The organism is Luteimonas mephitis DSM 12574, assembly GCF_000422305.1.
GTDB classification, from domain to species: Bacteria; Pseudomonadota; Gammaproteobacteria; order Xanthomonadales; family Xanthomonadaceae; genus Luteimonas; species Luteimonas mephitis.
In genome coordinates this window covers 109,928-167,361 of sequence record NZ_KE383816.1, presented here as the reverse complement: position 1 = coordinate 167,361, position 57,434 = coordinate 109,928, and the positions used below count along the sequence as shown (strand labels likewise).

The following is a 57,434-nucleotide window of genomic DNA, read 5'->3' as shown; positions in this document are numbered from 1 at the left end:
TTCGGCGCGAACACCGGCTACGCCACGTGGAAGGCCGCCCGGCTCGGTGGCGCCAGTACCTCGGCGTCGAACCTGCAGCTCAACTCGCAGCGACTGGCCAACCAGGGCCGCGAAGCGGTTGAAGGCAACCGCGAGGCGTTCACCGCGTTCAAGGCCACCAAGGCCGAGGTCGATTCCGACATCAGTGGCCTCACCAGCAACTTCGGCGAGACCACCGGCGTGTCCGGCCCGATCGCCAAGGTCGCCCAGACCTGGGCGCCGCTGGCGAAGAACGCCGACGACGTGATCGCCAGCGAAGCCGCGGTGCTCGCGCTGGCCGGCAACGCCGACCGCTTCGGCCAGGGCATCCCGCAGCTGCAGGCGCAGCTCGACGAGGTGGTGCGCGCGATGTCCTCCAGCGGCTCGCCGTCGTCGCAGATCTACATCGCGCTGCGCCAGAACGTGCTGGCCGGCAACCTGGCCCGTCGCGTGACCGAAGTCCGCGCCGGCGGCCCCGGCGCCGCGGTCGCGGGGCAGGCGCTGGCGCGCGACGCCAACGTGTTCGAGCAGGTGCTGGCGGGCCTGAAGTCCGGCGACCAGGCGATGAACGTGCAGGCGCTGTCGAACTCCAGCGCCGTGGCCGCGCTCAACCAGGCCACCGCGCAGTGGGCGACGATGAAGAAGGACCTCGACGCGATCCTGGGCAGCTCGCAGAAGCTGTTCAGCGCGCAGAACGCGGCTGCTTCGCTCACCAGCGGCTCGGACAAGCTGCTGGCTGACAGCCGCGACCTGTTCCAGGCCTTCACCGCATTCGGCTCGCTGCGCGACAAGAGCCTGCTGGGCAACATCTGGATCAGCATCGTGTTCGGCCTGCTGGCGCTGCTGTCGATCGTCGGCTTGATCTTCAGCATCAACCGCGCGCAGCGGCAGCGCTACGAAACCACGATGGAACTCAACAACCGCAACCAGGAGGCGATCATGCGCCTGCTGGACGAAATGGGTTCGCTCGCCGAGGGCGACCTCACGGTGAAGGCGACCGTGACCGAGGACATGACCGGCGCGATCGCCGACTCGATCAACTTCGCCGTCGAGCAGCTGCGCAGCCTGGTGCAGACGATCAACGACACCTCGGTGCAGGTGGCGTCGAGCGCACAGGAAACGCAGGCCACCGCCATGCACCTGGCCGAGGCCGCCGAACACCAGGCGCAGGAGATCAACTCCGCGTCGGACCGCATCAACGAAATCGCCGCCAGCATCAACCAGGTGTCGAGGAACTCCGCCGAGTCGGCCGACGTGGCCCAGCGCTCGGTGCAGATCGCGACCAAGGGCGCGGGCGTGGTGCGCGAGACGATCGCCGGCATGGACTCGATCCGCGACCAGATCCAGGAAACCTCCAAGCGCATCAAGCGCCTGGGCGAGTCGTCGCAGGAAATCGGCTCGATCGTCGAACTGATCAACGACATCTCCGAACAGACCAACATCCTCGCGCTCAACGCGGCCATCCAGGCGGCGTCGGCGGGCGAGGCGGGCCGCGGGTTCGCGGTGGTGGCCGACGAAGTGCAGCGACTGGCCGAACGCTCGTCCAACGCGACCAAGCGCATCGAATCGCTGGTCCAGGCGATCCAGGCCGACACCAACGAGGCGGTCAGCTCGATGGAGCAGACGACGTCCGAGGTGGTGGCCGGTGCGCGCCTGGCCGAGGACGCGGGTACCGCGCTGGGCGAGATCGAAAACGTGTCGTCCAGCCTCGCCGCGCTGATTGAAGGCATCTCCAGTGCGTCGCAGCAGCAGTCGGCGGCGGCGACCAACATCACCGCGACGATGAACACCATCCAGTCGATCACCGCGCAGACCTCGCAGGGCGCCAACCAGACCGCCGAGTCGATCGGCAACCTGGCCCAGCTCGCCGCCGACCTGCGCCGTTCGGTCGCCGACTTCAAGCTGCCGGCCTGAGCGCGGGACGATCGATAGCATGACGGGCATCGCCAACCATCGCAGCAGCGCGTGCGCGGGCCTCCACGGAGGCGTGCGATGACTGCGCTGCGCGACGCGATCGATTACACCACGCTGGGCTGGGTGAAGCCGGAGCTCGACGAAACCCTGCGCCAGGCGCGGATCGAGATCGAGGGCTTCGTCGACGATCCCGCCGACACCAGCCGCATGCGCTTCTGCGCCAGCTACCTGCACCAGGTGCAGGGCACGCTGCGCATGGTCGAGCTGTACGCGCCGGCGATGGTCACCGAGGAAATGGAGCGCCTCGCCCAGGCGCTGCAGCTTGGCGAGGTCGGCGACCGCGACGGCGCCTGCGCAACGCTGATGCGCGGCGTGGTGCTGCTGCCCGATTACCTGGAGCGCCTGCAAAGCGGCCACAAGGACATCCCGATCGTCCTGTTGCCGCTGCTCAACGAACTGCGCGCGGCGCGCGGCGAAGCCGGCCTGAGCGAAAGCGTGCTGTTCGCGCCCGACCTCGCGCGGCCACTGCCGTCGGGCCTGCCGGCCGCCGCTTCGGGCCGTGCCCGCAACGCCGAAGTCCTGCCGCTGCTCGAACGCCTTTCCGCGGCGATCGCCCAATGGCCCGAGGACGGCGCGCCGAAGGATTCCGAGGAGATCGGCGCGGTCATCGACGCGCTGTTCGTGCGGACCGAGCAGGACGAGACGCGGCGCATGCTGTGGGTCGCCGGTTCCGTCGCCACGGCACTGCGCGACGGTGCGCTGAAGCCATCGGCAGGCCTGCGCCAGGCCTTCGCCAGCGTGCAGCGCGAGGCGCGGCGGCAGTTCGAGGACGACGGCTTCGGCATCCCGCGGCCGGAAACCACGCTCGAGCCGACCCGCCAGCTGCTCTACCACGTTGCCCATGCCGACGCCGGCCTGCCGGCCTCGGCGCGCCACCCGGCGCTGCAGGAGCTGCGCGAGACGTTCGACCTCGACGCCGCGCAGCCCACCGAAAGCGAGATCAGCCACGCCCAGGGCAGCCTGAGCGGGCGCAACCGCGCGCTGCTCGACACCGTGTCCGCGGCGGTGAAGGAGGACCTGCTGCGGGTCAAGGACGTGCTCGACCTGCACCTGCGCGCCAACGCCCCGGATGTCGCCGCCCTGCAGCCGCAGGTCGAAGCGCTCGGACGCGTCGCCGACACCCTGGGCATGCTCGGGCTTGGCGTGGCGCGCAACGTGGTGCAGCAGCAGCGCGACGCGATGGACGCGATCGTCCGCGGCGACCGTGTCGCCGACGAGGGCGCCTTGCTCGACGTCGCCGGCGCGCTGCTCTATGTCGACGCCACCCTCGACGACCAGGTCGCGCGCCTCGGCGACAGCGACGCCGGGGCCGGCGGCAACCAGGACGACCTGTTCTCGAACGAGTCGCGCAAGGTGCTCGAAGTCATCGCCCGCGAGGCGATCGCCAACTTCGCCGATGCGCGCCAGGCCTTCGTCGCCTTCGTCGAGACCAGCTGGGACCACTCGGAACTGATCGAGGTGCCGCGACTGCTGCAGGAAGTCGCCGGCGCCATGGCGATGCTCGAACTGCCGCAGGCCGCCGCGTACCTGGCCGGCGTGCGCATGTACACCGAGGTCGAACTGCTCGGCCGCAAGCGCGTGCCCAATGGACGCCAGCTCGACACCTTCGCGGACGCGCTGGCCAGCCTCGAGTACTACCTCGAGGCGCTGCGCGAAAACCGCCTCAACCGCGAAAGCATCCTCGAGATCGCGCGCGGCAGCCTTGAATCGCTCGGCTACTGGCCGTTGCCGGAGGCGCAGCCCGCGCCGGAGGCTTCCGCGCAAGTGGAGGAAACCAGCCATGACGCCGAACAGGCGCTGGCCGACGACATCGACCGCAACGTGGCCGCCTTCATCGACCGGGGCAGCGATCCGGTGCGCGCCACGCCTGCCGACGCGGCACCTGCGCCCGTGCCCGTGCCCGTGGTGGCGAGCGGGCAGGGCGGCGCAGGCGGTTTCGAAACCACCGGCGACGAGATCGACGACGAGATCCGCGAGGTGTTCCTCGAAGAGTTCGGGGAGGAGATCGACAACCTCGACCGGATGCTGCCGGTGTGGCGCGAGCGCCCGGACGACATGGAGCGCCTGCGCCCGATCCGCCGCGTGTTCCACACGCTCAAGGGCAGCGGGCGCCTGGTCGGCGCGCGTGCGCTGGGCGAGTTCAGCTGGAAGGTCGAGAACATGCTCAACCGCGTGCTCGACGGCACGCGCGCGGCCAGCCCGGCCGTGGTGGCCATGGTCGACCAGGCGTTCTACACCCTGCCGCAACTGCTTGCGGCGCTGCGCGGGACCGCCGCGGTCAGCGCCGACCTCGCGGGCATGCAGGCGCTCGCCGACCGGATCGCCGAAGGCGAGGAAGCCTTCCCGGTGCAGGAGGCCCCCGTTTCCTTGCCGGTTGCGGAGGCGATCGACACCACCGCTGCCGGCGACATCATCATTGCCTCGGCGGAGCCCGAAGCGCCTGCGTCCGAAGCGCCTGGCTCCGAGGCGCCTGCCTCCGAGGCCGTGCTGGGCGAGGGCACGGTGCCTGCTTCGGTGGATGCGCTGTTGCTGGAAATCCTCGACACCGAGGTGGCCGGCCACCTGTCCTCGGTAGACGCCTGGCTGGGGCAGGCGCAGTCCGCGCCAACCCCCGCGAACGATGCCTTGCTGCGCGCCGTGCACACGATGAACGGCGCCTTCGCGATGACCGAAGTGCCGGCGATCACCGACGCGCTGAGTCCGGCGGAGACCTACATCCGCCGCCTGCTCGCATCGCACGGGAACGCGAGCGACGAAGGCGTGGTGGCGCTTGGCGAACTGGCCGGCGTGATCCGCGCCACCGTGGCAGCACTGCATGCGCCCGCGCCGCAGGTGCCGGTCTGCGCCGCGCTGGCCGCGCGCCTGGCCGCGCTGCGCGACAGCCTGCCGGAAGCGACCGCGCCGATGGAGGCCGCGACGGTTCCCGAGCCGGTCGAACCCATCGGACTGGTCGATGCGGGCGCCGAACTGACCGTCAACGACCTCAGAGCTTATAGCGATCCTGGTGCGCTTGACGGCACGATTGCAGGCGAGGATGCGCGCGAAGCCGAGCGCATCGAAGCCGAGCGCGTTGAAGCCGAGCGCGCCGAAGCCGAACGCGCCGAAGCCGAGCGTATCGAAGCCGAACGCATCGAAGCCGAGCGCATCGAAGCCGAGCGCATCGAAGCCGAACGTATCGAGGCCGAACGTATCGAGGCCGAACGTATCGAGGCCGAACGTATCGAGGTCGAACGTATCGAGGCCGAGCGCGTCGAAGCCGAGCGCGCCGAAGCAGAGCGTATCGAAGCCGAACGCATCGAAGCCGAACGCGTCGAAGCCGAACGCGCCGAAGCCGAGCGTATCGAAGCCGAGCATGCCGAAGCCGAACGCGTCGAAGCCGAGCGCATCGAAGCGGAAATCGCGCAGCAGCAAGCAGGGGCTTCGGAGGAAGCGGAGGCTGCGCGTCTTGTCGCCGAGCGCGAGGAGATCGATCGCATCGAAACCGGGCGCCTCGAAGCCGAGCGCATCGCGGAAGAGTCCCGGCTGGCCGCCGAGCAGGCGGAGGCTGCGCGCCTCGCTGCCGAAGAAGAGGCGCAGGAATACGCGCGACTGGAAGCCGAGTACGCCGAGGCGGACCGTCTTGCCCGTGAACAGGCCGAAGCCGAGCGCCTTGCCGCGGAACAGGCAGAAGCGGAACGCGTCGAAGCAGAACGTCTCGAAGCCGAACAGGCCGAAGCCGCGCGCCTCGCCGCAGAACGGGCAGAAGCGGAGCGCCTCGAAGTAGAGCGCATCGAAGCCGAGCGTGCCGAAGTCGAACGTCTCGAAGCAGAACGTCTCGAAGCCGAGCGTGTCGAAGCGGACCGCCTCGAAGCGGAGCATCTCGAAACCGAGCGCCTGAACGCTGCGCGTGCGGCTGTCGAGAAAATCCCGGCGACCGAGTTGGCCGGGGACGCTGCCGAACCTGCCGTTGCGGCGATTCTCGCCGATGCACTCGCTGCCTCCGGCGACCCCGACGAAGCCTTCGATCTCGGCGACCTCGACCCGGAACTGGTCGACATCTTCGTCGAGGAGGCGGGCGACCTGCTCGACCATTCCGACGGACTGCTGGCGCAGCTGCGCGAGAATCCGACCGAGCGCGAACCGCTGGTGGGACTGCAGCGCGACCTGCACACCATCAAGGGCGGCGCGCGCATGGCCGGCATCATGGCCGTGGGCGAACTCGGCCACGCCATGGAGTCGCTGCTCGAGGCGGTAGTCGAACTGCGTGGCGAACTCGGCCACGACGGCATCCCGCTGCTCGAGCGCGGCTTCGACCGCCTGCACGCGATGATCACCCGGGTCGGCGCGCGCCGCGCGATCGATCCTTCCGAGGCGCTGATCGAGGAATTCAACGCCCGCGCGCTGGGCAAGCCCACGTCCCCGGCTGACGCGCCTGTGCCCGCTGCCACGTCTTCGCCGGCATCGCCGGCAGTGGAGACCGAGCTCAAGCCGCTGTCCGCGCCGATCGGCGACACCGTCCCCACGGACGACGACGACATCAGCGTGCGCGCGCCGCAGGAACAGGTGCGCATCCGCGCCGACCTGCTCGACCAGCTCGTCAACTACGCCGGCGAGGTCGCGATCTATCGCGCGCGCCTGGAGCAGCAGCTTGGCGCCTTCCGCAGCGCCATGGGCGAGATGGAGCAGACCAACATGCGTCTGCGCGACCAGCTGCGCCGGCTCGACATCGAGACCGAAGCGCAGATCATCGCCCGTTACCAGCGCGAGCACGAAACCGCCGACGCCACGTTCGATCCGCTCGAACTCGACCGCTTCTCCACCCTGCAGCAGCTGTCGCGCGCGCTGGGCGAGTCCGCGGCCGACATGTCGAGCCTGCAGGGCACCCTCGACGACCTGACCCGGCAGTACGAAACCCTGCTGCTGCAGCAGTCGCGCGTGAGCTCCGACCTGCAGCAGGGCCTGATGCGCACGCGGATGGTGCCGTTCGACGCGCTGGTGCCGCGCCTGCGCCGCGTGGTTCGGCAGGCCGCCGGCGAGACCGGCAAGCAAGTGCAGCTCAAGCTCGATGGCGCCCAGGGCGAGCTCGACCGCAGCGTGCTCGAGCACATGACCGCGCCGCTGGAACACATGCTGCGCAACGCGGTTGCGCACGGGCTGGAAACCCCGGAGCAGCGGCGCGGCGCGAAGAAGCCAGAGGAGGGCGTGGTGCGCATCGCGGTGCGCCGCGAGGGTTCGGAAGTCGTGCTCGAAGTCGGCGACGACGGGCGCGGCCTGGACCGGGCCGCGATCCGCCGCCGTGGCGAAGAGCGCGGGCTGGTCCGCGCCGACGCGGTGCTGGCCAACAGCGACCTCGACATGTTGATCTTCGAACCCGGCTTCTCCACCGTCGACGAGGTCAGCCGCCTGGCCGGTCGCGGCGTCGGCATGGACGTGGTGGCCAGCGAAGTACGCCAGCTCGGCGGCACGCTCGACATCGCATCGCGCCCGGGCGAGGGCACCACCTTCACCCTGCGCCTGCCGCAGACGCTGGCCGTCACGCAGGCGGTCTTCGTGCGCATCGGCGAAACCAGCTTCGCGGTGCCGATTGCCTCGGTGCGCGGCGTCGGCCGCATCGGCCGCGACGAGTTCGGCAAGGCCGATGCGAGCTACAGCTACGGCGGCGAGGAGTACCTGGTCCACGACCTCGGTGGACTGGTCGGGCACGGCGTGGCCAAGGCCGAAGGCCAGTTGCAGATGCCGCTGCTGCTGATCCGCTCCGGCGACCTGCGCGCTGCGGTGGCGGTCGACCAGATCGTCGGCAGCCGCGAAATCGTGGTCAAGCCGGTGGGGCCGCAGGTCGCCTCGATTCCGGGCATCTTCGGCGCCACGATCATGGGCGACGGCAGCGTCGTGGTGATCCTCGACGTCGCCCCGCTGGTACGCCGCCGCGCCGCGCAGCCGCGCGATGTCGAGCCGGCGGCCGCCACGGTGGTCCACCACGTGCCGCTGGTGATGGTGGTCGACGACTCGGTGACGATGCGCAAGGTCACCGGCCGCGTGCTCGAACGCCACAACTTCGAGGTCGCCAGCGCCCGCGACGGCATCGACGCGCTTGAGCGGATGGCCGATCGCGTGCCCGACCTGATGCTGCTCGACATCGAGATGCCGCGCATGGACGGCTACGAGCTGGCAACCGCGATGAAGGCCGATCCGCGCCTGCGCAGCGTGCCGATCGTGATGATCACCTCGCGTACCGGCGAGAAGCATCGCCAGCGCGCCTTCGAGATCGGCGTCGAGCGCTACCTCGGCAAGCCGTACCAGGAAAACGAGCTCGTGCGCAACGTCTACGAACTGCTCAAGCTGCAGCCGCGTGGCGATGACTGAGCGCAGCGCCCCCCGCGTGATACTGCTGGCGCGCCAGGGCGAGGCCCGCGATCGCCTCGGCGACGCGCTCGTGCAGGCCGGCGCGGAAATCGTGCTGGTCGCCGATCCGGCGTCCTCGGATCCCGCCGACGCAATCGCAAGCAGTCCGCAAGCGGTGCTGGTGGCGCTGGAGCCGGCGGTCGAGGACGCGCTGGAACGCTATGAGGCGCTGCTGTCCAGCCCCGGCATCACGGTGATCTTCGACGAGGCGGAAATGGCCGCGCAGCGCAGCGGCTGGGACGCGGCGCGCTGGGTTCGACACCTTGCCGCAAAGCTCCACCACCACGACGACGTGTTGCCGCCGGGCTGGGACGCCGATGGCGACCTGCAGCCCTCGCCAGGCCCGTTGCCGACGCCGACGGACACCGCCGGCCTGGACATCGCGCCGTTCGCGAACGAAGCGCAGCGACACGCGGGCGAAGTCCCCCGCGATGACGGGCTGGAACCGGCGGAGACCGAGGTCCGGCTGGAAGACGGGATCGCCGGCGAACTTGCGCTCGTGGACGAGGAAGTGGCTGATCCGCCGCCGGAACCGGACTATGCAATCGCCGACGAACCACTGCCGGAGGCAGCATCGGAACCGGAGGACGACCGCATCGACTTCGACGCGCTGTCCGTCGATGCGCTGACTTTCGAAGCCGTCGCCGACGACATGGACGAAGCCGTCGAATCCGGCGGGGATGCCGGCGGGTTCGTGATCGATGGTCTTGGCGACGCAGGCCTGGAGTTGGACACCGGCCCGGGGAGCCTCGATCTCGAGGGCGCGGAACCCGGAACCACGGCCGGCACCGACGGCATTGCGGCGACTCGCGGTACCACGCTGGAACTGGTGGACGTCGACGCGCTGCTGGCGTCGGTCGAATCGCTGGAAACCGGCGACCCCGGCGATGCCCTGGCGCCGGCGATGGAGACGGCTCCCGCGATCGACCTCGAGGCACTCGAACAGCGCGTGTCCGGATTGTCGCTGGCGGACGTCGACAGCTACGGCCACGGCCCCCAGCGCGGCGCGGTGGTGGTGGAAGGCGGGCTTGGCGGACCGGATGCGGTGCGCCAGCTGCTTGCCGCGATCCCCGAAGGATTCCCGCGCCCGGTGCTGGTGCGGCTGCACCTGGACGGCGGCCGCTACGATCGCCTGGTCAAGCAGATGGCGCGCGCGGCGCAGCTGCCGGTGGCGCTCGCGGAAGCCGGGCAGGCGGCGGATGCCGGCACCGTGTACTTCGTGCCGCCTGAACTGTCGCTCGAACGCGAGGGCGCGCGGCTGCTGTTCGTTGCCGACGACGCCGGCTCGCACCCGCTGCTGGGCGTGCTGCCCGCCGGAGACAGCGCGCTGCTGCTGCTCAGCGGCAGCAGCCTGGACAGCGTCGAGACGGCGATGGCGCACGTTCCGGCCGGGCTGTTGGTCGCCGGCCAGGCGCTGGACGGCTGCTACGACGCGACCGCATCGAATGCACTGATCGCGCGCGGCGCCACCGTCGCGGCACCGGCGGAACTCGCCGGGCAGCTGGCCGGGCGCTGGCCGTCCTGATACCGAGGCAACCATGAACACATCGAGCCAAGGCACACCCAGCCACGACAGTTCCGTCCAGGACATCCGCGGCGTGTTGATCCAGGTCGCGGGTGCGCGACTGCTGCTGCCCAACGCGACGATTTCCGAGGTGCTGTCCTACGCCGACCCGGAGCCGCTGGACAATGCGCCGGCGTGGCTGCTGGGCAGGATCCGCTGGCGCGGCTGGCAGTTGCCGCTGGTGTCGTTTGCGCGCCTCGCCGGGCTGGCCGAAGAACGCGGCGGCCTGGGCAGCAAGGTGGTGGTGCTCAAGGCGCTGGGCGGCGACGCCAGGCTGGCGCATTTCGCAATGCTGACGCAGGGGTTCCCGCGGCTGGTCACGGTGTCGCGCGACGCGCTGGTGGCCGATGCCGGCGATCGCGGCCCGCTGCCTCACGGCGTGCAGGCCCGCGTGCTGCTCAATGACGACGCGGCGCTGATCCCGGACATCGGCGTGGTCGAAACCTCGCTGCAGGAAGCATTGGCGGCGTAGGCCGGTATTGCGCCCGACACAAGCGAAAGCCCTTGTTCCGTAGGTCGGGGTGACATCGCCGACGCCCGCGTGCCGGAAGCCACAGGCAAGCCAGGACCGCCGGGGTTGTCACCCCAACTTACAGGTCGCCGAATCTTGCCTGGAGCGCGACGATCGCCGCCATGCCGGCGGTTTCGGTGCGCAGGATGCGCGGGCCGAGGCGCACGCCGCTGAAGCCCGCGTCGGCGAGGACCGAGCGGTCCCGCGGCGACCAGCCGCCTTCGGGGCCGATGGCGATGACGATGGGGCGTTCACCCGGCTCGGGCAGCGCTGCGATATTGCCTTCGGCTTCCGGATCCAGGGTCAGGCGCAGGCCGTCGTGCGGCAGCTGCGCCAGCGCAGCCGCCAGTGGCTGTGGCGGCGTCACTCCGGGCACAGCGGCGCGGCCGCTCTGCTCGCAGGCGGCGACAACCACGCTGCGCCAGTGCGCCAGGCGCCTGGCGGCGCGCTCGCCGTCGAGCCGGACTTCGCTGCGTTCCGAACTGACGGGGACGAAGCCGACGACGCCCAGTTCGGTCGCCTTCTGCAAGATCCAGTCCATCTTCTCGCCGCGGGCGATGCCCTGCACCAGGAGGATGCGCAGCGGCGACTCGCTGGCGACCGCGCGCACGCCGATGACCTCGACTTCGCCTCCGCGCTTGTCCGCGGCGACGATCCGCGCGTCGTAGTCGTGGCCGTCGCCGTTGAACAGCACGCAGGCGTCGCCAACGCCCAGCCGCAATACGCGCAGCAGATGCGCAGCGGCGCCGTCGGGCAGCGGCGCGCGCGTGGCGACCGCGAGCGGCGCGTCGATGTAGGCACGATTCATGCGCACCGGGGAGCTCCTTCCTTGCCACGGATGGACACGGACAAACACGAACAAACCGGGTGAAAAGAGAAAGGTGCGCCGCGCGTTCTTACAAGTGCTCTTGCTCCATCCGCGTTCATGAGTATCGATCCGTGGCCAGAAGCCTTGTCAGGCAACGTCAACGGCCGCCGCCTCGATCGCCGCGTCGGTGGCCTCGGCGAGCAGCGCGAGCTGCCCGTCGTCGATGCAGTAGGGCGGCATCCAGTACAGCACGTCGCCCAGCGGGCGCAGCAGCACGCCGCGTTCGAGCGCAGCGCGGTACATGCGCGGACCGCGGCGGTTGGCGATCTCCACGGCGTTGCCGTCCTCGGTGGCGCCGGGTTCGGGGTGCAGCTCGATCGCCAGGATCATCCCGGCCTGGCGCACGTCCGCCACCAGCGGGTGGCTGGCGAACGGCGCAGCCAGCTTCGCCATCTTCGCCGCGGTGTCGCGGTTGCGCACCAGCACGTCGTCGCTGTCGAAGATGTCCAGCGACGCGATCGCCGCGGCGCAGGCCAGCGGGTTGCCGCTGTAGCTGTGCGAATGCAGGAAGGCGCGCTCGCGCGAGTCGTCGAGGAAGCCGTCGTAGATCGCCTGCGTGGCCAGCACCGCGCACAGCGGCAGGAAGCCGCCGGTGAGGCCCTTCGACAGGCACAGCAGGTCGGGCTGGACACCGCCGTTCCCGCCAACGCAAGGGTCGGCGGGGGCCTGTTCGCAGGCGAACATGGTGCCGGTGCGGCCGAAGCCGACCGCGATCTCGTCGGCGATCAGCAACACGCCATGCACATCGCATAGCTCGCGCACGCGCCTGAGGTAGACCGGATCGTGCATGCGCATGCCGCCCGCGCACTGCACCCGCGGCTCCAGGATCATCGCGCAGACCTCGCCCGGGTGCTCGTCGAGCAGGCGGGCGAGCGCGTCCGCGGCGTCTTCCGCGCAGGCGGCGGCCGACTGGCCCTCGCGCGCGGCGTAGGCGTCGGGCGTGGGCGCGAACAGCGGCTCGAGCAGCAGCGGCGCGTAGACGCGGCGGTACAGCGGGATGTCGCCCACCGACAGCGCGCCGATGGTTTCGCCGTGGTAGCTGTTGCGCAGCGAAACAAACCGCGTGCGCCGCGGCTCGTCGCCGCGGTTGTGGAACCAGTGGAAGGCCATCTTCAGCGCGACCTCGACTCCGGCCGAACCGTTGTCGGCGTAGAACACCTTGGCCAGCGGCTCGCGCCCGGCCTGGCGCGGCGCGATCGCGAGCAGCCGCTCGGCCAGCTCCACCGCCGGCGGGTGCGAGCAGCCGGCCAGGATCACCTGCTCCAGCGTGCGCGCCTGGCGGGCGATGGCCTCGGCGATGCGCGGCTCGGCGTGGCCGAATAGGTTGGTCCACCAGCTGCTCACCGCGTCGAGCGTGCGGCTGCCGTCGTGGCCGACCAGCCAGGCGCCTTCGCCGCGCGCCACCGGCAGCAAGGGCAGCGTGTCCGGGTGTTCGCGCATCTGCGTGCACGGATGCCAGAGCACGGCCAGGTCGCGCGAGCGCCAGTCGGCGGCCGCGCGGGCGCCCGCGTCGTTTAGAATCGACGCATCGTGAGCCTTCTTATTCATCCCGCCATTATCGCCTGCCGCGTGCCGGCCGGCGCCGTCGCCCGGATGCGGCCGTGACGCGCCGCCTGCCGATCATCCACGGCATCACCGAGCACGATGCAGGGCCATACCGCATGGAGCGGCTGGACCTGGAGTTCGGCAACGGCGAGCGCCGCCGCTACGAGCGCCTGCATGGCCGCGGCCACGGCGCGGTGGCGGTGGTGCCGATGCTCGACGACGACACCGTGCTGCTGGTGCGCGAGTACGCCGCCGGCATGCACCGCTACGAACTGGGCCTGGTCAAGGGCCGGATCGATGCCGGTGAAACCCCCGAGCACGCCGCCAACCGCGAGCTGATGGAAGAAGCCGGCTATGGCGCGAACTCGGTGCAGGTGCTGCGTTCGCTGAGCCTGGCGCCCACCTACATGAGCCACCAGACGCACCTGGTGCTGGCGCGCGACCTGTACCCCAAGCGCCTGCCCGGCGACGAGCCCGAGGAGCTCGAAGTGGTGCCGTGGAAACTCGATGCCCTGCACGAGTTGATCCTGCGCGAGGAGTTCTCCGAGGGCCGCTCCATCGCCGCGCTGTTCATCGTGCGCGAATACCTGCGGCACCATGCCGGTCGCTGAGGCGCTGCGCGAGGCGGTCATTGCCACGGCGCGTGCGGCGGCGGCGGAGATCCTGCGCGTCTACGACACCGGCTTCGGCGTCGAGCACAAGGCCGACAACAGCCCGCTGACCGCCGCCGACCTGGCTGCGCACCGTTGCATCGTCGACCGCCTGGAGGCATTGACGCCGGACATCCCGGTACTGTCGGAAGAATCCGCGGACACCATCCCCACGTCGGTGCGCCGCACGTGGACGCGGCTGTGGGTGGTCGATCCGCTCGACGGCACGCGCGAATTCGTCAAGCGCAACGGCGAGTTCACCGTCAACATCGCCCTGGTCGAGGAAGGCGAAGTCGTGTTCGGCGTGATCCAGGCGCCGGTCACCGGCGCGCTGTGGCACGGCGCTCGCGGGCAGGGCGCGTTCCGCCGCGAGGGCGGCGACGACATCGCGCTGCGCACGCGCGAGCCGGCGGCAGCGCCGCTGCGCGTGGCCGCCAGCCGCTCGCATCGCAACGAGCGCACCGAGGCGCTGCTCGAACGCATCGCGGCCGCCACCGGCGCGGCGGGCGAGCCGGTGGCGCTGGGCTCTTCGCTCAAGTTCTGCCGGCTTGCCGAAGGCGGCATGGACGTCTACCCGCGCTTCGGGCCGACCAGCGAGTGGGACACCGCGGCCGGGCAGGCGATCGTCGAGGCCGCCGGCGGCGTCGTGCTCGATCCGCGCGGCCGCCCGCTGCGCTACAACCAGCGCGACACGCTGCTCAACGGCGACTTCATCGCGCTGGGCGATCCGGCGCTGCCGTGGCGGGATTGGGTGGCCGGGTCGTGACGATCCGCGGGCAAATGCGTTGCTGCCACGGGTGAACACGGATGAACGCGGACAGGACACTGCCGGGAGTATCCATCGCGATGGCTGACGGCTCCGCATCGGGTGATGCATTCCGGCTCCGCGCCAGCCACTCGGCGTGCACAGGTGTTGATCCGTGGCCAAAAGGGTTCGAGGCATGACCGAAGCCGATCATCCGATGCAGCGCCTGCTGGCGATCATGGCGAAGCTGCGCGATCCCGATGGCGGCTGTCCGTGGGATCTCGAACAGGATTTCTCCACCATCGCGCCATACACCATCGAGGAAGCCTACGAGGTCGCCGACGCGATCGACCGCAACGACATGCCGGCGCTGAAGGACGAACTGGGCGACCTGCTGCTGCAGGTGGTGTTCCACGCGCAGATGGCGGACGAGCAGGGCGCGTTCGGCTTTGCCGACGTGGCGGCGGCGATCAGCGACAAGATGGTGCGCCGGCATCCGCACGTGTTTGGCGATGACCGCCAGGGCACTGCAGAAGGCGTGCTGCGCAGCTGGGACGAGATCAAGCGCGCCGAGCGCGCCGGCGCGGGCGACACGGACACCTCGGCGCTGGCCGGCATCGCGCGAGGCCTGCCCGAGTGGCAGCGGGCGGTGAAGCTGCAGCAGCGCGCGGCGCGGGTCGGCTTCGACTGGCCGTCGCCGGCGCCGGTGGTCGCCAAGCTGCACGAGGAGATCGGCGAGATGCAGGAGGAATTCGCGGCCGTCGCTGCGAATCCCGGCGATGCGCGGGCGCGCGATCGGCTCGAGGATGAGCTCGGCGACGTGCTGTTCGTCTGCGCCAATCTTGCGCGCCATGCGAAGGTGGACGTCGGCAGCGCGCTACGGCGCGCGAACGCCAAGTTCGAACGCCGTTTCCGCACGATGGAACAGCTCGCCCAGGCCGATGGCGTGCGCCTGCAGGACATGCCGCTGGAGCTGCAGGAAGACTACTGGGTGCGTGCCAAGCGCGGGGAGCGCGCGGCGGCGGAGTGATCGATCCGCCGCGGCGGCAATGGATCTCCCGCGCGGAGGTGGCGGTCGTTGGCAGCGAGCTGCCGCTGATCCTGCAGGACGTCCCGCGTGCGCGGCGATGGTCCGGTGGAGCGTCCATCGTCGCGATGGTGGGGCCCTGCCGAGCGGTTGTCATGCCTGCCTTGCTGCCGCAGAGTTGAAGGCGGCACTCCGTCCGGCGCCGCACGCCTTCGTCCCACGGGAAAGGCAATCGATGAAAACCCTGCTGCTGTTCGTCGCCACCGCGCTGGCCGAGATCGTCGGCTGCTACCTGCCGTACCTGTGTCTGCGCAGGGCGGGGAGCGCGTGGCTGCTGCTGCCGGGCGCGATCGCGCTGACGGCGTTCGTCTGGCTGCTGACCCTGCATCCCACCGCGTCGGGCCGCGTGTACGCAGCCTACGGCGGTGTCTATGTCGCCGTCGCGATCGGCTGGCTGTGGGCGGTGGATGCGGTGCGGCCGACGCGCTGGGACCTGCTGGGCGTGCTGTTGTGCCTGTGCGGCATGGCAGTCATCATGTTTTCGCCAAGACCCCTGTGAACGGAGCAAGGCCGTGGACCGGTTCGCCAGCTTTCGCGAGTTCTATCCGTTTTACCTGAGCGAGCACGCCAACCGCACCTCGCGGCGACTGCATTTCGTTGGCAGCTGCGGCGTGCTGGTGCTGCTGGCGGTCGCGATCTGGACGCTCAATGCCTGGTGGCTGCTGGCGGCGTTGCTCTGCGGCTACGGTTTCGCCTGGGTCGGGCATTTCTTCTTCGAAAAGAACCGCCCGGCGACATTCAGGCATCCGTTCTACTCGTTCGCCGGCGACTGGGTGATGTTCAAGGACATCCTGAGCGGGCGCATCCGCTTCTGACGGGATATTGCGCAGAGAGTTTCCGCCAAGGGTTGCACGATCGATATGGATTGAGGCGGAATTCCGGTCGCCGCGCGTCCGCCCTGTCGGCCCGCATGGACCCGCTGTGGAAATCGCTTCTCCGGAGCAGGCCGGGGCTACGCCCCGACGCCGGGAATGACTGAAGACGCGGCCAGCGGATCGATCGCGTCGGGGGCGTAGTCCCGACCTGCGGCATTGCATGCGCCTATTCCAGGAAGATCAGCCAAGCCGCCACCGCGATCAGGGCGAAGCCGGCCCAGTGGTTCCACTTCAGCGACTGGCCCAGGTACAGCGCCGAGAACACGGCGAACACCACCAGCGTGATCACCTCCTGCATGCCCTTGAGCTGCGGTGCCGAGTACACCGCGCTGCCCCAGCGGTTGGCGGGCACCTGCAGCACGTACTCGAAGAACGCGATGCCCCAGCTGACCAGGATCACGACCAGCAGCGGCGAGGCCTTGTACTTGAGGTGCCCGTACCAGGCGAATGTCATGAAGATGTTGGAACCCAGCAGCAGGACGACGGGCAGGACGCGTTCGACGAGGGGCGACATGGGGCGGGGCCGGCAGTGGCGGGACGCCAGCCTAGCGCCCGCCACCCGCCCGTGTCGTGCCCGTCGCGCGGTCGGTCAGCGCATCTCCAGCCCGAGCGCGCCCGCGATCGCTTCCCAGGGCACGTACTTGTAGTTCTGGTTCTCCACCGGCATCACGTTGCGCCCGTCCTGAGCGATCATCGCGCCGTGTTCGAAGCCGGGGCCGAGGTTGCGGCTGGTGACTTCCAGCCCGTCGGTTTCGGAGATGCCGTCGATGCCGCGCACTGGGTCGGCGACCACGGCGAACGAGCCGACGTACGCCTGCTCCCCCTCCAACCGGTAGACCGCGTAGGTGTCGTTGCCCTGGCTCGACGCGACGATGTAGCCGCGGCCTTCGCCCAGGTGGTAGATGCCCACGCCCTCGAGGTCGTCGCGGATCGCCGGGTTGTCCTCGATGCGCTCGACCGCGACTTTGGCGTCGCCGCCGTCGGGTTCTGCGGACATCCGCCACATCGCCACGTCTTCCTCGTTGACGTACAGCGTGCCGGCGTCGTCGTCGACCACGCATCCCTCGGTCTGCGATTCGAAGCGCATCTCCCGGACCAGCTCAGCATGGACGCGGCCGTTGCCGGTGTCGGCCAGGCGCCACTGGCGCTTGCCGGTGTCGTCGCCGTTGATGAACACGTACATCGCCCCGTCGCGCGGGCTGCGGTACATGCACAGCCCGTAGGGATCGTCGAAGCCGGTCGGCTGCACGCCGTCGGCGACGTCGACCAGGCGGCGATTCTCGGTATCCAGGCGGTAGATCGCGATGCTGTCGTCGGTGCGGTTGCTGGCGGTGACCAGCACCACCTGCTCGCCGCCCAGTTCGAAGCCTTCGCGCAGGTCGACGTTGTTCATCTTGCCGTCGGGCAGGAACTGCACGACCTGGCCCTGCATGTCGTAAACGTACAGGCCGGCCTTCTTGTCGGTGGCGATCACCAGGCTGGCGGCCGGGTCGTCGGGGTTGGCCCAGATCGCCGGGTCGTCGGCGGCGTCGCCGAAGCTGGATACGGGCGTGGTTTCCACCAGCGCGGTGACGGCGGGGACGGTGGCCGGCGATGCCGCGGCGGCCGCGTTGCCCGGGTCGAGGCCGAGCGCACGGGCGATGTCGGCGATCGCCACCAGCTTGGTGTCGGCGGCGTCCTCGTCGACCACCAGCAGCGCGCCGTGCGGGAACGACTTGCCCAGCGGCAGGCCGGTGGCGGCAAGCAGGCCGGGTTCTTCAACCGCGCCGCCGTCCGGCGCCGCAACGACGAAGGCCCCCAGCCATGCATCGTCGCGGTCGCGGTCGTAGACGTTCACGTGCCCGGCGCTGGCGTCCCCGGCCAGCAGCCAGCGGCTGCCGTCGCCGCCGTCGTACAGCGCCACGCCGGAGACCTCCTCCTCGATATGGCCCAGCCGCGGGGCGTCGACTACCCGGGCTTCGGTGTCGGCCTCGGCGTCGGCGTTGAAGCGCCAGATGCCAACGGCTTCCTCGGACACGTAGACGTGCCCCGCCGCATCCGCGACGCATTGCGTGAGGGGCGAGGGCAGGTGGATGCGGCGCACCTGGCGCGCGTCGAGCCTGCCGCCGGCGGTGGCGTGGATGACCTGCTGGTCGATCTCGCCGCCGTCGCCGACGATGAACGCCTGCAGCGCGCCGTCCTGCGGGCTGCGGAACAGGCAGATGCCCTCCGCGGCGAAACCCAGCGGGATCGGCCGCGCGCCGGCCTCGGCCAGACGGTCGTTGTCGAAGGTGTACAGGCGCAGGAAATGACCGGTCTCGTCCACCGCCGCGACCACCGTCGTGCTGCGCTTGCCGATCGTCACGCCCGGCATGGCGTCCACCGCCGCGGCCTCGCCGGCCGGCACCGTGGCCAGCCGCTTGCCGGACAGGTCGCTGATTTCAAGGCCGTCGAGCGCGGCGGTGGCGATGATGCGGCTCGCGCCGGGCCGGGCGTCGTTGCGCACGATCGCCGCGTCGTTGTTCTCGCCGCTGGCGGTGCGCTGGGTGCTGGCGGTCGCCTGGACGGTCGGGACCTGGGCGTCCTGGGCGTCTGCCTGTCCGCCCGGCAGGGCGAGCGCCACGGCCACGGCCATGACGGTGATGGTCGATCGATGGCGGGAACTCAATTTGTCATCTCCGGTTGCTTGAATGTGCCGGCTAGCCGTGTGGGGACATTCACACAGGCCCTGCAATTTTGCAAGAGAAGTTCCAAGTCTGTTGCCTTTTGGAATTTTCATTCGTAATCTCCGGGCACGGCCACCCGATCCGGGCGCCCTTGCCTGGCCGGTGGCGGCTGTCCTCGGGAGGGACTGCACCGTGCGACAGATCCATCGCAATGCATTGACGGCAATCATTCTGAGCAACCTCGCACTCATGCCCGGGCAGCTGCTGGCCCAGGACAGTGCGGATCCACCGCCGGCGGGGCAGGCACCGCAAGTCACCGAGCTGGACCGGATCCAGGTCACCGGACGCCGCGCGGCCGACCGCGCGGCCATCGACGACAAGCGCTACGCGGACGGGCAGGTGGACGCGATCCGCTCCGACGACGTCGGCCGGCTGCCCGACCAGAACGTGGCCGAGGCGGTCCGCCGGCTGCCCGGCATTTCCACCGTCAACGACCAGGGCGAGGGGCGCTACCTCACGGTGCGCGGCATCTCGCCGGACCTGCTCAACGTCACCCTCAATGGCCAGACCTCGCCGGCGCCGGAACCGGACGGCCGCCAGGTCAAGCTGGACGATATTCCCTCGGGCCTGATCGGCGCGGTGGTCGTGTCCAAGACGCTGACGCCGGACATGGACGCCAACTCCATCGCCGGCATGGTCAACATCGAAACACTCAGCGCGTTCGACCGCCAGGGCACGTTCGGCACCGCCAGCGCGGCCTACGGCTACAACGACATCAACGGCGAGCATCCCTACGAGTTCGACGGCTCGTTCGGCGGGCGCTTCGGCCCCGACAAGCAGTTCGGCGCGGTGTTCGCGCTCAACCACTCGGACCGCAAGATCGGCAGCCAGAACATCCAGAACGCGGGCGACTGGATCGAGGTCGACGGCCAGTTCGTGCCCGAGGGGCTGGACATGCGCCAGTACAACACCCATCGCCAGCGCACCGGCGCGGTGGCCAACTTCGACTGGCGCCCCAACGACGACACCAGCCTGTTCCTGCGCCTGCTGTACTCCAAGTACGAGGACTCCGAGACGCGCGACCGCTTCGCGATCGAGTTCGACGAGGACGGGATCTCGCCCACCGACGCGCGCAGCGGCACCTTCAGCGACGCCGAGGCGCTGCGTGCACTGCGCACGCGGTCGGAGAACACCAGTACGCTGACCGCATCGGCCGGCGGCGAGTTCGAGTTCGAGGGCGACCGCAAGCTCAGCGCCGAGGTCACCTGGTCACGCGCCGACAAGCGCGATCCGCACCGCGACGAGTGGGGCTTCGTGCAGGGCGACATCACCGGCAGCTACCTGCTGGGCAGCGATACCTACACCGTCACCCCGGACGGCCCCGACGCGTACGATCCGTCGCTGTTCGAACCCGATTTCTGGGAGCCCGAATCGCGCCACGCGGTCGAGGACCTGTACCAGGCGCGGCTGGACTACCTGATGCCGCTGTCGATCGGCGACGGCTCCGACCTGCAGTTCGGCGTGAAATACCTGCACCGCAAGAAGACCAACGACGAGAACGGCCGCGCCTACGAGTACGACGACGGCCCGATGACGCTGGCCGACGTGCTCGGCAAGCCCATGGGCTCGATGTTCGGCGGCCGCTACTTCATCGGTCCGACGATCTCCAATCCGGCGGCGAAAGCCTACTTCGACGCGCACGGCGGCGAGTTCGAGGAAGACGAGGAGGGCACCCTCTCGGCCACGCTGGCCGCCGACTACCGCATCACCGAGAAGATCACCGCCGGCTACATCATGAGCCGCCTGCGCTTCGGCGACCTGACCGTGATCCCCGGCGTGCGCGTCGAGCACACCCAGGGCGACTACGCCGCCAACGCCTTCGACGTCGAGGAAGCCTCCCTCGACCAGGGCTTCAACACGTTCGGTTCGCGCAGCTACACCGACTGGTTCCCCGGCGTGAACTTCCGCTACGACGCCGGCGAGAACCTGGTGTTCCGCGCCGCCGCCACGCGCGCGATCGGCCGGCCCAACTACGAGTCGCTGGCGCCGTTCGTGCAGATCGAGAACGCCGGCGACGCCGAGCCCGAGGTGACGATGGGCAACCCGGACCTCGAGCCGCTGATGTCGACCAACCTGGACCTGTCGGTCGAGTACTACGTGGGCAATCGCGGCCTGCTGTCGGCGGCGGTGTTCCACAAGACGATCAAGAATCCGATCTACGAGGTCACCCGCGACGGCCAGGACGGCGTGTTCGGCGGCCTGCCGTTGACCAACGCGGAGGTCGGCACCTGGACCAACGCCGACAAGGCCACGGTGAAGGGCCTGGAACTCAACGCGCAGTACGAGCTGAGCTTCCTGCCGTCGCCGCTGGACGGGTTCAGCGTCGGCGCCAACATGACCTGGGTCGATTCCGAGGCCGAGGGCCTGCCCGGGCGTTCGGACAAGGTGCCGCTGCTCAACCAGTCCGATCGCGTCGCCTCGGCACAGATCAGCTACGAGAAATACGGGTTCGCCGCGCGCATCGCCTACACCTACCGGTCGGCGATGCTGCTGGAGGTCAACGAGGAGGAGCGCGAGGGGGACATCTACGTCGACGCGCTCAAGCAGTGGGACGCGCGCGTGAGCTATGCCTTCAATCCACTCGTGACCGTGTTCCTGGAAGGCAGCAACCTCAACGACGCGGCCCTGCTCAACTACATGGGCTACCGCAACCGCATGGCCGAGAAGGAGATCTACGGCTGGACCGCGCGCATGGGCATCCAGCTCAGGTTCTGACCCCGGCGTCGACACGATGGTGATCCCGATGCAGGAGCGCAACGCCATGCCCCCTCCGATCCGCTGCGCCCTGGGCGCCGGCCTGCTCGCGCTTTGCGGCCTGCTGGCCGCCTGCGCGGGCAGCCCGGAGCGGCCGGCCCCCGACGCGCAGTCCGCGCCGGTGCTCGAACGCGTGGTGATGCTGATGCGCCACGGCGTCCGCCCGCCGACCAAACCGCAAGTCGCGCCCGAAGGCATGGCAGACCGGGAATGGCCGACCTGGTCGACAGGATTCGGCGAGCTGACGCAGCACGGCTACGACGCGGTGCGCCTGGTCGGCGCCTGGGATCGCACGCATTGGGCGGCGCGTGGCCTGATCCCGACCGACGGCTGCCCGTCGCAGGACACCGTGGCGGTGGCGGCCAGCGCCAAGTCGCGCACCCAGGACACCGCGCGTGCGCTGCTCGAAGGGCTCGCGCCGGGCTGCGGCATCGCGGTCGCCTTCCCGGCCGGTGCCGACGAGGATTTCGAGTTCCATCCGCTGGAAACCGGCTACACGCGCGTGGAGCCCGACCAGGCCGTGCGCGCGGTGGCCGCGCTCGCCCCGCCAGGCGGGATGGATGCCGAGGTGCAGGCGCGCGCGGCGCTGTTCGCGCAGCTCAACCAGGCGCTGGGCTGCTGCGCACCGCCGCTGTGCGAAGCGTGGGGCGTACCGGCCGGGTGCGACCTCTCGCAGATGCCGACCGGGATCGTGCGCCACGAGGACGATCGTCCCGACGTCGGCGACCCCTTCGGGCTGGCATCGACGATCAGCCAGACCTTCCTGCTCCAGTACCTGGAAGGCATGCCGATGCAGGACGTGGCCTGGGGCCGCCTGGACCGCGACGGCATCGAGGCGCTGCTCGAGTTCCATTCGATCAAGTTCCGCTACGAAGGCCGCGCGCCGTACGTCGCCGCGCGCGCCGCCTCGCCGCTGGCCGCGCGCATGCTTGCGGCCGTCGAAGACGGCCCGCCGCTGACGGTGCTGGTGGGGCACGACACCAACATCGCCGACCTCGGCGGCCTGCTCGACCTGCACTGGACCGTGCCCGGCTACCCGCGCGACGATCCGCCGCCGGGTGGCGCGCTCGGCTTCGAGGTGCTGTCGGATGCGCGCGGTGAACGCTTCGTGCGCGCCTTCTACCGCTCGCAGACCATGGACCAGGTGCGCGAACTGCAGCCGCTGTCGGACGCCAACGCGCCCGCCTACGTGTCCCTGCCGATCCCCGGCTGCGCGCAGCCCTGCCGCCTGGACGACTTCGCCGCGCTGGTGCGCGGCAAGCTGGTCGCGCCCGTGGCCGCGGCCGCGCGCTGAGCCCGCGTCAGGGGGCGACCACCTGGCCGCTGCGCAGCGACTGCGCCGCAGCCTCCGCCAGCGCCAGCGCGGCGACGCCGTCGGCGTAGCCCACCGATGCGCTGCAGCTGCCGTCGAGCATGTCGGCGAAGTGATCCATCTCGCGCCGGTAGGCCTCGGCATAGCGGTCGAGGAAGAAATTCTGGAAGCGGTCCGCCGCGGCGCCGGCCTCGGTCCAGGCCTGCACCGTGGTCTCGGTGACATTGTCGGCGCGCAGCATGCCGGCCGAGGCGTAGGCCTCGATGCGCTGGTCGTAGCCGAAGCCGGAGCGGCGGCTGTTGGAGATCACGCACAGGCGGCCCGATGCCGTGCGCAGCAGGGTGCGCGCGGTATCGACGTCGCCGAGCCTGCCGATTTCCGGGTCCACCAGGCAGCTGCCGACGGCAAACACCGCCACCGGCTCTTCGCCCAGCAGCCAGCGCGCCATGTCGAAGTCGTGGATCGCCATGTCCTTGAACAGGCCGCCGGACACCGCGACGTAGGCCGGCGGCGGCGGGCCCGGGTCGTTGGAGGTGATCTGCAGGCTTTCCAGGGTGCCGACCTCGCCGCCGTCCAGCCGCGCCTTGAGCGCCTGGAAGTTGGGATCGAAGCGGCGGTTGAAGGCCAGCAGCAGGCGCGCGCCGGACAGTGCATCGGCCGCGGTGCGGGCGCGGGCCAGGTCCTGGTCGATGGGCTTCTCGCAGAACACCGCCTTGCCGGCGGCCGCGGCGCGCACGCTGTAGTCCAGGTGCGTATCGGTGGAACTGGCGATGACCACGCCGGCCACGTCCGGATCGGCCAGGACCTCGTCGAGCGTGGCGACCCGGCTTTGCCACTCGGCGGCCAGCGCGCGCGCTGCCTCCTCGACCGGGTCGACCACGGCGGCCAGTGCCAGCCGCGGATGGCGCGCGATGTTGCGCGCGTGGATGCGGCCGATGCGGCCGGCGCCGATCAATGCGACCTTGTGCATGTTCGATTCCTTCATGAGTGGACCGGCGCGGCGGCGCGCGCGGATTGTCCGCAGGCTTCGGCCAGCGCGAGGGCGGCGATGCCGTCGTCGTAGCCGATCGCCGGCGCCGCGCGGCCGTGCACGACGTCGGCGAAGTGCTCGATCTGCGCGCGGTAGGCGTCGCGGTAGCGCTCGGGGAAGCCGGGGTGGATCGGCGCGGCGAGGGCGCCTTGCGCGGTCGTCGCCACCAGCGTGCTGGTGTGGACGTTGTCCGCGGCGAGCCGCCCGCCCGAGCAGAACGCCTCGATGCGCTGGTCGTAGCCGCAGCCGCTGCGACGGGTGTTGGAGATCACGCACAGGCGGCCGGACGGCGTGCGCAGCAGCACGCGCGCGGTATCGACGTCGCCCAGCCGGCCGATCTCCGGATCCACCAGGCAGCTGGCCGAGGCGAACACCTCGCACGGCTCCTCGCCCAGCAGCCAGCGGGCCAGGTCCAGGTCGTGGATGGTGAAGTCCTTGAACAGCCCCCCGCTGGTGGGGATGAAGCCGGGCGGCGGCGCGGCCGGGTCGTGGTTGACGATGTGCAGGGCTTCCAGTCGGCCGACTTCGCCCGCGTCCAGCCGGCGCTTGAGCGCGAGGAAGTGCGGATCGAAGCGGCGGTTGAAGCCGAGCAGGAAGCGCGCGTCGCGGAACAGCGGCTGCGCCTGGCGCGCCTTGGCCACGTCCAGGTCGATGGGCTTCTCGCAGAACACCGCCTTGCCGGCGGCCACGGCCGCGCTGGCGTGCGCCAGGTGCAGGTCGGTGGTGCTGCACACCAGCACGCCGCCCACGGACGGGTCGGCCAGCGCCTGTTCCAGCCCCGCGACCCCCGCCTGCCACCGGCCCGCCATCGCCTCGGCCACGCCGGGGCGGGCATCGACGACGTACTTCAGGCGCAGCCCGGGATGCCGGGCCGCGTTCGGGCCGTGGACCTGGCCCATGCGGCCGGCCCCCACCAGTGCGACATCGATACGCTGCATCTGGACCCCACCCGCACCGGAATGCAGATAGAATATTTGTTCTGTTTGCGAATGCAATAGAATTCGACGCCGGCGTACATCGCCGTGGGCGAACATGTGCACCCGTCCCATCCCCCGAACCACGCAACCCGAAGGAGTGGCCGAATGACCGAACGGACCCAGGCACCTGCGGATGCGGACGAACTTCGCGCAGCGATCCTCGACGAGTACGAGACGCTGAGCAAGCGGCTCAAGCAGATCGCGCGCTACGTGCTCGACGAGCCCAGCGCCGTGGCCCTGGAAACCGTTGCGGTGCTGGCCGAGCGCACCGGCGTGCAGCCGTCGGCGATCGTGCGCTTCGCCAAGCACTTCGGTTTCGACGGCGCGAGCCAGATGCAGCGCCTGTTCGTCGACGGCCTGCTGGGCAGCACCACGCAGGGCTACGGTGAGCGCGTGCGCGAGTTCACCCAGACCGTGGACCGCAAGGCCGTGGGCGATCCGGGGCAGGTGCTGGCGGAGTTCGTCGAAGGCAACGTGCTGGCGCTGCAGAACCTGGGCCGGGCGGTGGACCGCGACCATCTCGCGCGCGCGGTGAAGCTCATCTCGCAGGCCGAAACGGTGTACGTCGCCGGGTTCCGGCGCTCGTTCCCGGTGGCCGCCTACCTCGCCTACTCGCTGCACCAGGCCGACAAGAAGACCGTCTTCATCGACAGCGTCGGCGGCATGGCGCTGCAACAGGTCCATGCCATCGGCCCGCGCGACCTGCTGGTGGCGGTCAGCTACCACCCCTACGCCGAGGAGGCCGTGCACCTGATCGACGCGGCCGCCATCCGCGGCTGCAAGGTGCTGTCGATCAGCGACAGCATGGTCAGTCCGGTGGCCAAGCCATCGACCCTGGTGCTGCAGGTGCGCGAGGCGGAGATCCGCAAGTTCCGCTCGCTCTCGGCCTCGATGTGCCTGGCGCAGGTGCTGGTCATTTCCTACGTGTTCGCGGCCGTGCCCCCGGCGCGCGGACGGCGCAGCGGCGGCGCTGGCGGGCGGCGCACGAAGAAATGAAACGTACGTTGCTTCATAATTCAAAATAGAATATATGTTACAAAAGCGGGGGCGATAGGCGCCCGGCACAGTGGGGCATGGCCTGCATGGCAGCGAAGGAGCGGCAACTCGACCTGGTCACGATCGGCCGGTCCTGCATCGACCTCTACGGCGAGCAGGTCGGCGGCCGTCTCGAGGACATGGGGTCGTTCGCCAAGTACATCGGCGGCAGTCCCACCAACACCGCCGTGGGCGCCGCGCGCCTGGGCTTGCGGTCGGCGCTGCTGACCCGCGTGGGCGCGGACCACTTCGGCCGTTTCATCACCGAGCAACTCGCGCGCGAAGGTGTCTCGACCCGCGGCGTGCTGGAGGATCCCGAGCGGCTGACCGCGCTGGTGTTCCTCGGCATCCGCGACGCGGACACCTTCCCGCTGGTGTTCTATCGCGAGAACTGCGCCGACATGGCGCTGCAGGCCTCGGACGTGGACGAGGGCCTGCTGCGCGACGCGGGCGCGGTGCTGATCAACGGCACCCACCTGTCGCGCGACAACGTCTTCGAGGCCTCGCTGCGCGCCTGCCAGATCGCGCGCGGCAACGGCGCGCGCGTGGTCTTCGACATCGACTACCGCCCGGTGCTGTGGGGCCTGACCCGCAAGGACATGGGCGAGAACCGCTTCGTCGCCCACGACGGCGTCACCGCGCGGCTGCAGCAGGTGCTGCCGCTGTGCGACCTGGTGGTCGGGACCGAGGAGGAGGTGCACATCCTCGGCGGCAGCACCGACACGCTCGCCGCGCTGCGCGCGATCCGCGAACGCACGCCAGCGCTGCTGGTGCTCAAGCGCGGCCCGCACGGCTGCGTCGCCTTTGCCGGCGCGATTCCCGACCGCCTCGACGACGGCCTGGTCGGGGAGGGCTTCCGGGTGGACGTGTTCAACGTGCTCGGCGCCGGCGACGCGTTCATGGCCGGCTTCCTGCGCGGCTGGCTGCGCGACGAACCGCTCGAGGCGTGCTGCCGGTACGCCAACGCCTGCGGCGCGATCGTCGTCTCGCGCCACGGCTGCTCGCCGGCGATGCCGACCTGGGAGGAACTGCAGGCGTTCCTGGCATCGGACGCGCGTCCGTTCCGGCTGCGCGACGATGCCGCGCTCGAACAGCTGCACTGGGCCACCACCCGCGTCGGGCGCTGGGACGACCTGATGGTGCTGGCGATGGATCATCGCAGCCAGTTCGAGGCGCTGTGCGCGCAGGTGGGCGCCGATCCGGCGCGCATCCCGGCGTTCAAGGCGCTGGCGCTGCGCGCGGTGGACCGGGTCGCGCATGGGCAACCCGGTTTCGGCCTGCTGCTCGACGGCCGTTACGGCATGCGCGCGCTGGAGGCGGCGGCCGATTATCCGTACTGGATTGGCCGGCCGATCGAGATGCCGGGGTCGCGCCCGCTGGACTTCGAAAGCAGCGCCGACGTGGCCACCGAACTGGCCACCTGGCCGGGCAACCACGTGGTGAAGTGCCTGGCGTTCTATCACCCCGACGATCCGGACGACCTGCGCGCGCGCCAGGAGCGCCAACTGCTGCGGTTGCAGGACGCCGCCCGCAAGACCGGCCACGAGCTGCTGGTGGAAATCATCGCCTCCAACAGCGGCGCCGTGGACGACGACACCGCGGCGCGCGCGATCCAGCGGCTCTACGACCTGGGCATGCGCCCGGACTGGTGGAAACTCGAACCCAGCGACAGCGCCGCGGCGTGGCGCAACATCGAACGCACCATCGTCGCCAACGACGCGCACTGCCGCGGGGTGGTGCTGCTGGGCCTGTCGGCGCCGCAGGAAGTCCTGGTCGCCTCGTTCCAGGTGGCCGCCGCGCAGCCGCTGGTGAAGGGGTTCGCGGTGGGACGCACCATCTTCGCCGAGGCCGCCGCGCGCTGGCTGGGCGGCGAGATCGACGACGAGACGGCGGTGGACGACCTGGCGGCCCGGTTCGGCGTACTCGTCGAGGCATGGCGCCAGGCCAGGAGTGCGAAGATCGGACATCCTGCCGTCGCGGACTGCGCCTGATGAGCGACATGGCCACGCCACGCACGATCCTGCTGACCGCCGCACAGGCCACGGTGCGCTGGCTGGCCGCGCAGCGGGTGGTCGTGGACGGCATGGAAGTCCCGTACTTCGCCGGCGCATGGGCAATCTTCGGCCATGGCAACGTCGCCGGCCTGGGCGAGGCGCTGCACGCGGCGGGTGACGCGCTGCCGACCTGGCGCGCGCACAACGAGCAGGCGATGGCGCACGCCGCGATCGCCTATGCCAAGCAGATGCGGCGCCGGCGCGCGATGGTCTGCACCAGTTCGATCGGGCCGGGCGCGACCAACATGGTCACCGCCGCGGCGCTGGCGCACGTCAACCGGCTGCCGGTGCTGTTCCTGCCCGGCGATGTCTACGCCGGGCGCCGGCCGGATCCGGTGCTGCAGCAGCTCGAGTCCGGCGCCGACGGCACGGCGTCGGTGAACGACTGCTTCCGCCCGGTGTCGCGCTACTTCGACCGCATCACGCGCCCGGAACAGATCCTCGATGCGCTGCCGCGCGCACTGGCGGTGCTGCGCGACCCGGCGCTGTGCGGGCCGGCCACGCTGGCGTTCTGCCAGGACGTGCAGGCCGAGGCGTTCGATTTCCCGGCATCGTTCTTCGAGCCCGTGCTGTGGCCCGAGCGGCGCCAGCCCGCGGACGAGGCGGCGTTGCAGGCGCTGCTCGAAGCGGTCCGCAGGTCGCAGCGCCCGCTGCTGGTCTGCGGCGGCGGCGTGGCCTACAGCGGCGCCGGGGCCGCGCTGTCCGCGCTGGCCACGGCCACGGGCCTGCCGGTCGCCGAAACGCAGGCGGGCAAGGGCACGCTGCCCTGGAACCATCCGCGCAACCTCGGCGCGATCGGCGTGACCGGCTCGACGGCGGCGAACGCCGCCGCGCAGGCGGCCGACCTGGTCGTGGGCATCGGCACGCGGCTGCAGGATTTCACCACCGGCTCGCGCAGCCTGTTCCCGCAGGCGCGGCTGTTCCAGGTCAACGTGCAGCCGCTGGACGCCCACAAGCACGGCGCCACCGCGGTGGTCGGCGACGCGCGGCTGGTGCTGGAAACCCTGCGCGAAGGGCTGGGCGACTGGCGCGTGGAGGAAGGCGTCGCACGGCGCAACGCCGCGGCCATCGCGGCCTGGAACGAACAGGTCGACGCCGCGACCGCGCCCGGCGCGGCGGGCGAGGCGCCCAGCGACGCGCAGGTGCTGGGTGCGGTGCAGGCCGCCGTGGACGACGACGCCATCGTCGTCTGCGCCGCCGGCGGGTTGCCGGGCGAACTGCACAAGCTCTGGCGCACCGCGTCGCCGCGCGGCTACCACGTCGAATACGGCTACTCGTGCATGGGCTACGAGATCGCCGGCGCGCTGGGCGTGAAGATGGCCGAGCCGGGCCGCCAGGTGGTGGTGCTGGTCGGCGACGGCAGCTATCTGATGATGAACTCCGAACTGGCGACCTCGGTCATGCTCGGCCTGAAGCTGGTGGTCGTGGTGCTCGACAACCGCGGCTTCGGCTGCATCGACCGCCTGCAGCGCGCCACTGGCGGCGCGGGCTTCAACAACCTGCTGGCCGACGCGCGCCACGCGCGGCTGGCGCCCGTGGATTTCGCCGCGCACGCACGCAGCCTCGGCGCGCTGGCCGAGCACGTGTCCGGCGTGGCGCAGCTGGGCGAGGCGCTGGCGCGCGCGCGCGCCGCCGACCGCAGCGCCGTGGTGGTGATCGACACCGATCCGCGCCGGACCACCGAGGCCGGTGGCTGGTGGTGGGACGTGGCCGTTCCCGAAGTGTCCGACCGCACCGAGGTCAACATCGCGCGCCAGGCCTACGAGGCCGGCGTGCCCCTCAAACGGAACCAGCCATGAGCATCCGCTTCGGCGTCAGCCCGATCGCGTGGTCCAACGACGACATGCCCGAACTCGGCGGCGACACGCCGCTGGACGACATCCTGCGCGAGATCGCGGCGCTGGGGTTCGAGGGCGTGGAGCTGGGCGGGCGCTTCCCGCGCGAGCCCGCCGAACTGGCGGCGCTGCTCGGCGGTCACGGCCTCGACCTGATCGGCGGCTGGTACAGCGGCGCGCTGCTGGCGCGCGACGCGGATGCGGAAATCCAGGCGCTGCAGCCGCACCTGTCGCTGCTCAAGGCGCTGGGCGCCACCGCGTTCGTGTTCGCCGAAACCAGCAATGCCGTGCACGGCGAACGCGGCACGCCGCTGGCCGATACGCCGCGGCTGCGGGACGACCAGTGGGCGCAGTTCGGCGAACGCATGACCCGCGTGGCCGACCACGTCCAGGCGCAGGGCATCCGCTTCGCCTACCACCACCACCTGGGCACGGTGGTCGAGCGCGCCGCCGACCTCGAGGCGCTGCTGCGCAACACCGGCCCGTCGGTGGGGCTGACGCTGGATACCGGGCACGCGGCGCTGGGCGGGATCGACCCGCTGGCGGTGATCGACGCGCACCCCGGACGCATCGCGCACGTGCACTGCAAGGACGTGCGCCGGGAGGTGTTCGCCGGCATCCACGAGCGCGGCGCGAGCTTCCTCGACGGCGTGCTCGCCGGCATGTTCACGGTGCCCGGCGACGGCGGGCTGGACTACGCCGCGGTCATGCGCGCGCTGGCGCGCATCGGTTACGCGGGCTGGATCGTCATCGAGGCCGAGCAGGATCCGGCGCTGGCCAACCCGCGCCAGTACGCCGCGCTCGGCCTGCAGACGCTGAAACAGGAGGCCGCGAAAGCGGGGCTGCAATGACCTCACCGCTGCTCGTTCGTCCCCACGCACCCGATGATTCGGGCACCGTGCTGGAAGTGACGCCCGAGAGCGCGGGCTGGAAGCACGTCGGCTTCCGCGTCGCGCGCCTGCTCGACGGCCAGGTGCATGCCGGCGAGGACGCCGCGCGCGAGACCTGCCTGGTGCTGGTCGCCGGCAGCGCCGACATCACCGCCGGCGGCCAGTCGTTCGAGGGCATCGGCGGGCGCGCCACGCCGTTCGAGGACAGGGCGCCCGGCGCGGTCTACGTGCCCGCGGGCGTGCCCTACGCGGTGGTCGCGCGCGGCGACGTCGAACTGGCCGTGTGCACCGCCCCTGGCCGCGGCGACGGCCAGGCGCGCAAGATCGACCCGGCGCGGATGAGCCGCGAGGTGCGCGGCAGCGGCACCAACACCCGCCACGTGCGCAACATCCTGCCGCAGACCGAGCCGGCCGACAGCCTGCTGGTGGTCGAGGTGATCACGCCGGGCGGGCACTGGTCCAGCTATCCGCCACACAAGCACGACACCGCCACCCCGGGCGAGGAAACGGCGCTGGAGGAAACCTACTACCACCGCCTGCAGCCCAGCCAGGGCTTCGCGGTCCAGCGCGTGTACACCGACGACCGCTCGCTGGACGAAACCGTTTCGGTCGCCGACGGCGACGTGGTGATGGTGCCGCGCGGCTACCACCCGGTCGGTGCGCCGCACGGCTACGACCTGTACTACCTCAACGTGATGGCCGGGCCCCAGCGGCGCTGGATCTTCCGCAACGACCCGGCGCACGAATGGATCGTGCAACCGGCGCCGACCCCGGCACCAGACAAAAGGTAAAGCGACATGCGCAACATCGAACATTTCATCGGCGGCCGCAGCGTTGCCGGCACGTCCGGCCGCCACGGCGATGTCTTCGACCCCAACGCCGGCCGCGTGCAGGCGCGCGTCGCGCTGGCCGACGCCGCCGAGCTCGACCGCGCGGTCGCCAGCGCCGTCGACGGGCAGCGGGTGTGGGCGCAGGTCAATCCGCAGCGGCGCGCACGGGTGCTGTTCGAGTTCAAGCGCCTGCTCGAACGCGACATGGACACGCTGGCCCGCCTGCTGTCGAGCGAACACGGCAAGGTGCTCTCCGATGCGCGCGGTGACCTGCAGCGCGGGCTCGAGGTGATCGAGTTTTCCTGCGGCATCCCGCATCTGCTCAAGGGCGAGTACACGCAGGGCGCAGGCCCGGGCATCGACGTGTTTTCGGCGCGCCAGCCGCTGGGCGTGGTGGCGGGCATCACGCCGTTCAATTTCCCGGCGATGATCCCGATGTGGATGTTCGGCCCGGCGATCGCCAGCGGCAACGCCTTCATCCTCAAGCCGTCCGAGCGCGATCCTTCGGTGCCGGTGCGGCTGGCCGAGCTGATGCTCGAGGCTGGGCTGCCCGAGGGCGTGCTCAACGTGGTGCACGGCGACAAGGACGTGGTCGAGGCGATCCTCGCCCATCCGCTGATCAAGGCGGTGAGCTTCGTCGGCTCCTCCGACATCGCACAGCAGGTCTACGCGCGCGGCGCGGCGCACGGCAAGCGCATGCAGTGCATGGGCGGGGCCAAGAACCACGGCATCGTGCTGCCGGACGCCGACATCGACCACGTCATCTCCGACCTGATGGGCGCGGCCTACGGCTCGGCCGGCGAGCGCTGCATGGCCCTGCCGGTGGTGGTGCCGGTGGGCGAGGAGACCGCAGAGCGGCTGCGCGCGCGCCTGGTCGAGGCAATCGGCGAGCTGCGCGTGGGGACGTCCTTCGACGCCGATGCGCACTACGGGCCGGTGGTGACTGCCGCGCACAAGGCGCGGATCGAGGGTTACATCCAGGCCGGCGTCGACGAGGGCGCCGAGCTGGTGGTCGACGGCCGCGGCTTCACGATGCCCGGGCACGAGCAAGGCTTCTTCCTCAAGCCGTGCCTGTTCGACCGCGTCACCCCGGAGATGCGCACCTATCGCGAGGAGATCTTCGGGCCGGTGCTGCAGATCGTGCGTGCCGACAGCTTCGAGCAGGCGCTGGAACTGCCCAGCCGCCACCAGTACGGCAACGGTGTCACCATCTTCACCCGCAACGGCGACGCCGCGCGCGAGTTCGCCGAGCGCGTCGAGGTCGGCATGGTCGGGATCAACGTGCCGATCCCGGTGCCGGTGGCCTACCACGGCTTCGGCGGCTGGAAGCGCTCGGGCTTCGGCGACCTCAACCAGTACGGGATGGACGGGGTGCGCTTCTACACCCGCACCAAGATCGTGACCCAGCGATGGCCGCGCGGCGGCGCGTCGGCGCATGACTTCACCATGCCGACGATGCAATGAGCGGCGGCGCCGGGGGAGGGACGGGCATGCGCAACGCGATGGCAAGGTTCTTCGCCACCGGCGCGGATCGCGCGCCGATCGGCGACCGCGGCGAGATCGACCGCCTGTTCCGTCGCCATCGCCTGCGCGTGATGCTGGCCATCACCCTGGGCTACGGATTGATCTACACGTGCCGGCTGGCGCTGGGCGTGGTCAAGAAGCCGCTGATCGATGCCGGCGTGTTCTCGCCCAACGACCTGGGCCTGATCGGCTCGGCGCTGTTCTATACCTACGCGCTGGGCAAGCTGACCAACGGCTTCCTCGCCGACCACGCCAACATGAAGCGCTTCCTCGCGTTCGCCTTCATGATGACCGCGCTGTGCAACCTGGCGATGGGCTTCGCCACGGCGCTGTGGCTGGCGGTCGTGCTGTGGGGATTGAACGGCTGGTTCCAGAGCTTCGGCGCGCCGGGCGGGGTAGTCGCGATGACCGGCTGGTTCTCCAACCGCGAGCGCGGCCGCATATACGGCGTGTGGAGTACCGCGCACTCGATCGGCGAGGGCCTGACGTTCCTGGGCGTGGGCCTGGTGGTGAGCGTGCTGGGCTGGCGCTGGGGATTCTGGGCGCCGGGGCTGGTCGGCATCGTCACCGCACTGGGCTGCTACCTGCTGATCCAGGACCGGCCGCGCACGCTCGGCCTGCCCGAGGTGGCCGACTGGAAGGACGACCATTACGACGCCGCGCCCAAGGCCGGCATGAAGTCCGTGCTGGCCCTGCAGCTGTCGATCCTGAAGATCCCGGCGATCTGGGTCCTGTGCCTGGCCAGCGCCACGACCTACGTCACCCGCTATGCGATCAACTCCTGGGGCATCCTCTACCTGCAGGAAGCGCGCGGCTTCTCGCTGCCGGCCGCCGGCACGCTGCTCATGACCAGCACGCTGGCGGGCATCGCCGGGGCGATCGCGTTCGGGTTCGTTTCCGACAAGTTCTTCAACGCGCGGCGCCCGCCGGCCAACCTGCTGTTCGGCCTGATCGAGCTGGCCGGCCTGGGCCTGTTTTTCTTCGGCCCGCAGACGATGCCCGTGCTGCTGCTGTCGATGGTGCTGTTCGGCATGGGCCTGACCGGCCTGGTCACCTCGCTGGGCGGGCTGTTCGCGGTCGACATCGCGCCCAAGCGCGTGGCTGGCGCGGCGATGGGCGTGATCGGCATCTTCAGCTACATCGGTGCGGCGATCCAGGAGCAGGTGTCGGGCGCGCTCATCCAGGGCGGGATGCGCATGGTCGACGGCGTGCGGGTGTACGACTTCGGCCCGGCGATCTGGTTCTGGATCGGATCGTCGGTGCTGTCGCTGCTGCTGGCCAGCAGTCTGTGGCGCACGCGCCTGCGCGATTGATTTCGATGGACAGGAGCCGGACGTGTTGAATGCTTCCCCAGACCTGGTGGTGATGATGCAGGCCGCGCGCGCGGCCGGCGACGGGCTGAAGGCGCATTTCGCCCGCCTGCCGGAGATCACCGTGCGCAGCAAGAGCGGACCGGCCGACCTGGTGTCGATCGCCGACGAGGAGGCCGAGCGCACCATCCGCGGGCTGCTGTCCGCGGCGCGGCCGGACTATGGCTTCCTCGGCGAGGAAAGCGGTGCGTTCGCAGGCAGCGACGACGGCCACACCTGGATCGTCGACCCGCTCGACGGCACCACCAACTTCCTGTTCGGCTGCCCGTTGTGGGGCGTCAACGTCGCGCTGGCCCGCAACGGCCGCATCGTGGCCGGCGTCACCCACCTGCCGATCCTCGACGAGTTCTACGTCGCCGAGCTCGGCGGCGGCGCCTGGTGCAACGGCCGGCGCATCCACGTCTCCACGCGCGGACGGCTGATCGAGGCGGTGCTCGCCTGCGGCATTCCGTTCGCCGGCAAGCCCGACCATCCGCTGTTCGCGCGCGAGATGGCCCTGCTCAGCGAAGCCACCGCCGGCATCCGCCGCACCGGCGCCTGTTCGGTGGACATGGCCTGGGTGGCCGCCGGGCGCTGGGATGCCTACTGGGAGCGCGCGCTGATGGCGTGGGACATGGCGCCGGGCGTGATCCTGGTGCAGGAGGCCGGCGGCGACGCCAGCGCCGTCGACGGCGGGCCGCTGGATCTGCACGGCGGCACCGTGTGCGTGTCGAATGGCGCGATTCGGGAGCCGCTGATGGACGTGCTCAACCGTGTGCTTGCAGAGGGAGGGGTTTGACCATGCGCAGGCGCGTCTTCCTCAGGACCGGCGGGTTGATGGCGCTGCTGGCCGCGATGCCGCGCGCGTTCGCGCGCGCGGTGGGTTATCCGCGCGCGCTGCAGGGGCCGATGATCGGCGCGCCCGGGCCCAACCACTTCACGGTCTGGACGCGCGCCAGCGGCCTGTTCGACGTGACCCTGGAATATTCCACCGACCGCGACTTCGCCACCGTGATCGAAGGGCCGACGGCAACGGCGACCGCGGACGATGAAGGCTGCGTGGTGCTGCGCGCCGAAGGCCTGCAGCCGGATACCGACTACTGGTACCGGCTGCGCTACGCCGGCGAGCACGACCGCCACCAGCCGCTGCCGCACCGCACCCGCACCGCGCCCGCGGGGCCGGCGGACTTCCGGGTCGCGTTCGGCTCCTGCTGCCGGATCCAGTTCGACCAGGAGCAGCGGATCTGGAACGCGGTGCGCGCGCTGGAGCCGGACATGTTCCTGTGGCTGGGCGACAACATCTACGCCGACAGCGACCAGGCGAACGCGCTGGTCGACCTGTACGCGCGCGGCCGCAGCGTCGAGCGGCTCGAGCCGCTGCTGCGCTCGGTGCCGCAGCTGGCCACCTGGGACGACCACGATTTCGGCTACAACGATTCGGACGGACGCAGCACGTCCAAGGCGCAGTCGCTGCGCGTGTTCCGCAGCTTCTGGGCCAATCCGGCGTATGGCGAGCGCGACAATCCCGGCGTCTATTTCCGCCAGCACTACGGCGGGGTCGATTTCTTCGTCCTCGACGGCCGCTACCACCGCGATCCCACCGACCAGGTCGACGATGCCGGCAAGACCATGCTCGGCGCCGCGCAGAAGGCCTGGCTCAAGCGCGAACTCAAGACCAGCACCGCGCCGTTCAAGGTGCTGGCGATCGGCGGCGGCTGGTCGTGCGCGGAGAACGAGGAAGGCGGCGATTCCTGGGCCGTGTACCTGACCGAGCGCACCGAGATCTTCGACTTCATCCGCGACGAGGGCATCGGCGGGGTGGTCTGCATCTCGGGCGACTCGCACATGGGCGAGCTCAACTGCATCCCGCGCTCGCAGCAGGGCGGCTACGACATCTACGACTTCTGCTCTTCGCCGCTGGCGCAGATGCCCGCTGCCAAGAACACCCGCCAGGCGCCCGAGGTGCGCGTGCGCGACACGTGGACGCGTTCGGTGAACGTCGGGCTGATGCGCTTCGACATGACCGGCGACACGCCGCAGCTGATCTACACCCTGCACGACGTGATGGGCGAACCGGTGTGGGATCCGCTGGTGCTCACCCCGGACGACCTGCGCAACGGCGCCCGCACCTGGGACAGCAAGTCGGATCCGGTGGAGCTGGAGCGGCTGGAGCGCTTCCGCGAGGGCGGCGGCTATTACGGGTTCGATCCGCCGCAGGGCTGGCCTAGCCACCCACACTACGACGGATCGTCAGACTGACCACGCCCGGCGTGCGCCGCCGGCGGATTTCGATCTGTTCGATCGCGCCGTCGGCGCGGGTGCCGTCGTAATTCTCGCGGCGCTCGGTGAAGTCGCGTCCGAACAGGTCGGTCGCTTCCGCCCGCAGCCGCCAGTGTTCGCCGATGCGGCGCTCGGCGAACAGCGTCCAGCCGGCGCCTTCGGATTCGCGGGTGACGCGGTCGTGGCGGTACTTGGTCTCGCGCTCGGCGATGTGTTCCACCAGCAGCCCCCAGCTTGCGCGCAGCGCGGGCAGCTCCTGGGAGAACTCGATCTCGCCCTCGAACGGCTTTTCCCCGGAGATGCCGCGACTGCGGCCGGTGACGGGGTCGGTCACGCGGCTGGTGCGCCACAGCGCCGTGGTGCGGATGCGGCCGCCGGGGATGCCCCAAGCGTCGAGCGGTGCGGCCAGGTCCAGCGACAGCGTGTCGCGTCGACCTGAACCGATGTTGCCCGGCGCGTCGAACACGTCGTCGTCGGTGACCACAAGCACGCGGTCCACCACGTCCTCGACGCGGTCGTGTGTCAAGCCAAGGGTCAGCGCCGCGTCTTCGCCGAAGCGGTGCTCCCAGGACAGCGTGCTGCGCCAGGTCTTGTCCGGCTCCAGTTCGGCGTTGCCGGCGCTCACGACGCCGCCGTCGAGCGAAGCCGAGGCGACGAAGTCCTTGAAGTCCAGCTGCCCGACCTCGCGCGAGAGCGCGAAGCGCCATTCGTCCGCGTCGCCCGCGTTCCAGCGCAGCGCGAGCCGCGGTTTGGCGTAGGTGAAGCCGCGCTGGCGCGGGCTGTCGCCGGACTGCGAGATGTCCGAGCGCTCGATCCGCAGGCCCGGTTCGATGGTCCAGCGGTCGGCCGGGCTCCAGGTGGCGCCGAGCGAGGCCTCGCTGCGGCGCTCGCGGATGCGCACGTCGGAACCGGGGAGGAGGACGTCGACGCCGTTCTCGCGCAATTGGCTCCCGCCGTCGAGCGAGTTGTACGCACCCTCCAGCGCAGCATTGAACGACAGCGCGTCCGAACGCGCGTGGGTCAAGCCGATGCGCGCGATCGACTCGCCGCTGTCGGTTTCGCCGGCGAAGCGCTCGTCGTCGTCGCCTTCGATCGAGTGCTCCAGTTCGTCGAGCTGGCCGCGCTGCACGCTGGCCATGGCCTCGAGCGTGGTGCGACCGCGGAACTGGCGCACGAAGCGCATTCCGACTTCGGCCTCGCGGTAGCGCTCCTGCTCGTCGATGTGCTCGGCATCGTCGACGTCCGATGCGCCGATGCGCGTGCTGGTGCGCACCCGCTCGCCGCGCAGCGCGCCGGTCAGCGACAGGCGTCCGGATGCGAACGCTTGGCGCCAGCCGGCGGTCGCTTCCCGGTTGCGTTCGATGGCACGCGTGTCCAGCGATTGGCGCGACGCGTCCGCACCTTCGCGCGTGACGATGCTGCCGCGACCGGTGTCGTCGTCGACCTCGCTGGCGGACTTCAACGACAGGTCCAGCGCGGTGTCGCCGCGGCGGCGACCGTACTCGAACTTCGCCAACGGTTCGCGTGTACCGCCGGTGGCGGCGGACAGCCCGGCCTCGACCGCCCACTCGGTGCTCGCGTCGTCGCGGCGCACCACGTTGGCCAGCACCGCGTACCCGCCCATGTCGATGCCCGGCGCGCCGGCGTGGATGAGTTCGATGCGTGCCACCGCCCGCGCCGGGATGCGCTTGAGCAGCGCGCTGGTGTCCTCGCGCTTGCTGGTCGGGCGCGCGCCGTCGAACAGCACGTTGCCGGCGGCGCCGGCGTAGCCGCGCACGTCGGCGTCGGATTCGACGATGGTGAATCCCGGTAGCCGCAGCACCATGTCGTAGGCGTTGGCAGGCGCAACGTCGTCGAAGTAGTCTGCGGCGTAGACCGTGCGCGAACGTGCATCGTCCCCGGACTGCGCGATGGCAGGGAGCGCGATGGCCGGATGCACGCTGGCGCAGGCGGCGAGCAGGCAGGCGTACAACAGAGCGTGGTGGTGATCCCGCCGCATGGCGTGTCTGGTTCCCCGGAAGTCGCTGCAAGGCTAGACTCGATACGCTGACGGCACGGACACGATCGATGTCAGGTTGCTGTCAGGAGGGGTTTCGCATGCTGCCCGCCATGAACATCCTGACCGGTCTTCCCCGCATCCGCCCGCTCGTGCTGGCGCTGTCCGTCGGCATTGCGGCCATCCTTCCCGTTCCCGTCGCGCTGGCGGACAAGAGCGACCACATCGAGGCGCGCGAGCTGCTGCGGCGCGGCGAGATCGTGCCGCTGGCGCAGATCCTCGAGGTCGTCGGCCATCGCGTGCCGGGCGACGTGATCGAGGTCGAGCTCGAGCGCGACGACGGCGTCTGGGAATACAAAGTCAAGGTCCTTACCGCCACGGGGCGCGTGCGCAAGCTCACCCTCGATGCGCGCAATGGCGCGGTGCTCAAGATCAAGGACGATTGATGCGTTGCCTGGTCGTCGAGGACGAGCCCGACATCCGCGCCGACCTGGCGCGCGCGCTCGAGGCGGCCGGATTCGTGGTGGACGCCGTCGCCGACGGCGAATCAGCCTGGTACCAGGGCGACGTCGAGGACTACGACGTGGTCATCCTCGACCTGGGCCTGCCGCAGCTCGACGGACTGACGGTGCTGCGGCGCTGGCGCGCGGCCGGGCGCACGTTCCCGGTGATCGTGGTCTCCGCGCGCGGCGACTGGACCGAGAAAGTCGAGGGCATCGAGGCTGGCGCGGACGACTACCTGTCCAAGCCGTTCCAGATGGGCGAGCTGGTCGCGCGCGTGCGCGGACTGGTGCGACGCGGCGCCGGCAAGCTTTCGCCGGTGATCGAGATCGGCCGGCTGCGCCTGGACACGGTGCGCATGAGCGCCGCGTTCGACGGCGCGCCTGCGCGGATCTCGCCGCTGGAATTCCGCCTGCTCGACTACCTGGCCCACCAGCCCGGGCGCGCGGTGCCGGCTGGCGAGCTGGCCGAACACCTGTACGGCGCCACAGAAAGCGGCGATGCGAACGCGATCGAGGCGATCGTGGCGCGTCTGCGGCGCAAGTTCGGCAGCGAGGTCATCGCCACCCGGCGCGGCTTCGGCTACCTCCTGGAACAGGGCGGGTGATCGCGCGGTCGCTGCGCTGGCGCCTGCTGCTGGCCGCGGCGGCGGCGATCCTGGTGGCGCTGGCGATCGCGTGGGCGTTCATGACGCTGCTGTTCGGGCGGCACCTGGAGCGACAGCTCGAAGTGGAGATGACGCGCGGCGCGCTGGTGCTGGTCGCGGGCCTGGAGTTGCCGCCGGCGGGTGCGCCGACGCTGGCCGCGCAGCCGGTGGACCCGCGCCTGGACAAGCCCGCCGGCGGCTACTACTGGCAGGTGTCCGCGCGCGAAGGTGCACTGCGTTCGCGCTCGCTCTGGGATGCGGCGCTGCCGGTGCCCGCCGACGTCCCCGCCGATGGCTGGCGGATGCGCCGCGCGCCCGGCCCCTTCGGGCAACCGGTGGCGGTGCTCGAACGCAGCCTGGTCATCGACTCCGACCACGCGCCGGTGGTGGTGCAGATGGCGCAGGACACCACGCCGCTGGCAACGGCGCGCGCGGGCTTCGCGCGTGAACTGGCGGTATTCCTCGCGATTCTCTGGGCAGTGCTGTCGGCGGCGGCATGGCTGCAGGTCAAGCTGGGACTGTTGCCGTTGGCGCGGATTCGCGGCGACCTGGTGAAACTGGAGGAAGATGCGGATGCGCGCCTGCCGCCGGCGCGCCTGCGCGAGATCCAGCCGCTGGTGCAGGCGATCAATTCACTGGCCGATGCGCGCGCCGGCGAACTCGAGTTTGCGCGCCACCGGGCCGCGGACCTGGCACACGGATTGAAGACACCGTTGGCGGCATTGGCCGCGCAGAGTCGCCGCGCGCGCGAGGCCGGCGCCGACTCCGCCGCGGAAGGCATGGACCGCGCCATCGCCGTGATCGGCCGCGTGGTCGAAGCAGAGCTGGCGCGGATGCGGTTGGCGCGGATGGGGCGCCTGCCCGGCGCCAGCGCGAACGTGCGCGCGGTGGTCGAGCGGCTGGTGAACGTGCTCGAGCACACCGAACAGGGTGGCCAGCTCGCCTTCGCCATCGACATCCCCGCCGCCCTGCAGCTGTCGATGCAGGACGAACACCTCTCCGAGATCGTCGGCGCGGTGCTCGAGAACGCGGTCAAGTACGCGCGGCGCCAGGTACGCATCATCGGCGCCGCCGGGCCGGAATGGACCAGCCTGTCCGTCGAGGACGACGGCGCCGGCATCCCTCCGCAACTGCTGGAACAGGCGTTGGTCCGCGGCAGCCGCCTGGACGAGGCGGGTGGCAGCGGCCTTGGCCTGTCGATCGCGCGCGAGATGGTCGAGGCCAGCCACGGCCGTATCCTCCTGGATGCCTCGCCGCTGGGCGGGCTGCGCGTGCGCTTTGCCTGGGGTGCGGGCGTCGCCGTTTGAGCGTGTCGTCTTCACGGCGTCTCCACCCCGGAAACGGCAGCCTTCACAAACCTGAAGACACCACCCCGATTCATAACTTTGCTGGAGCAGGCATGCGCGGATCAACGGAACCGGGCGGTCTCGTCCTCATCGTCGAGGACAACCGCAACATCTCGGAAATGGTGGGCGAATACCTGGAGGGTCGCGGGTTCGAAGTCGACTACGCCTCCGACGGCCTGGATGGCTATCGCCTCGCGGCCGAGAACACCTATGACGTCGTCGTGCTCGACCTGATGCTGCCGCGGCTCGACGGCATCGAGGTGTGCAAGCGGCTGCGCGAGGAAGCGCGCAAGTCGACGCCGGTACTGATGCTGACCGCCCGCGACACGCTTGACGAGAAGCTCACCGGCCTGGGCGCCGGCGCCGACGACTACCTGACCAAGCCGTTCGCGATCCAGGAACTCGAGGCCCGCCTGCGCGCGCTGATCCGGCGCGAGCGCCGGCAGGTCGGCTCGGAAGTGCTCAAGGTCGCCGACCTGGTGCTGGACCCGGCCTCGCTGCGCGCCACCCGCGGCGGCAACGAGCTGCAGCTCTCGCCGATCGGGCTGAAGCTGCTCACGATCCTGATGCGCGAGTCGCCGCGGGTGGTCAACCGGCAGGAGATCGAGCGCGAGATCTGGGGCAACAGCCTGCCCGACTCGGACACCCTGCGCAGCCACCTGTACAACCTGCGCAAGACCATCGACAAGCCGTTCGACAAGCCGCTGCTGCATACCGTGCAGAGCGCCGGCTACCGGATCGCCGACATCGAGCAGCCGCCGAGCTGACGCCGGCGCCTGCTCGCCATCATGCCCGAAGGCCTGCCTCGCAAGCTTCGCCACGCCTTCATCCTGCAGGTGATGCTGGCAAGCGTTGTCGTGATCGTCGGCGCCGTCGCTACCAGCAGCATCGTCAAGGAAGCGTTGACCGGGCAGCAGCTGCGCAGCGAAGCCCAGGAGTTCTGGAACGGCCGCGCGCGCGACCCGGCGTATCCGCTGCCCCGCACTTCGACCCTGCATGGCTACTTCGTCGCCAGCGGAGAGCAGCATGATCGCGTGCCCGCCGGGCTGCGCGGTTACGGCGCCGGCGTGTTCGACCTGCCAGGCCGCAATCGCAAGCTGATCGTCGAAGAACGACCGCAGGGACGGCTTTACCTGGTGATGTCGTTCGACCTGCTCGACGCGATCATCCGTCGCGCGGGGCTGGTGACGATGCTGCTGGCCCTGCTGGCCGTCTACCTGACCACGTGGCTGACCTACCGCACGTCGAAGCGGCTGGTGACCCCGGTAAGCTGGCTGGCAGGCCAGGTTGCCCGCTGGGATCCGGGCAGGCCGGACATGCACACCATTGCGCCCGGCCACGTGCCGGGTGACGGCGGCGACGAAGTCGGGCAGCTGACCAGCGCGCTGCGCAACCTGGCACGGCGTACCCGCGACCTGGTCGCCCGCGAGCGCGACTTCACCCGCGACGCCAGCCATGAACTGCGTACGCCGCTGACCGTGATCCGGGTGGCGACCGACATGATGCTGGCCGACGCGGACATTCCGTCGAGGGGGCATCGCACGCTGCTGCGGATGCGGCAGGCCGGGCGCGACATGGAGGCGATCATCGACGCTTTCCTGATCCTGGCCCGCGAGCGTGGAGAGGCCCCGCTGACCGAGGATTTCGACGTTGCCGCAATCGTCGACGAGGAGGTCGAGAAGGTGCGCCCGCTGCTCGCCGGAAAGCCCGTGGAGCTGGAAGTGGTTGCGGCGGCGTCGCCGCGCCTGCACGCGTCGCCGCGCGTGCTGGCTGTGATGCTCGGGCAGGTGCTGGACAACGCCTGCGTGTTCACCGAGCGTGGACGCATCGAGGTGCGCATCGAGCGCGGCAGCTTGGTCGTCGCCGACACCGGCATCGGGATGGCGCCCGAGGTGCTGGACCGCGCCTGGGACCCGTTCTATCGCGCCGACCTTGTCAACCCGACCGGCAAGGGCATGGGCCTGCCGATCGTGCGCCGGCTGGCCGAGCGCTTCGGCTGGACCGTGAACCTGGGCAGCACGCCGGGGGTCGGGACGGTCGTGACCATCGACTTCGCCCGCGATGTGCTTGCCTGAGATCCTTGCCGCGCGTGCAGACAGGGTTCCATCGCCGGCCGCCTGCTGCAGGCGGAGGCTGTCAACCCGTCACCTGCCTGCGCGTTGATTGACGTCGATATCCTTTCCCGTGAACGCGACGCATGAGCACACCCCGCAAGAAGCCGATCCCCTCCCGCGCGACGCGGCGCCTGCTGGTGGGCGCGGTCGTGGTTGCACTGGCGGTGCTGGCCGGGTGGTACTGGAAGGCCCATCGCGCCGCCGCCGATGAAGGCGCGTGGCGAACCACGACGGTCGAACGCGGCGACATCCGGGTGGCGATTTCCGCGACCGGCACGCTGAGCGCGATCTCGACCGTGACCGTCGGCAGCCAGGTCTCCGGCCAGGTCACCGATGTGCTGGTCGACTTCAACGACAAGGTCGCCAAGGGCCAGGTGATCGCGCGCATCGACCCGAGCACCTACGAAGCGCAGATCAACCAGGGCAACGCCCAGGTCGCCAGTGCGCAGGCGTCGCTGCGACAGGCGCAGGCCACGCTGGCCAACGCCGAGGCCGACTTCCGCCGCAAGTCCGAGCTGGGCGCGCAGCAGCTGGTGGCCAGGAGCGACATCGACCTCGCTCGCGCCGCGCGCGACCAGGCCCGGGCGCAGGTCAATTCGGCGCAGGCGCAGATCCGCCAGCAGGCCGCATCCACCGAGACCACCCGCATCAACCTCGGCCGCACCGTGATCCGTTCGCCGGTGGATGGCGTGGTGCTCACCCGCACCATCGAGCCGGGCCAGACCGTCGCCGCCTCCCTGCAGGCACCGGAGCTGTTCACCATCGCCGAAGACCTCGGCAAGATGAAGATCGAACTGGCGGTCGATGAATCCGACATCGGCCAGGTCAAGGCCGGGCAGGCGGTGTCGTTCACCGCCGACGCCTTCCCGGACCGCCAGTTCAAGGGTGTGGTCGAACAGGTGCGGCTGTCGGCGACGACCACCAACAACGTCGTCACCTATCCGGTCGTGGTCACCGTGGACAACACCGATGGCACCCTGCTGCCGGGCCTGACCGTGAACGCCGAGATCGAGGTCAGCAAGCGCGACGGCGTACTCAAGGTCGCCAATGCGGCGTTGCGCTACAAGCCGGCCGACGACGCCGCCGCGGCGGGACCGCAGGCGCGCGCCCCGCGCGGCAGCGGCGCCGGGGTTGCGGACGATCTCGCCCGCACCGCCGCAACGCTGAAGCTGGACGCCACGCAGCAGGCGGCGTTCGATGCCGCGATCGAAGCGATCAGGCAACGCCAGGCGGCGCGACAGGCCGCACCGCAACAGGGCGGTGGCAACAGCCTGTTCGGCGGGCGTGGCGGCGGTCCGCGGTCCGCGGGCGGTGGCGACGGATCGATGCAGGCGCAGATGCGCCAGCGCATGCTGGAGCGCTACCAGCAGGATTTCGCCGGTTTCCGCGCGTCGCTCGACGATGCCCGGCGCAAGCAGTGGGATGCCGCCGTCGCCGCGCTGGTCGGCGCGCGCCGCGCCCCGCTGTACAAGCTGGTCGGCGATCAACCGCAGATGACGATGGTGCGGATCGGCGCAAGCGACGGCACCAGCACCGAGGTGTCCGGCGACATCAAGGCCGGCGACGTGGTGGTCACCGGTGAGCGCGCGCGGCAATGAACGCGGCCGTCCAGCAGGCCGCGGTGATCGAGACGCGCGGCCTTGGCAAGGTCTACTCGCCGGGCACGCAGGCCGAGGTGGTCGCGCTCAGGGACGTGGACCTGCGCATCGGCCGCGGCGATTTCGTCGCGATCATGGGGCCGTCCGGCTCGGGCAAGTCCACGCTGATGAACCTGATCGGCTGCCTCGATACCGCGAGCAGCGGCCGCTACGCCTGCGACGGCGTCGACGTGTCGACCCTCGACGCCGAGGAGCTGGCGACCCTGCGCCGCGACAAGATCGGCTTCGTGTTCCAGGGCTTCAACCTGCTGCCGCGGATGACGGCGCTGGACAACGTGGCGATGCCGCTGGGCTACGCGCGCGTGCCCGTGGCCGAACGCCATGAGCGTGCGCGGCAGGCGCTGGCCGCGGTCGGCCTGGCCGAGCGCGCGGGCCACCTGCCCAGCGAGCTGTCCGGCGGCCAGCAGCAGCGCGTGGCGATCGCGCGCGCGCTGATCAACCAGCCGCCGATCCTGCTGGCCGACGAGCCCACCGGCGCGCTGGACAGCAAGACCGGCGAGGAGATCCTCGCGCTGTTCAAGCGGCTGCGCGATGCCGACCACACCGTGGTGCTGATCACCCACGATGCCGAAGTCGCCGCGCACGCGGACCGCACCTTCGTGATGCACGACGGCGAATTGCACGAGCAGGAACGCGGCTCGTGACACGCTCGCGGCCATGGCCGTTCCCATGGCCTCCCATGTCCCCGAATTCCTGACGTCGTTCCTCCAATTCCCAATCCCCAATCTCCAGTCCCCAGTCCCCAGCCCCCAGTCCCCAATCTCCAATCCCCAATCCCCAATCCCCAACCATGAACTTCACCGACATCCTGCGCACCGCCATCCACGCCCTGCGCGGCAACTGGATGCGCAGCGCGCTGACTTCGCTGGGCGTCATCATCGGCATCGCCGCGGTGATCGTGATGGTGTCCGTGGGGCAGGGCACGCAGCGCGAGATCGACAGCCTGGTGTCCGGCCTGGGCTCGCAGCGCCTGGACGTTTCGCCGGGTGCCGGCCGCGGCCCGGGCGGCGCGCGGCAGGGCGCAAGCAGTTTCTACACGCTGAGCGAAGGCGACGTGGATGCGATCCGCAGCGAGATCCCGGAGGTGCAGTACGTCGCCGGCGCGCTGCGCGGCAACACCCAGGTGGTGTTCGCCGAGAACAACGCCGCGACCAGCTGGCAGGGCGTGCAGCCGGACTGGTTCGCGATCAACGACTGGAAGATCGCCCAGGGCGACGGGTTCGAGGCGCAGGACTACAGCAGCGCCGCCAAGCACGTGATCATCGGCGAGACCGTGCGCCGTGAGTTGTTTGGCGACGACAGCGGCGTCGGCCAGACCATCCGCCTGGGCCGGGTGCCGTTCACCGTCGTCGGCACGCTGGCGCCGAAGGGACAGGGCGGCTTCGGGCAGGACCAGGACGACGTCCTGATGGTGCCGCTGGAAACCGGGCGCCGGCGCCTGCTCGGGATGATGGGCCTGCCGCCGAGCGCGGTGATGCAGATCGCGCTGACCGTCACCAGCGCCGACGACCTGGACTACGTGCAGGGCGAGGTCGAGGCGCTGCTGCGCCAGCGCCACAAGATCCGGCCCGGCGACGACGATGATTTCCGCGTGCGCAACATCAGCGAGATCGTTGCCACCCGCACCGCCACCACCAACCTGATGTCCAAGCTGCTGGGCGCTGTGGCGACGATCTGCCTGGTCATCGGCGGCATCGGCATCATGAACATCATGCTGGTGTCGGTGACCGAGCGCATCCGCGAGATCGGCCTGCGCATGGCGGTGGGCGCGGGTCCGTCCGACGTGCGCCGGCAGTTCCTCGCCGAGGCGATGCTGATCTCGCTGATCGGCGGGGTGATCGGCATCGCCATCGGCGTGGCCGGGGCGCTGCTGGTCGGCAAGTTCAGCGAACTGCCAGTGGCGCTGAACGGGCAGGTCGTGGCGCTGGCGGCGGTGTTCTCGATCAGCACCGGCCTGTTCTTCGGCTACTACCCGGCGCGCAAGGCCTCGCAGCTCGACCCGATCGAGGCGCTACGGCAGCAGTAGGCCGCGCGCTTCTGTCCGAAGATCGAGAGCTCGCGGCTGAAGCCGCTCCTGCAAAACCCGGGGCATCGCCGCCAATCGAATATCCTGTCGCGATGAACACGAAATCCCAACCTAGGCCCGTCGCGCTCGTCATCCATGGCGGGGCCGGCGTCATCGAACGCGACATGCTCGGCGCCGAGGACGAGCGCGCGATCCACGCCGATCTGGGCAAGGCGCTCGACGCCGGCCACGCCGTGCTCGACCGCGGCGGCAGCGCACTCGACGCGGTCGAGGCCGCGGTGCGCGCGCTGGAGGATTCGCCACGCTTCAACGCCGGCCACGGCGCGGTCTTCGATGCCGACGGCCGGCACGAACTGGACGCCTCGGTGATGGAAGGCCACACTCGCCGCGCCGGGGCGGTGGCGGGCGTCACCAGCATCCGCAATCCGGTCTCGCTGGCGCGCGCGGTAATGGAGCACTCGCCGCACGTGCTGCTGGTCGGTGCCGGCGCGAAGGATTTCGCCGATACGCGCAGCGATATCGAACAGGTTCCCAACGCGTACTTCGATACCCCGCACCGGCGACGCGAGCTGGAACAGGCGCAAGCGCGCGAATGTGCCGATGCCGATGCCGCGGAGAACCTCAAGGGCAAGTACTTCGGCACCGTCGGCGCGGTGGCGTTGGATGCGGACGGCCACATCGCCACCGCGACATCCACCGGCGGCATGACCAACAAGCGCTGGGGCCGGGTCGGCGACACGCCGCTGGTCGGCGCCGGTACATGGGCCGACGAACGCTGCGGGATCTCGGGCACCGGCTGGGGCGAATTTTTCATCCGCTGCGCCGTTGCGCACGACATCGCCGCGCGCGTGGCCTACCGCGGCGACACGCTGCAGGCTGCGACCGACGCGGTGATCCTTGGCGCGGTACCGGACCTGGGCGGCGACGGCGGCGCAATCGCGCTCGACCGCGACGGCAACATCGTCATGTCCTTCAACACCTCGGGCATGTACCGCGGCTGGGTGCGGCCGGACGGCACGCGCGGCACCGCGATCTTCCGCGAATAGGCCGGGCTGCACCGCGGCACTTTGCGGATCCTCCGGCCTCGCGCGCCGGCCATGCACCGACGCCCGCGAACCGCCGCAGGTCGGGGCTACGTACCCGACACCCCGCAGCGCTCCAATCCCGTGCGTCGTGGCTTAGCCCCGACCTGAGTGGAAGGCGATCAGCGCAGGTACGGCGCCACGATTCCCCGCCACAGTGCGTACCCCTCGCGGTTCATGTGCAGCCCGTCTTCGAGGAACAGCTCCGCGCGCGGCCTGCCGTCGGCATCGAGCATCGGCGTGGCGACGTCGATGAAGGCGACATCGCGCATCCGCGCCGCCTCGGCCTTCACCAGCGCGTTGGCGCGCTGCTGTGCCGGCAGCTGGTCGATGCGCGCCAGGCTCGGCTTGATCGCCAGCCAGGCGATCGGCACGCCGGGAAGGTCGCGGCGGATGCGGGCGACGAAGGCGCGGAAATCGTCGCGCACCTGCTCGGGCGTGCGCCCGGCATCGATGTCGTTGTCACCCGAATACAGCACCATCTGGCGCGGCTGGTAGTGGATCGCAACCTCGTCGGCATACCAGGTCGCATCGCGCAGCTGCGAGCCGCCGAAGCCGCGGTTGAGCACCGCACGGCCGGGGAAGTCCTCCGCCAGCGTCCGCCACATCCGCACCGAGGAGCTGCCGGTGAACACGATCGGATGCGCCGGCGGCGGATCGCGCGCGTCCTCGGCGGCGAAGCCGGCCATGTCGGTGGCCCACTTGGGTGAAGACACCGCTTCGGCGACAGGTGGCGTGGGCGCCCGGGCGGTCGTCTGTTCGACAGCGGTGCAGGCAACCAGGAGGGCGGCCAGCAGGATGGGCAGGAAGATCAGTCGCATGCGAGGCTCCCTGGGCCGGGGCCGCCAGTGGAACAGTGCCCGGAATCGATTGCAAATGCCGGGGTTCCAGCGCGGTCGGGCAGGCGTTGGACGCCGTCCATGTGGCAAAATTGCAGGATTCCAGCCTCCGGTCGCGGGACCCCGTCTTTTTCATGCAGCGGACTGCAGAATCTGCCCCATGCGGCCACGGCGCGACGGATCGATTCCGCCGGTGCGATGCCGGTTCCGCCATCGCTTCTCGTGGCGGGTGCTGAGGTGGCCGATGAAGTCGGGCACCTGCCGCGCGGACCGCGGCGGATCCTGAAGGCCACGATCTGGTCGCTGCAGGGCCTGCGTGCGGCGTGGCTGCACGAATCGTCGTTCCGGCTTGAAGTCTGCCTGTTCGTGCTGCTCGCGCCGCTGGCGGCGTGGCTTGGCGGCAGCGGCCTGGAGCGCGCGCTGCTGCTCGGGTCGATGCTGCTGGTGCTGGCCGCCGAGCTGCTCAACTCCGCGATCGAGGCGGTGATCGAACGTTACGGCGCCGAACACCATGAACTGGCCGGGCGCGCCAAGGACATGGGGTCAGCGGCGGTGTTCGTGCTGATGATGAATGTCTTGCTGTGCTGGGGATTGATCCTGGCGCCGCGCTGGACGTGAGGCCGGTGGCCATTGCCGCCGTGCCCTCCGCGCCCGAGGCCGCCGGGCCATTACTGAAGGAAACCGTTTGATGAGTTTGCAAATGCTGGCCGATCCGCAAGTCTGGATCCTGCTGTTGACGTTGAGTTCGATCGAGATCGTGCTGGGCATCGACAACCTCGTGTTCATTTCGATCGCGGTCAGCCGCCTGCCGGCGAGCCAGCGCGAGCGCGCGCGCAAGTTCGGCATCGCGGTGGCATGCCTGACGCGCATCGCGCTGCTGCTGACGCTGGCCTATCTGGCGCACATGAAGCAGGACCTGTTCACGCTGTTCGGCCAGGGCGTCTCGATCCGCGACCTGGTCCTGATCCTCGGCGGCGTGTTCCTGCTGGTGAAGGGCACGATGGAAATCCGCGACCTGGTCGCGGGTGAGGAAGAGTCCGAGGACATCAATACCAAGCCGGTCTCGTCCTTCGGCGCGGTGATCGCGCAGATCGCGGTGATCGACATCGTGTTCTCGCTCGACTCGGTGATCGCCGCGGTCGGCATGGCCGACCAGTACGTGCCGGTGATGGTGGCGGCGATCCTGCTGGCGGTGGCGGTGATGCTGCTGGCCGCGCGGCCGCTGGGCCAGTTCATCGACAACAACCCGACGATCAAGATGCTGGCGCTCGCGTTCATCGTGCTGATCGGTGCCTACCTGCTCGTCGACGGCCTCGGCATCCACCTGCCCAAGGGCTACATCTACGGCGCGATGGGCTTCTCTGCCGCGGTGGAATCGCTGAACCTGTGGGCCAAGCGCCGCGCGCGGCTGCGCGGCGAGGAGCCCTGAAGGAGCGCGCCCGGAAAGGCGTTGCGCCGGAGGGCGCGGGATGCTGCAATGCCGGCGTCTTCCCAACGGAGCCGGACCATGCGCTTGATCCTGTTGATGGTGCTCGCCGCGCTGCTCAGCGGCTGCGGATACAACCAGATCCAGCAGAAGGACGAAGCGGTCAAGGCCGGCTGGTCGGAGGTACTCAACCAGTACAAGCGCCGCGCCGACCTGATTCCCAACCTGGTCAGCACGGTGAAGGGCTACGCGGCGCACGAGCAGCAGGTGCTCACCCAGGTGACCGAGGCGCGCGCCAAGGTCGGGCAGATCAACGTCAATGCCGACGACGCGGCCTCGCTGCAGCAGTTCCAGCAGGCGCAGGGCGAACTGTCGGGCGCGCTGTCGCGGCTGATGGCGGTGGTGGAGAGCTATCCCAACCTCAAGGCCGACCAGGCCTTCCTGAACCTGCAGACCCAGCTCGAGGGCACCGAGAACCGGATCACCGTGGCGCGCGGCCGCTACATCCAGCTGGTGCAGGACTACAACACCTACATCCGCTCGTTCCCGCAGAACCTGGTGGCGATGATGTTCGGCTACAAGCAGAAGCCCAACTTCACGGTCGAGAACGAACGCGCGATCCAGGAAGCGCCCGCGGTCGACTTCGGGCAGGCGCCTGCAACGCCGCAGCAACCGCCGCCGCCGCAGCCGGCCAACTGAGCCGGCGCGGGCCGGGATGATGTCGCCGCGGCCGGGCTGGGCCGGCGCACTGCTGCTGGCGCTGGTGCTGGCGGTGCTGCCGTCGGCGCAGGTGCGCGCGCAGCAGCTCGCCGCGATCCCGCCGCTGGATTCGCCGGTGGTCGATGCCACCGGCACGATCGATGCCGCGGACAGGCAGCAGCTCGAACAGCAGGCGCTGGCGCTGCAGCGGCGCAAGGGCAGCCAGCTGCAGGTGCTGGTGGTGGCGAGCACGCAGCCCGAGTCGATCGAGCAGTACACGCAGCGCGTGTTCGACCAGTGGAAGCTCGGCCGCAAGGGCACCGATGACGCGGTGCTGGTGGTGGTGGCCAGGGACGACCGACGCGTGCGCATCCAGCCCGGCTATGGCCTGGAGGGCGCAATTCCCGACATCACCGCCGGGCGCATCATCCAGGAGTACATGGCGCCGAAGTTCCGCGCCGGCGACTACGGCGGCGGCATCGTCGACGCCACCGCGGTGCTGGTGAAGCTGATCGACGGCGAACCGCTGCCGGCGCCGATCGCCGACAACCGCGGCAGGCAGGAGAGTGGCGGCGACTGGCTGTTCGCGCTGTTCGCGGCGTTCATCGCCGCCAGCTTCGTGCGCGGCGTATTCGGCCGCACGCCGGCCGGCGTGCGCGGGGTGCTGACCGGCGGTGCCGCGGGCGGGGTGGCGTGGCTGCTGTCGTCGCTGCTCGGCCTCGGCGGCGTTGCGGCGCTGCTCGGATTCCTCTACGGCCTGGTTAAGGTGCCGGCCGGGAGCTATGCGCGCCACGGCGGCTGGGGCGGGTTCGGCGGTGGAGGCGGCTGGGGCGGAGGCGGCTTCGGCGGCGGTTCGGGCGGCGGCTTTGGCGGTGGCGGAGGCGGCTGGTCCGGCGGCGGTGGCATGAGCGGGGGCGGCGGCGCCTCGGGGAGCTGGTGATGGCGGAACGAATCGCGCGCCTGCTGCGACACGTGTTCGCCGGGCCGGCGGGCCGCCTGTTTCCCGCGGCCAGCCTGCAGCGCATCGCTGACGCCGTCAGCGCGGGCGAGGCACGCCATCGCGGCGAAATCTGCTTCGCGGTAGAGCCCGCGCTGCCGCTGCGGCAGTTGCTGCGCGGCGTGCAGGCCCGGGACCGCGCGCACGACGTGTTTGCGCAGCTGAGGGTCTGGGATACCCAGGCCAACAGCGGCGTGCTGGTCTACCTGCTGCTGGCCGATCGCCGCATCGAGGTCGTCGCCGACCGTGGCCTTGCCGGCCTGGTCAGCGCGGAGCAGTGGCGCGGGGCCTGCGCGCTGATGGAGGAACGCCTGCGTGCCGGCGAGCCGGAGGCGGCAATCGTGGCCGGCGTGGCGGCGATCTCGGACCTGCTTGCCGCGCATTTCCCGCGCACTCCCGGCGACGCCGACGAGAACGAACTGCCGGACCTGCCGCGCGTGCTCTGAAGCGCGGGGTGCGGGCACCCCGATGCGGCACGTTGCCATCGCGCGGGTGCGTGGCGAACGCGATCCGGGCAAGCGCGGCCTTCCACGGCACGGCACAATAGGCGCGGACGAAACCCGGAGCGCCGCGCCAGATGCTGCTACTGAACCAGATCGACCCGATCGCCCTGCAGGTCGGCCCGCTGGCCGTGCACTGGTACGGGATCATGTACCTGCTCGGGTTCGCGGCGGCCTGGTTCCTCGGCCAGCGCCGCGTGCGCGCGGGCCGGCTGCCGGGCGTGGACGCCAACGCGTTCGGCGACCTGATGTTCTACGGCATGCTCGGCGTGGTGCTGGGCGGGCGCATCGGCTACATCCTGTTCTACGACCTGTCCACCTACCTCGCCCATCCGCTGCAGGTGTTCAAGATCTGGGAAGGCGGGATGAGCTTCCACGGCGGGCTGCTCGGGGTGATGGTCGCCGCGTGGCTGTGGGCGCGGAAGCAGAAGCTGCATTTCTTCGACGTCGCCGATTTCGTCGCGCCGCTGGTGCCGCCCGGGCTCGGACTTGGCCGGCTGGGCAACTACATCAACGGCGAGCTGTGGGGCAAGTTCACCGAAGGCGGGTGGGGCGTGGTGTTTCCGCAGGCGCCGGAGATCGTGAAGCTCGGACTCGATCCCGCCGCGCTGCGCGCGCAGTTCGATGCCGGCGCGCTGGACGTGTTCGCGCGCCACCCCTCGCAGATCTACCAGGCCGGGCTCGAAGGCGTGGCGATGTTCTGCATCCTGTGGTGGTACTCGCGCAAGCCGCGGCCGCGCTACGCGGTGGCGGGCATGTTCGCGCTGCTGTACGGCGTGTTCCGGTTCGCGGTTGAATTCGTGCGCCTGCCCGACACGCAGATCGGCTACCTCGCCTTCGGCTGGCTCACGATGGGCCAGGTGCTGAGCCTGCCGCTGGTTGCGATCGGACTGGTCTGGCTGTGGATGTCGCGGCGCGCGCCGACGCTGCAACCGCAGCCGGCTGCGCAGGCAGGCGCCGCATGAGGCAATACCTCGACCTGCTGCGCCACGTGCTCGAACACGGCGCGGAGAAGTCGGACCGCACCGGCACCGGCACGCGCAGCGTGTTCGGCTGGCAGATGCGCTTCGACCTCGACGAAGGCTTCCCGCTGGTCACCACCAAGAAGTTGCACCTGCGCTCGATCGTGCACGAACTGCTGTGGTTCCTGCAGGGCGACACCAACGTCGCCTACCTGAAGGACAACAAGGTTTCGATCTGGGACGAGTGGGCCGACGCGGACGGCGAGCTCGGGCCGGTCTACGGGAAACAGTGGCGGCGCTGGGCGACCGCAGATGGCGGCGAGGTCGACCAGATCCAGTGGCTGGTCGACGAGATCCGGCGCAACCCGGATTCGCGCCGCCTGGTGATCAGCGCATGGAACGTCGCCGACCTGCCGAAGATGGCGCTGATGCCCTGCCACGCGCTGTTCCAGTTCTACGTGGTCGACGGCAGGCTCAGCTGCCAGCTCTACCAGCGCAGCGGCGACATCTTCCTCGGCGTGCCGTTCAACATCGCCAGCTACGCGCTGCTCACGCACATGGTGGCGCAGGTGACCGGCCTGGGCGTCGGCGACTTCGTGCATACGCTCGGCGACGCGCACCTGTACTCGAACCACTACGAACAGGCGCGCGAGCAGCTGTCGCGCACGCCGCGTGCGCTGCCGACGCTGAAGCTGAACCCCGCGGTGCGCGACATCTTCGGCTTCGGCTTCGATGACATCGCCATCGAGGGCTACGACCCGATGCCGGCGATCAAGGCGCCGGTGGCGGTGTGACCACGCGAGTGATCGGTGGGTCGTGATGGATGATTTGCCGGCACGACGGGCGCCGATGCCGCGGAGCAATGCAGGGGTGGGCGTTGCCCTGGTCGCCGCGCTCGACCGCAACCGCGCCATCGGCCGCGGCAACGCGATGCCGTGGCACCTGCCGGACGATTTCCGCCACTTCAAGGCGCTGACCCTGGGCAAGCCGATCCTGATGGGGCGCAAGACGGCCGAGTCGCTCGGCCGTGCGCTGCCGGGGCGGCGCAACCTGATGCTCACCCGCAGCGGGCGTGTGCCTTTTGGCGGCATGGAAGCGGTGGCGTCGATCGACGCCGCGCTGCGCATCGCCGCGGACGATGGCGCGACGGAGCTTTGCGTGATCGGCGGCGCGCAGGTCTATGCGCTGGCGCTGCCGTTGGCGACCGTGCTGCACCTGACCCATGTCGAGGCGGCAGTCGACGGTGCGGACGCGTTCTTCCCGGAGTTCGACCCGGAGGCCTGGCGCATTGTGGCGCGCGAGCGGCATGAAGCCGACGCGAAACACGCGTTCGCTTTCGAATTCGTCGATTACCGGCGGTAGGTCGCTACGCCCCGACAGATCTTGCCGGGTGATGCGGCCAGGCACACCCTGCGCGAGGCGTAATTCGTCGCGGTCGAGTTGCTGCGCGGTGAACCAGGAGCGGACGGGCGTAGCCCCGACCTACGTGATGCGGCCGGGCACCTGCACCACGCGCAGCTCGTCGCTGTCGAGCTGCAGCGCGGTGAGCTTGCCGCCCCAGACCGCGCCGGTGTCGATCGCGTGCACGCCGTGGCCGATGAACAGGCCCAGCGCGCTCCAGTGGCCGCAGACGATCTTCAGGTCGCGCGGCGCGTGGCCCGGCACTTCGTACCAGGGATACAGGCCGGGCTGCTGCGTACCGGGCGTGTTCTTCTCCTCGAACGCGATCCGCCCGCGCGGCGTGCAGTAGCGCATGCGGGTGAAGATGTTGATGATCGCGCGCTCGCGGTCCAGGCCCTTGAGCCCCGGCGACCATCCCGGGCGGTCGCCGTACATCTGCTTGAACAGCTTGCGGTAGCTGCCGTTGCGCAGCCGGTCCTCGACCTCGCGCGCGTATTTCTCGGCCAGCTGCGTCGTCCACTTCGGTGCAAGGCCGGCGTGGATCATCATCCAGCCAAGTTCGCGGTCGACATGCGCCAGCGGCTGCATGCGCAGCCAGTCGAGCAGCGCGTCGCGATCCGGCGCGAACAGCACCCGACGCAGGTCGGGATTGACCTTGCGCTGGTCCTGCTCGTTGCGCTCGGCGATGGCCAGCAGCGACAGGTCGTGGTTGCCCAGCACGCTGACGGCGTTGTCGCGCAGCGAGTGCACCAGCCGCAGCGTTTCCAGCGACTCGCCGCCGCGGTTGACCAGGTCGCCGCAGAACCACAGCGTGTCGCGCGACGGGTCGAAGGCGATCTTCTCGAGCAGGCGCTGGGTCGGTTCGAGGCAACCCTGCAGGTCGCCGATGGCCCACACGCTCATGCCGTCGCCACCTTCGCGCGCATCAGTGCAGGGTCCGCGGCATCGACAGCGTGAATGCCGGGATCGGCGCGTCGAAGTGGGTGCCGTCGTCGCCGATCATGCCGTAGCTGCCCTGCATGGTGCCGACCGCGGTTTCCAGCACCGCGCCGGAGGTGTAGGTGAACTGCTCGCCCGGTTCGATCCGCGGCTGTTCGCCGACCACGCCATCGCCGCGCACTTCCTCGACCTTGCCGTTGGCGTCGGTGATGACCCAGTGCCGCGCGAGCAGCTGCGCGGGCAGGCGGCCGAGGTTGCGGATGCGGATGGTGTAGGCAAACACGTAGCGATCGTCGTCGGGCGCCGATTCCTCGTCGAGGAAGCGGGTGGCGATCTGGATTTCGAGGGTGTAGTCCGCGGTTTCGTCCATGGCGACAGTGTAAGGGCTTGCGGTGAACGCTTGGACTACGCGGCGGCGATCCGGTTCGCCAGGCGCACGAAATCGGCGACTTCGAGCTGCTCGGCGCGCGCCTGCGGGTCGACGCCGGCATCGCGCATCGCGTCTTCGTCGCAGACCAGGCGCAGCGCGTTGCGCAGCGTCTTGCGGCGCTGCCCGAACGCGGCGCGGACGATTTCGGCAAAGCGTCTGCGGTCGTCGATGCCGATCCCGGCCGGATCGCGCGGCACCAGCCGCATCACCGCCGAGTCGACCTTCGGCGGCGGCCGGAACGCGCCGGGCCCGACGGTGAACAGCGAAGTGACCTCACAGAACGCCTGCAGCATCACGCTCAGCCGGCCGTAGATCTTGCTGCCGGGGCCGGCGGCGGCGCGTTCGACGACTTCCTTCTGGAGCATGAAGTGCATGTCGCGCACGGCGGCCGCGTGGTCGAGCGCGTGGAACAGGATCGGCGACGACAGGTTGTACGGCAGGTTGCCGACCAGGCGGATCGGCGTGCCGGCGGCCAATGCGGTGAAGTCGACGTCCAGCACGTCGGCGTGGACCAGGGTCAACTCGCCGTGCGCGCGCGCGGCGGCGGCGAGCGGCTGCAGCAGGTCGCGGTCGAATTCGATGGCGGTCAGCGCGCCGTGGCGGTCGAGCAGCGGGAAGGTCATCGCGCCCTGGCCGGGGCCGATCTCGACCAGCCGGTCGCCGGGTTTCGGATCGACGGCGTGGATGATCCGGTCGACCACGCCGCGTTCGTGCAGGAAGTGCTGGCCGAGCGACTTCTTCGGCGGCGCGCGGAACTGGTCGCCTGCGTGCGGGCTCATGCGGGGATCTTCACAGCAGCTTCGTCCCCAGCGGGACGTCGCGATCAGGCACGCACAGCGCCACGTGGCCGTCGGCGTCGTGGAAACCGGTGACCAGGCATTCGGACATCAGCGGGCCGATCTGCTTGGCCGGGAAGTTGACCACGCCCACCACCAGCCGCCCCACGAGTTCTTCCGGCCGGTAGTGCACGGTGACCTGGGCGCTGGACTTGCGCACCCCGACCTCCGGACCGAAGTCGACCTGCAGGATGTACGCCGGCTTGCGCGCCTGCGGGAACGGTTCGGCCGACAGCACACGGC

At 70.2% G+C, this 57,434-nt stretch carries 49 protein-coding genes and 2 pseudogenes (2 of these 51 running past the window's edge); 38 read left to right on the top strand and 13 right to left on the bottom strand.

What is annotated here, in order from left to right; translation table 11 throughout:
* A protein-coding gene (locus H570_RS0110815) for a methyl-accepting chemotaxis protein (protein WP_027080749.1) crosses the window boundary here: on the top strand, positions 1-1,932 show its 3' portion. Its footprint begins 90 nt before the window's first position; 1,932 of the gene's 2,022 nt are visible here — the last part of the coding sequence; its start codon lies beyond the left edge, outside the window; its stop codon occupies positions 1,930-1,932.
* A 78-nt stretch (positions 1,933-2,010) separates the two neighbouring features.
* Positions 2,011-4,245 (top strand): annotated as a pseudogene (locus H570_RS19625) (FimL-related protein); the annotation flags it as partial.
* Between the two features lie 730 nt (positions 4,246-4,975).
* Here H570_RS19625 and H570_RS19620 read toward each other — a convergent pair.
* The gene (locus H570_RS19620; protein WP_425411568.1) at positions 4,976-5,962 is read right to left on the bottom strand and encodes a pentapeptide repeat-containing protein; all 987 of its coding nucleotides are present in this window, start codon (positions 5,960-5,962) and stop codon (positions 4,976-4,978) included.
* Here H570_RS19620 and H570_RS19615 point away from each other — a divergent pair.
* Genes H570_RS19615 through H570_RS0110800 form a run of 3 tightly spaced genes read left to right on the top strand, consistent with a single transcriptional unit; the run spans position 5,911 to position 10,409 of the window.
* Entirely contained in the window at positions 5,911-8,334 is a 2,424-nt protein-coding gene (locus H570_RS19615) for a response regulator (protein WP_425411567.1), read from the top strand. The two genes, H570_RS19620 and H570_RS19615, sit on opposite strands and share 52 nt — an antisense overlap.
* Positions 8,327-9,898: a chemotaxis protein CheB gene (locus H570_RS18250; protein ID WP_156899955.1), complete on the top strand. Its 1,572-nt coding sequence runs from the start codon at positions 8,327-8,329 to the stop codon at positions 9,896-9,898. The genes H570_RS19615 and H570_RS18250 overlap by 8 nt, the downstream gene beginning before the upstream one ends.
* Positions 9,899-9,911: 13 nt before the next feature.
* Positions 9,912-10,409, top strand: coding sequence for a chemotaxis protein CheW (locus tag H570_RS0110800; RefSeq protein ID WP_051176316.1), 498 nt, complete (start codon positions 9,912-9,914; stop codon positions 10,407-10,409).
* Between the two features lie 118 nt (positions 10,410-10,527).
* Here H570_RS0110800 and H570_RS0110795 read toward each other — a convergent pair whose 3' ends face one another.
* Both H570_RS0110795 and bioA read right to left on the bottom strand, forming a co-directional pair.
* Positions 10,528-11,262, bottom strand: coding sequence for a 16S rRNA (uracil(1498)-N(3))-methyltransferase (locus tag H570_RS0110795; protein ID WP_027080746.1), 735 nt, complete (start codon positions 11,260-11,262; stop codon positions 10,528-10,530).
* Between the two features lie 141 nt (positions 11,263-11,403).
* Positions 11,404-12,864, bottom strand: a complete 1,461-nt coding sequence (gene bioA / locus H570_RS0110790; protein ID WP_027080745.1) for an adenosylmethionine--8-amino-7-oxononanoate transaminase — start codon at positions 12,862-12,864, stop codon at positions 11,404-11,406.
* A 53-nt stretch (positions 12,865-12,917) separates the two neighbouring features.
* On the opposite strand from bioA, the gene nudE reads away from it, so the two are divergent.
* The 5 genes from nudE (at position 12,918) to H570_RS0110765 (ending at position 16,158) form a co-directional block, all read left to right on the top strand.
* A complete protein-coding gene (gene nudE, locus H570_RS0110785) occupies positions 12,918-13,472 on the top strand; it encodes an ADP compounds hydrolase NudE (protein ID WP_027080744.1) in 555 nt (184 codons plus the stop codon).
* Complete coding sequence (gene cysQ / locus H570_RS0110780; RefSeq protein ID WP_027080743.1) at positions 13,459-14,277, top strand: 3'(2'),5'-bisphosphate nucleotidase CysQ; 819 nt, start codon at positions 13,459-13,461, stop codon at positions 14,275-14,277. Before nudE ends, cysQ begins: the two co-directional genes overlap by 14 nt.
* A 175-nt stretch (positions 14,278-14,452) precedes the next feature.
* Positions 14,453-15,286 carry a nucleoside triphosphate pyrophosphohydrolase gene (gene mazG / locus H570_RS0110775; protein WP_027080742.1) on the top strand — a complete coding sequence of 278 codons (834 nt, stop codon included), beginning with the start codon at positions 14,453-14,455 and terminating at the stop codon, positions 15,284-15,286.
* A gap of 232 nt (positions 15,287-15,518) precedes the next feature.
* Entirely contained in the window at positions 15,519-15,842 is a 324-nt protein-coding gene (locus H570_RS0110770) for a YnfA family protein (RefSeq protein ID WP_027080741.1), read from the top strand.
* Between the two features lie 13 nt (positions 15,843-15,855).
* Positions 15,856-16,158: an Mpo1-like protein gene (locus H570_RS0110765; protein ID WP_027080740.1), complete on the top strand. Its 303-nt coding sequence runs from the start codon at positions 15,856-15,858 to the stop codon at positions 16,156-16,158.
* Positions 16,159-16,384: 226 nt separating this feature from the next.
* Here the strand turns inward: H570_RS0110765 and H570_RS0110760 are convergent, their stop codons facing one another.
* Positions 16,385-16,732 (bottom strand): DMT family protein, encoded by a 348-nt coding sequence (locus H570_RS0110760; RefSeq protein WP_027080739.1) that lies wholly within the window; start codon positions 16,730-16,732, stop codon positions 16,385-16,387.
* Between the two features lie 75 nt (positions 16,733-16,807).
* On the bottom strand, positions 16,808-18,865 hold the full coding sequence (locus tag H570_RS0110755) for a phytase (RefSeq protein WP_169447764.1): 2,058 nt from the start codon (positions 18,863-18,865) through the stop codon (positions 16,808-16,810).
* Between the two features lie 214 nt (positions 18,866-19,079).
* On the opposite strand from H570_RS0110755, the gene H570_RS17250 reads away from it, so the two are divergent.
* Both H570_RS17250 and H570_RS0110745 read left to right on the top strand, forming a co-directional pair.
* A complete protein-coding gene (locus H570_RS17250; protein ID WP_169447763.1) occupies positions 19,080-21,638 on the top strand; it encodes a TonB-dependent receptor in 2,559 nt (852 codons plus the stop codon).
* Positions 21,639-21,684: 46 nt separating this feature from the next.
* The gene (locus H570_RS0110745; protein ID WP_051176406.1) at positions 21,685-22,971 is read left to right on the top strand and encodes a histidine-type phosphatase; all 1,287 of its coding nucleotides are present in this window, start codon (positions 21,685-21,687) and stop codon (positions 22,969-22,971) included.
* 7 nt (positions 22,972-22,978) lie between these two features.
* On the opposite strand, the gene iolG is transcribed toward H570_RS0110745, so the two are convergent.
* The gene (gene iolG, locus H570_RS0110740; protein ID WP_027080736.1) at positions 22,979-23,959 is read right to left on the bottom strand and encodes an inositol 2-dehydrogenase; all 981 of its coding nucleotides are present in this window, start codon (positions 23,957-23,959) and stop codon (positions 22,979-22,981) included.
* An 11-nt stretch (positions 23,960-23,970) separates the two neighbouring features.
* Positions 23,971-24,957, bottom strand: coding sequence for a Gfo/Idh/MocA family protein (locus tag H570_RS0110735; RefSeq protein ID WP_027080735.1), 987 nt, complete (start codon positions 24,955-24,957; stop codon positions 23,971-23,973).
* Positions 24,958-25,101: 144 nt separating this feature from the next.
* Between H570_RS0110735 and H570_RS0110730 the strand changes: the two genes are divergently transcribed.
* The 9 genes from H570_RS0110730 (at position 25,102) to H570_RS17240 (ending at position 36,772) form a co-directional block, all read left to right on the top strand.
* On the top strand, positions 25,102-25,992 hold the full coding sequence (locus H570_RS0110730; RefSeq protein WP_027080734.1) for a MurR/RpiR family transcriptional regulator: 891 nt from the start codon (positions 25,102-25,104) through the stop codon (positions 25,990-25,992).
* An 86-nt stretch (positions 25,993-26,078) separates the two neighbouring features.
* Complete coding sequence (locus H570_RS0110725) at positions 26,079-28,022, top strand: bifunctional 5-dehydro-2-deoxygluconokinase/5-dehydro-2-deoxyphosphogluconate aldolase (protein WP_027080733.1); 1,944 nt, start codon at positions 26,079-26,081, stop codon at positions 28,020-28,022.
* A complete protein-coding gene (iolD, locus tag H570_RS0110720; protein ID WP_245559591.1) occupies positions 28,022-29,884 on the top strand; it encodes a 3D-(3,5/4)-trihydroxycyclohexane-1,2-dione acylhydrolase (decyclizing) in 1,863 nt (620 codons plus the stop codon). The genes H570_RS0110725 and iolD overlap by 1 nt, the downstream gene beginning before the upstream one ends.
* Positions 29,881-30,771, top strand: a complete 891-nt coding sequence (iolE, locus tag H570_RS0110715; RefSeq protein ID WP_027080731.1) for a myo-inosose-2 dehydratase — start codon at positions 29,881-29,883, stop codon at positions 30,769-30,771. Before iolD ends, iolE begins: the two co-directional genes overlap by 4 nt.
* Positions 30,768-31,601, top strand: coding sequence for a 5-deoxy-glucuronate isomerase (gene iolB, locus H570_RS0110710; protein WP_027080730.1), 834 nt, complete (start codon positions 30,768-30,770; stop codon positions 31,599-31,601). The genes iolE and iolB overlap by 4 nt, the downstream gene beginning before the upstream one ends.
* A 6-nt stretch (positions 31,602-31,607) precedes the next feature.
* Positions 31,608-33,104 carry a CoA-acylating methylmalonate-semialdehyde dehydrogenase gene (locus H570_RS0110705; protein ID WP_027080729.1) on the top strand — a complete coding sequence of 499 codons (1,497 nt, stop codon included), beginning with the start codon at positions 31,608-31,610 and terminating at the stop codon, positions 33,102-33,104.
* Positions 33,105-33,130: 26 nt separating this feature from the next.
* Positions 33,131-34,477, top strand: coding sequence for an MFS transporter (locus H570_RS0110700; protein ID WP_027080728.1), 1,347 nt, complete (start codon positions 33,131-33,133; stop codon positions 34,475-34,477).
* A 25-nt stretch (positions 34,478-34,502) separates the two neighbouring features.
* Positions 34,503-35,312, top strand: coding sequence for an inositol monophosphatase family protein (locus H570_RS17245; RefSeq protein ID WP_156899951.1), 810 nt, complete (start codon positions 34,503-34,505; stop codon positions 35,310-35,312).
* A 2-nt stretch (positions 35,313-35,314) separates the two neighbouring features.
* Positions 35,315-36,772 carry an alkaline phosphatase D family protein gene (locus H570_RS17240; protein WP_036135977.1) on the top strand — a complete coding sequence of 486 codons (1,458 nt, stop codon included), beginning with the start codon at positions 35,315-35,317 and terminating at the stop codon, positions 36,770-36,772.
* On the opposite strand, the gene H570_RS0110685 is transcribed toward H570_RS17240, so the two are convergent.
* Positions 36,738-38,765 (bottom strand): TonB-dependent receptor plug domain-containing protein, encoded by a 2,028-nt coding sequence (locus tag H570_RS0110685; RefSeq protein ID WP_027080727.1) that lies wholly within the window; start codon positions 38,763-38,765, stop codon positions 36,738-36,740. The genes H570_RS17240 and H570_RS0110685 overlap by 35 nt on opposite strands.
* Before the next feature lie 125 nt (positions 38,766-38,890).
* Here H570_RS0110685 and H570_RS0110680 point away from each other — a divergent pair, with 125 nt between their 5' ends.
* The 9 genes from H570_RS0110680 (at position 38,891) to H570_RS0110640 (ending at position 48,126) form a co-directional block, all read left to right on the top strand.
* Positions 38,891-39,235 carry a PepSY domain-containing protein gene (locus H570_RS0110680; protein WP_051176314.1) on the top strand — a complete coding sequence of 115 codons (345 nt, stop codon included), beginning with the start codon at positions 38,891-38,893 and terminating at the stop codon, positions 39,233-39,235.
* Positions 39,235-39,897, top strand: a complete 663-nt coding sequence (locus H570_RS0110675) for a response regulator transcription factor (RefSeq protein WP_027080725.1) — start codon at positions 39,235-39,237, stop codon at positions 39,895-39,897. The genes H570_RS0110680 and H570_RS0110675 overlap by 1 nt, the downstream gene beginning before the upstream one ends.
* Positions 39,894-41,243, top strand: coding sequence for a sensor histidine kinase (locus H570_RS0110670; protein WP_027080724.1), 1,350 nt, complete (start codon positions 39,894-39,896; stop codon positions 41,241-41,243). The genes H570_RS0110675 and H570_RS0110670 overlap by 4 nt, the downstream gene beginning before the upstream one ends.
* 92 nt (positions 41,244-41,335) lie before the next feature.
* Entirely contained in the window at positions 41,336-42,049 is a 714-nt protein-coding gene (locus tag H570_RS0110665) for a response regulator transcription factor (protein ID WP_027080723.1), read from the top strand.
* Between the two features lie 21 nt (positions 42,050-42,070).
* On the top strand, positions 42,071-43,357 hold the full coding sequence (locus tag H570_RS0110660; RefSeq protein WP_027080722.1) for a sensor histidine kinase: 1,287 nt from the start codon (positions 42,071-42,073) through the stop codon (positions 43,355-43,357).
* Between the two features lie 122 nt (positions 43,358-43,479).
* A complete protein-coding gene (locus H570_RS0110655) occupies positions 43,480-44,994 on the top strand; it encodes an efflux RND transporter periplasmic adaptor subunit (RefSeq protein WP_051176313.1) in 1,515 nt (504 codons plus the stop codon).
* Positions 44,991-45,698, top strand: coding sequence for an ABC transporter ATP-binding protein (locus H570_RS0110650; RefSeq protein ID WP_027080720.1), 708 nt, complete (start codon positions 44,991-44,993; stop codon positions 45,696-45,698). The genes H570_RS0110655 and H570_RS0110650 overlap by 4 nt, the downstream gene beginning before the upstream one ends.
* 146 nt (positions 45,699-45,844) lie before the next feature.
* Entirely contained in the window at positions 45,845-47,080 is a 1,236-nt protein-coding gene (locus H570_RS0110645) for an ABC transporter permease (RefSeq protein ID WP_027080719.1), read from the top strand.
* Between the two features lie 92 nt (positions 47,081-47,172).
* A complete protein-coding gene (locus H570_RS0110640; protein ID WP_036135971.1) occupies positions 47,173-48,126 on the top strand; it encodes an isoaspartyl peptidase/L-asparaginase family protein in 954 nt (317 codons plus the stop codon).
* A gap of 158 nt (positions 48,127-48,284) precedes the next feature.
* On the opposite strand, the gene H570_RS0110635 is transcribed toward H570_RS0110640, so the two are convergent.
* On the bottom strand, positions 48,285-48,983 hold the full coding sequence (locus H570_RS0110635) for an SGNH/GDSL hydrolase family protein (protein WP_027080717.1): 699 nt from the start codon (positions 48,981-48,983) through the stop codon (positions 48,285-48,287).
* Positions 48,984-49,238: 255 nt separating this feature from the next.
* Here H570_RS0110635 and H570_RS0110630 point away from each other — a divergent pair, with 255 nt between their 5' ends.
* The 8 genes from H570_RS0110630 (at position 49,239) to H570_RS0110595 (ending at position 54,947) form a co-directional block, all read left to right on the top strand.
* Positions 49,239-49,619 carry a diacylglycerol kinase gene (locus tag H570_RS0110630; protein WP_027080716.1) on the top strand — a complete coding sequence of 127 codons (381 nt, stop codon included), beginning with the start codon at positions 49,239-49,241 and terminating at the stop codon, positions 49,617-49,619.
* A gap of 70 nt (positions 49,620-49,689) precedes the next feature.
* Positions 49,690-50,430, top strand: a complete 741-nt coding sequence (locus H570_RS0110625; protein ID WP_027080715.1) for a TerC family protein — start codon at positions 49,690-49,692, stop codon at positions 50,428-50,430.
* Between the two features lie 78 nt (positions 50,431-50,508).
* Positions 50,509-51,126 carry a LemA family protein gene (locus H570_RS0110620; protein WP_027080714.1) on the top strand — a complete coding sequence of 206 codons (618 nt, stop codon included), beginning with the start codon at positions 50,509-50,511 and terminating at the stop codon, positions 51,124-51,126.
* Between the two features lie 19 nt (positions 51,127-51,145).
* Entirely contained in the window at positions 51,146-52,066 is a 921-nt protein-coding gene (locus H570_RS0110615) for a TPM domain-containing protein (RefSeq protein WP_027080713.1), read from the top strand.
* On the top strand, positions 52,066-52,569 hold the full coding sequence (locus H570_RS0110610) for a TPM domain-containing protein (protein WP_036135968.1): 504 nt from the start codon (positions 52,066-52,068) through the stop codon (positions 52,567-52,569). The genes H570_RS0110615 and H570_RS0110610 overlap by 1 nt, the downstream gene beginning before the upstream one ends.
* Before the next feature lie 131 nt (positions 52,570-52,700).
* Positions 52,701-53,588 (top strand): prolipoprotein diacylglyceryl transferase, encoded by an 888-nt coding sequence (gene lgt / locus H570_RS0110605; RefSeq protein WP_027080711.1) that lies wholly within the window; start codon positions 52,701-52,703, stop codon positions 53,586-53,588.
* On the top strand, positions 53,585-54,379 hold the full coding sequence (locus tag H570_RS0110600) for a thymidylate synthase (protein ID WP_027080710.1): 795 nt from the start codon (positions 53,585-53,587) through the stop codon (positions 54,377-54,379). The genes lgt and H570_RS0110600 overlap by 4 nt, the downstream gene beginning before the upstream one ends.
* A gap of 76 nt (positions 54,380-54,455) precedes the next feature.
* The gene (locus H570_RS0110595; RefSeq protein WP_027080709.1) at positions 54,456-54,947 is read left to right on the top strand and encodes a dihydrofolate reductase; all 492 of its coding nucleotides are present in this window, start codon (positions 54,456-54,458) and stop codon (positions 54,945-54,947) included.
* Positions 54,948-55,076: 129 nt separating this feature from the next.
* Here H570_RS0110595 and H570_RS17235 read toward each other — a convergent pair.
* From H570_RS17235 to H570_RS0110575, 4 genes and pseudogenes are all read right to left on the bottom strand, one after another.
* Positions 55,077-55,889, bottom strand: a pseudogene (locus H570_RS17235) (symmetrical bis(5'-nucleosyl)-tetraphosphatase); the annotation flags it as partial.
* Between the two features lie 22 nt (positions 55,890-55,911).
* The gene (gene apaG, locus H570_RS0110585; RefSeq protein ID WP_027080708.1) at positions 55,912-56,295 is read right to left on the bottom strand and encodes a Co2+/Mg2+ efflux protein ApaG; all 384 of its coding nucleotides are present in this window, start codon (positions 56,293-56,295) and stop codon (positions 55,912-55,914) included.
* A gap of 35 nt (positions 56,296-56,330) precedes the next feature.
* Positions 56,331-57,134 (bottom strand): 16S rRNA (adenine(1518)-N(6)/adenine(1519)-N(6))-dimethyltransferase RsmA, encoded by an 804-nt coding sequence (gene rsmA, locus H570_RS0110580; RefSeq protein ID WP_027080707.1) that lies wholly within the window; start codon positions 57,132-57,134, stop codon positions 56,331-56,333.
* A 10-nt stretch (positions 57,135-57,144) separates the two neighbouring features.
* On the bottom strand, positions 57,145-57,434 hold the 3' portion of the coding sequence (locus H570_RS0110575) for a tRNA-binding protein (RefSeq protein WP_425411562.1). The gene runs 67 nt beyond the window's last position; only the last 290 of its 357 coding nucleotides appear in the window; the start codon falls outside the window, past its right edge — the gene reads right to left on this strand; its stop codon occupies positions 57,145-57,147.

Bases quoted from the DNA above. Each gene is read 5' to 3' on its own strand.
- H570_RS0110660 (WP_027080722.1), top strand. From the start codon at position 42,071: ATGCCCGAAGGCCTGCCTCGCAAGCTTCGCCACGCCTTCATCCTGCAG.
- H570_RS0110620 (WP_027080714.1), top strand. From the start codon at position 50,509: ATGCGCTTGATCCTGTTGATGGTGCTCGCCGCGCTGCTCAGCGGCTGC.
- rsmA (WP_027080707.1), bottom strand. From the start codon at position 57,134: ATGAGCCCGCACGCAGGCGACCAGTTCCGCGCGCCGCCGAAGAAGTCG.
- H570_RS0110730 (WP_027080734.1), top strand. From the start codon at position 25,102: ATGACCGAACGGACCCAGGCACCTGCGGATGCGGACGAACTTCGCGCA.
- H570_RS0110640 (WP_036135971.1), top strand. From the start codon at position 47,173: ATGAACACGAAATCCCAACCTAGGCCCGTCGCGCTCGTCATCCATGGC.
- H570_RS0110615 (WP_027080713.1), top strand. From the start codon at position 51,146: ATGTCGCCGCGGCCGGGCTGGGCCGGCGCACTGCTGCTGGCGCTGGTG.
- apaG (WP_027080708.1), bottom strand. From the start codon at position 56,295: ATGGACGAAACCGCGGACTACACCCTCGAAATCCAGATCGCCACCCGC.
- iolE (WP_027080731.1), top strand. From the start codon at position 29,881: ATGAGCATCCGCTTCGGCGTCAGCCCGATCGCGTGGTCCAACGACGAC.
- H570_RS0110645 (WP_027080719.1), top strand. From the start codon at position 45,845: ATGAACTTCACCGACATCCTGCGCACCGCCATCCACGCCCTGCGCGGC.
- H570_RS0110745 (WP_051176406.1), top strand. From the start codon at position 21,685: ATGCCCCCTCCGATCCGCTGCGCCCTGGGCGCCGGCCTGCTCGCGCTT.
- iolG (WP_027080736.1), bottom strand. From the start codon at position 23,959: ATGCACAAGGTCGCATTGATCGGCGCCGGCCGCATCGGCCGCATCCAC.
- H570_RS0110770 (WP_027080741.1), top strand. From the start codon at position 15,519: ATGAAAACCCTGCTGCTGTTCGTCGCCACCGCGCTGGCCGAGATCGTC.
- H570_RS0110675 (WP_027080725.1), top strand. From the start codon at position 39,235: ATGCGTTGCCTGGTCGTCGAGGACGAGCCCGACATCCGCGCCGACCTG.
- H570_RS0110610 (WP_036135968.1), top strand. From the start codon at position 52,066: ATGGCGGAACGAATCGCGCGCCTGCTGCGACACGTGTTCGCCGGGCCG.
- iolD (WP_245559591.1), top strand. From the start codon at position 28,022: ATGAGCGACATGGCCACGCCACGCACGATCCTGCTGACCGCCGCACAG.
- H570_RS0110700 (WP_027080728.1), top strand. From the start codon at position 33,131: ATGCGCAACGCGATGGCAAGGTTCTTCGCCACCGGCGCGGATCGCGCG.
- H570_RS0110760 (WP_027080739.1), bottom strand. From the start codon at position 16,732: ATGTCGCCCCTCGTCGAACGCGTCCTGCCCGTCGTCCTGCTGCTGGGT.
- lgt (WP_027080711.1), top strand. From the start codon at position 52,701: ATGCTGCTACTGAACCAGATCGACCCGATCGCCCTGCAGGTCGGCCCG.
- mazG (WP_027080742.1), top strand. From the start codon at position 14,453: ATGACCGAAGCCGATCATCCGATGCAGCGCCTGCTGGCGATCATGGCG.
- H570_RS17240 (WP_036135977.1), top strand. From the start codon at position 35,315: ATGCGCAGGCGCGTCTTCCTCAGGACCGGCGGGTTGATGGCGCTGCTG.
- H570_RS0110800 (WP_051176316.1), top strand. From the start codon at position 9,912: ATGAACACATCGAGCCAAGGCACACCCAGCCACGACAGTTCCGTCCAG.
- iolB (WP_027080730.1), top strand. From the start codon at position 30,768: ATGACCTCACCGCTGCTCGTTCGTCCCCACGCACCCGATGATTCGGGC.
- H570_RS18250 (WP_156899955.1), top strand. From the start codon at position 8,327: ATGACTGAGCGCAGCGCCCCCCGCGTGATACTGCTGGCGCGCCAGGGC.
- H570_RS0110650 (WP_027080720.1), top strand. From the start codon at position 44,991: ATGAACGCGGCCGTCCAGCAGGCCGCGGTGATCGAGACGCGCGGCCTT.
- bioA (WP_027080745.1), bottom strand. From the start codon at position 12,864: ATGAATAAGAAGGCTCACGATGCGTCGATTCTAAACGACGCGGGCGCC.
- H570_RS0110665 (WP_027080723.1), top strand. From the start codon at position 41,336: ATGCGCGGATCAACGGAACCGGGCGGTCTCGTCCTCATCGTCGAGGAC.
- H570_RS0110705 (WP_027080729.1), top strand. From the start codon at position 31,608: ATGCGCAACATCGAACATTTCATCGGCGGCCGCAGCGTTGCCGGCACG.
- H570_RS0110635 (WP_027080717.1), bottom strand. From the start codon at position 48,983: ATGCGACTGATCTTCCTGCCCATCCTGCTGGCCGCCCTCCTGGTTGCC.
- H570_RS0110655 (WP_051176313.1), top strand. From the start codon at position 43,480: ATGAGCACACCCCGCAAGAAGCCGATCCCCTCCCGCGCGACGCGGCGC.
- H570_RS0110625 (WP_027080715.1), top strand. From the start codon at position 49,690: ATGAGTTTGCAAATGCTGGCCGATCCGCAAGTCTGGATCCTGCTGTTG.
- H570_RS0110600 (WP_027080710.1), top strand. From the start codon at position 53,585: ATGAGGCAATACCTCGACCTGCTGCGCCACGTGCTCGAACACGGCGCG.
- H570_RS0110680 (WP_051176314.1), top strand. From the start codon at position 38,891: ATGCTGCCCGCCATGAACATCCTGACCGGTCTTCCCCGCATCCGCCCG.
- H570_RS0110735 (WP_027080735.1), bottom strand. From the start codon at position 24,957: ATGCAGCGTATCGATGTCGCACTGGTGGGGGCCGGCCGCATGGGCCAG.
- cysQ (WP_027080743.1), top strand. From the start codon at position 13,459: ATGCCGGTCGCTGAGGCGCTGCGCGAGGCGGTCATTGCCACGGCGCGT.
- H570_RS0110725 (WP_027080733.1), top strand. From the start codon at position 26,079: ATGGCAGCGAAGGAGCGGCAACTCGACCTGGTCACGATCGGCCGGTCC.